55 protein-coding genes and 2 tRNA genes (1 of these 57 only partly in view) are annotated in these 55,993 nt (G+C 68.8%); 25 read left to right on the forward strand and 32 right to left on the reverse strand.

Annotated elements, in window-relative coordinates; translation table 11 throughout:
• The 9 genes from EK403_RS03985 to EK403_RS04025 all read right to left on the reverse strand — a co-directional run.
• On the reverse strand, nt 1-1,456 hold a 1,456-nt coding region (locus EK403_RS03985; protein ID WP_164919490.1), incomplete at its 3' end, for a PQQ-dependent sugar dehydrogenase.
• Nucleotides 1,457-1,541: 85 nt separating this feature from the next.
• Nucleotides 1,542-2,339, reverse strand: a complete 798-nt coding sequence (locus EK403_RS03990) for a tetratricopeptide repeat protein (protein WP_128776219.1) — start codon at nt 2,337-2,339, stop codon at nt 1,542-1,544.
• Nucleotides 2,326-4,050, reverse strand: a complete 1,725-nt coding sequence (ilvD, locus tag EK403_RS03995) for a dihydroxy-acid dehydratase (RefSeq protein WP_128776220.1) — start codon at nt 4,048-4,050, stop codon at nt 2,326-2,328. Before ilvD ends, EK403_RS03990 begins: the two co-directional genes overlap by 14 nt.
• Before the next feature lie 499 nt (nt 4,051-4,549).
• A complete protein-coding gene (locus EK403_RS04000; RefSeq protein ID WP_128776221.1) occupies nt 4,550-5,809 on the reverse strand; it encodes a glycosyltransferase in 1,260 nt (419 codons plus the stop codon).
• Nucleotides 5,810-5,882: 73 nt separating this feature from the next.
• Nucleotides 5,883-7,484, reverse strand: a complete 1,602-nt coding sequence (locus EK403_RS04005; protein ID WP_128776222.1) for an OpgD/OpgG family glucan biosynthesis protein — start codon at nt 7,482-7,484, stop codon at nt 5,883-5,885.
• Between the two features lie 97 nt (nt 7,485-7,581).
• Nucleotides 7,582-10,284 (reverse strand): valine--tRNA ligase, encoded by a 2,703-nt coding sequence (locus EK403_RS04010; protein ID WP_128776223.1) that lies wholly within the window; start codon nt 10,282-10,284, stop codon nt 7,582-7,584.
• Between the two features lie 218 nt (nt 10,285-10,502).
• Complete coding sequence (locus EK403_RS04015; protein WP_128776224.1) at nt 10,503-11,114, reverse strand: PopZ family protein; 612 nt, start codon at nt 11,112-11,114, stop codon at nt 10,503-10,505.
• A 167-nt stretch (nt 11,115-11,281) separates the two neighbouring features.
• Complete coding sequence (locus EK403_RS04020; protein ID WP_128776225.1) at nt 11,282-12,766, reverse strand: TolC family outer membrane protein; 1,485 nt, start codon at nt 12,764-12,766, stop codon at nt 11,282-11,284.
• A 179-nt stretch (nt 12,767-12,945) separates the two neighbouring features.
• On the reverse strand, nt 12,946-13,596 hold the full coding sequence (locus EK403_RS04025; RefSeq protein ID WP_128776226.1) for a protein-L-isoaspartate O-methyltransferase family protein: 651 nt from the start codon (nt 13,594-13,596) through the stop codon (nt 12,946-12,948).
• Nucleotides 13,597-13,783: 187 nt separating this feature from the next.
• Here EK403_RS04025 and EK403_RS04030 point away from each other — a divergent pair.
• Nucleotides 13,784-13,857: transfer RNA gene (locus tag EK403_RS04030), tRNA-Cys, on the forward strand.
• 205 nt (nt 13,858-14,062) lie between these two features.
• Nucleotides 14,063-14,383, forward strand: coding sequence for a DUF167 domain-containing protein (locus tag EK403_RS04035; RefSeq protein ID WP_128776227.1), 321 nt, complete (start codon nt 14,063-14,065; stop codon nt 14,381-14,383).
• A 47-nt stretch (nt 14,384-14,430) separates the two neighbouring features.
• Here the strand turns inward: EK403_RS04035 and EK403_RS04040 are convergent, their stop codons facing one another.
• Nucleotides 14,431-15,618 carry an MFS transporter gene (locus EK403_RS04040; protein ID WP_128776228.1) on the reverse strand — a complete coding sequence of 396 codons (1,188 nt, stop codon included), beginning with the start codon at nt 15,616-15,618 and terminating at the stop codon, nt 14,431-14,433.
• A gap of 155 nt (nt 15,619-15,773) precedes the next feature.
• Between EK403_RS04040 and EK403_RS04045 the strand changes: the two genes are divergently transcribed.
• The 6 genes from EK403_RS04045 (at nt 15,774) to EK403_RS04070 (ending at nt 21,855) form a co-directional block, all read left to right on the forward strand.
• Nucleotides 15,774-15,848 (forward strand) — tRNA-Asn (locus EK403_RS04045).
• A 170-nt stretch (nt 15,849-16,018) separates the two neighbouring features.
• A complete protein-coding gene (locus tag EK403_RS04050; protein WP_128776229.1) occupies nt 16,019-17,488 on the forward strand; it encodes a cryptochrome/photolyase family protein in 1,470 nt (489 codons plus the stop codon).
• A gap of 116 nt (nt 17,489-17,604) precedes the next feature.
• Complete coding sequence (locus tag EK403_RS04055; RefSeq protein WP_128776230.1) at nt 17,605-18,852, forward strand: SAM-dependent methyltransferase; 1,248 nt, start codon at nt 17,605-17,607, stop codon at nt 18,850-18,852.
• 180 nt (nt 18,853-19,032) lie between these two features.
• Nucleotides 19,033-20,070 carry a cysteine synthase A gene (locus tag EK403_RS04060; RefSeq protein WP_128776231.1) on the forward strand — a complete coding sequence of 346 codons (1,038 nt, stop codon included), beginning with the start codon at nt 19,033-19,035 and terminating at the stop codon, nt 20,068-20,070.
• A complete protein-coding gene (gene sseA, locus EK403_RS04065; protein WP_128776232.1) occupies nt 20,067-20,921 on the forward strand; it encodes a 3-mercaptopyruvate sulfurtransferase in 855 nt (284 codons plus the stop codon). The genes EK403_RS04060 and sseA overlap by 4 nt, the downstream gene beginning before the upstream one ends.
• 166 nt (nt 20,922-21,087) lie before the next feature.
• Nucleotides 21,088-21,855, forward strand: coding sequence for an aspartyl/asparaginyl beta-hydroxylase domain-containing protein (locus EK403_RS04070; protein ID WP_128776233.1), 768 nt, complete (start codon nt 21,088-21,090; stop codon nt 21,853-21,855).
• Between the two features lie 21 nt (nt 21,856-21,876).
• Here EK403_RS04070 and EK403_RS04075 read toward each other — a convergent pair whose 3' ends face one another.
• Complete coding sequence (locus tag EK403_RS04075; protein WP_128776234.1) at nt 21,877-22,263, reverse strand: thioredoxin family protein; 387 nt, start codon at nt 22,261-22,263, stop codon at nt 21,877-21,879.
• Nucleotides 22,264-22,452: 189 nt separating this feature from the next.
• Between EK403_RS04075 and EK403_RS04080 the strand changes: the two genes are divergently transcribed.
• Nucleotides 22,453-23,970 (forward strand): malonate--CoA ligase, encoded by a 1,518-nt coding sequence (locus EK403_RS04080; RefSeq protein ID WP_128776235.1) that lies wholly within the window; start codon nt 22,453-22,455, stop codon nt 23,968-23,970.
• A gap of 93 nt (nt 23,971-24,063) precedes the next feature.
• Here EK403_RS04080 and EK403_RS04085 read toward each other — a convergent pair whose 3' ends face one another.
• The 3 genes from EK403_RS04085 to EK403_RS04095 all read right to left on the reverse strand — a co-directional run bounded on the left by EK403_RS04085 (nt 24,064) and on the right by EK403_RS04095 (nt 26,105).
• The gene (locus EK403_RS04085; RefSeq protein ID WP_128776236.1) at nt 24,064-24,714 is read right to left on the reverse strand and encodes a DUF6064 family protein; all 651 of its coding nucleotides are present in this window, start codon (nt 24,712-24,714) and stop codon (nt 24,064-24,066) included.
• Between the two features lie 38 nt (nt 24,715-24,752).
• Complete coding sequence (locus tag EK403_RS04090; RefSeq protein WP_128776237.1) at nt 24,753-25,667, reverse strand: aldo/keto reductase; 915 nt, start codon at nt 25,665-25,667, stop codon at nt 24,753-24,755.
• Nucleotides 25,668-25,799: 132 nt separating this feature from the next.
• Nucleotides 25,800-26,105, reverse strand: a complete 306-nt coding sequence (locus EK403_RS04095) for a hypothetical protein (RefSeq protein WP_128776238.1) — start codon at nt 26,103-26,105, stop codon at nt 25,800-25,802.
• Nucleotides 26,106-26,518: 413 nt separating this feature from the next.
• Between EK403_RS04095 and otnI the strand changes: the two genes are divergently transcribed.
• The 3 genes from otnI to EK403_RS04110 all read left to right on the forward strand — a co-directional run bounded on the left by otnI (nt 26,519) and on the right by EK403_RS04110 (nt 29,424).
• On the forward strand, nt 26,519-27,313 hold the full coding sequence (gene otnI, locus EK403_RS04100) for a 2-oxo-tetronate isomerase (RefSeq protein ID WP_128776239.1): 795 nt from the start codon (nt 26,519-26,521) through the stop codon (nt 27,311-27,313).
• Nucleotides 27,314-27,349: 36 nt separating this feature from the next.
• Nucleotides 27,350-28,441 carry an ATP-dependent DNA helicase gene (locus EK403_RS04105; RefSeq protein ID WP_128776240.1) on the forward strand — a complete coding sequence of 364 codons (1,092 nt, stop codon included), beginning with the start codon at nt 27,350-27,352 and terminating at the stop codon, nt 28,439-28,441.
• A 113-nt stretch (nt 28,442-28,554) separates the two neighbouring features.
• Nucleotides 28,555-29,424 (forward strand): quinoprotein dehydrogenase-associated SoxYZ-like carrier, encoded by an 870-nt coding sequence (locus tag EK403_RS04110; RefSeq protein WP_128776241.1) that lies wholly within the window; start codon nt 28,555-28,557, stop codon nt 29,422-29,424.
• Nucleotides 29,425-29,521: 97 nt separating this feature from the next.
• Here the strand turns inward: EK403_RS04110 and EK403_RS04115 are convergent, their stop codons facing one another.
• The 7 genes from EK403_RS04115 to EK403_RS04145 all read right to left on the reverse strand — a co-directional run bounded on the left by EK403_RS04115 (nt 29,522) and on the right by EK403_RS04145 (nt 34,287).
• A complete protein-coding gene (locus tag EK403_RS04115; protein ID WP_128776242.1) occupies nt 29,522-29,866 on the reverse strand; it encodes a hypothetical protein in 345 nt (114 codons plus the stop codon).
• Nucleotides 29,863-30,573 (reverse strand): hypothetical protein, encoded by a 711-nt coding sequence (locus EK403_RS04120; RefSeq protein ID WP_128776243.1) that lies wholly within the window; start codon nt 30,571-30,573, stop codon nt 29,863-29,865. Before EK403_RS04120 ends, EK403_RS04115 begins: the two co-directional genes overlap by 4 nt.
• A gap of 144 nt (nt 30,574-30,717) precedes the next feature.
• Nucleotides 30,718-31,401 carry a response regulator transcription factor gene (locus tag EK403_RS04125; RefSeq protein ID WP_128776244.1) on the reverse strand — a complete coding sequence of 228 codons (684 nt, stop codon included), beginning with the start codon at nt 31,399-31,401 and terminating at the stop codon, nt 30,718-30,720.
• Complete coding sequence (locus EK403_RS04130; protein ID WP_128776462.1) at nt 31,398-33,020, reverse strand: sensor histidine kinase; 1,623 nt, start codon at nt 33,018-33,020, stop codon at nt 31,398-31,400. Before EK403_RS04130 ends, EK403_RS04125 begins: the two co-directional genes overlap by 4 nt.
• A 106-nt stretch (nt 33,021-33,126) precedes the next feature.
• On the reverse strand, nt 33,127-33,354 hold the full coding sequence (locus EK403_RS04135; protein WP_245479493.1) for a histidine kinase: 228 nt from the start codon (nt 33,352-33,354) through the stop codon (nt 33,127-33,129).
• A 56-nt stretch (nt 33,355-33,410) separates the two neighbouring features.
• The gene (locus EK403_RS04140) at nt 33,411-33,854 is read right to left on the reverse strand and encodes a cupredoxin domain-containing protein (protein ID WP_206659481.1); all 444 of its coding nucleotides are present in this window, start codon (nt 33,852-33,854) and stop codon (nt 33,411-33,413) included.
• Nucleotides 33,855-34,071: 217 nt separating this feature from the next.
• A complete protein-coding gene (locus EK403_RS04145; protein ID WP_128776246.1) occupies nt 34,072-34,287 on the reverse strand; it encodes a hypothetical protein in 216 nt (71 codons plus the stop codon).
• Nucleotides 34,288-34,664: 377 nt separating this feature from the next.
• On the opposite strand from EK403_RS04145, the gene fae reads away from it, so the two are divergent.
• Nucleotides 34,665-35,177: a formaldehyde-activating enzyme gene (fae, locus tag EK403_RS04150; RefSeq protein ID WP_128776247.1), complete on the forward strand. Its 513-nt coding sequence runs from the start codon at nt 34,665-34,667 to the stop codon at nt 35,175-35,177.
• 140 nt (nt 35,178-35,317) lie between these two features.
• Here the strand turns inward: fae and EK403_RS04155 are convergent, their stop codons facing one another.
• Genes EK403_RS04155 through EK403_RS04170 form a run of 4 tightly spaced genes read right to left on the reverse strand, consistent with a single transcriptional unit; the run spans nt 35,318 to nt 38,325 of the window.
• Entirely contained in the window at nt 35,318-36,037 is a 720-nt protein-coding gene (locus EK403_RS04155) for an ABC transporter ATP-binding protein (RefSeq protein WP_342633768.1), read from the reverse strand.
• The gene (locus EK403_RS04160; RefSeq protein WP_128776249.1) at nt 36,034-36,786 is read right to left on the reverse strand and encodes an ABC transporter permease; all 753 of its coding nucleotides are present in this window, start codon (nt 36,784-36,786) and stop codon (nt 36,034-36,036) included. The genes EK403_RS04155 and EK403_RS04160 overlap by 4 nt, the downstream gene beginning before the upstream one ends.
• Nucleotides 36,787-36,796: 10 nt before the next feature.
• Nucleotides 36,797-37,798 (reverse strand): ABC transporter substrate-binding protein, encoded by a 1,002-nt coding sequence (locus EK403_RS04165; RefSeq protein WP_128776250.1) that lies wholly within the window; start codon nt 37,796-37,798, stop codon nt 36,797-36,799.
• On the reverse strand, nt 37,798-38,325 hold the full coding sequence (locus EK403_RS04170) for a DUF3280 domain-containing protein (protein WP_128776251.1): 528 nt from the start codon (nt 38,323-38,325) through the stop codon (nt 37,798-37,800). The genes EK403_RS04165 and EK403_RS04170 overlap by 1 nt, the downstream gene beginning before the upstream one ends.
• Before the next feature lie 337 nt (nt 38,326-38,662).
• On the opposite strand from EK403_RS04170, the gene EK403_RS04175 reads away from it, so the two are divergent.
• The 6 genes from EK403_RS04175 to EK403_RS04200 all read left to right on the forward strand — a co-directional run bounded on the left by EK403_RS04175 (nt 38,663) and on the right by EK403_RS04200 (nt 44,684).
• Nucleotides 38,663-39,922, forward strand: a complete 1,260-nt coding sequence (locus EK403_RS04175; protein ID WP_245479494.1) for an ABC transporter substrate-binding protein — start codon at nt 38,663-38,665, stop codon at nt 39,920-39,922.
• 71 nt (nt 39,923-39,993) lie between these two features.
• Nucleotides 39,994-40,992 carry a PQQ-dependent catabolism-associated beta-propeller protein gene (locus EK403_RS04180; protein WP_128776252.1) on the forward strand — a complete coding sequence of 333 codons (999 nt, stop codon included), beginning with the start codon at nt 39,994-39,996 and terminating at the stop codon, nt 40,990-40,992.
• 96 nt (nt 40,993-41,088) lie between these two features.
• Nucleotides 41,089-41,877: an ABC transporter ATP-binding protein gene (locus EK403_RS04185; RefSeq protein ID WP_128776253.1), complete on the forward strand. Its 789-nt coding sequence runs from the start codon at nt 41,089-41,091 to the stop codon at nt 41,875-41,877.
• Nucleotides 41,874-42,734, forward strand: coding sequence for an ABC transporter permease (locus EK403_RS04190; protein ID WP_128776254.1), 861 nt, complete (start codon nt 41,874-41,876; stop codon nt 42,732-42,734). Before EK403_RS04185 ends, EK403_RS04190 begins: the two co-directional genes overlap by 4 nt.
• A 76-nt stretch (nt 42,735-42,810) precedes the next feature.
• Nucleotides 42,811-43,731, forward strand: a complete 921-nt coding sequence (locus EK403_RS22185) for a hypothetical protein (protein ID WP_164919492.1) — start codon at nt 42,811-42,813, stop codon at nt 43,729-43,731.
• Nucleotides 43,728-44,684, forward strand: a complete 957-nt coding sequence (locus EK403_RS04200; protein WP_128776255.1) for a tripartite tricarboxylate transporter substrate-binding protein — start codon at nt 43,728-43,730, stop codon at nt 44,682-44,684. The genes EK403_RS22185 and EK403_RS04200 overlap by 4 nt, the downstream gene beginning before the upstream one ends.
• A gap of 10 nt (nt 44,685-44,694) precedes the next feature.
• On the opposite strand, the gene EK403_RS04205 is transcribed toward EK403_RS04200, so the two are convergent.
• The 4 genes from EK403_RS04205 to EK403_RS04220 all read right to left on the reverse strand — a co-directional run bounded on the left by EK403_RS04205 (nt 44,695) and on the right by EK403_RS04220 (nt 49,591).
• Nucleotides 44,695-45,249, reverse strand: coding sequence for a PQQ-dependent catabolism-associated CXXCW motif protein (locus EK403_RS04205; protein WP_128776256.1), 555 nt, complete (start codon nt 45,247-45,249; stop codon nt 44,695-44,697).
• A gap of 32 nt (nt 45,250-45,281) precedes the next feature.
• Nucleotides 45,282-46,142, reverse strand: a complete 861-nt coding sequence (locus EK403_RS04210; RefSeq protein ID WP_128776257.1) for a substrate-binding domain-containing protein — start codon at nt 46,140-46,142, stop codon at nt 45,282-45,284.
• 346 nt (nt 46,143-46,488) lie between these two features.
• Nucleotides 46,489-48,297: a lanthanide-dependent methanol dehydrogenase XoxF5 gene (xoxF5, locus tag EK403_RS04215; RefSeq protein ID WP_128776258.1), complete on the reverse strand. Its 1,809-nt coding sequence runs from the start codon at nt 48,295-48,297 to the stop codon at nt 46,489-46,491.
• Between the two features lie 313 nt (nt 48,298-48,610).
• Nucleotides 48,611-49,591, reverse strand: a complete 981-nt coding sequence (locus EK403_RS04220) for a quinoprotein relay system zinc metallohydrolase 2 (protein ID WP_245479496.1) — start codon at nt 49,589-49,591, stop codon at nt 48,611-48,613.
• 234 nt (nt 49,592-49,825) lie between these two features.
• Between EK403_RS04220 and EK403_RS04225 the strand changes: the two genes are divergently transcribed.
• The 6 genes from EK403_RS04225 (at nt 49,826) to EK403_RS04245 (ending at nt 53,805) form a co-directional block, all read left to right on the forward strand.
• Nucleotides 49,826-50,422, forward strand: coding sequence for an amino acid kinase family protein (locus EK403_RS04225; protein WP_128776259.1), 597 nt, complete (start codon nt 49,826-49,828; stop codon nt 50,420-50,422).
• Nucleotides 50,419-51,852: a DUF6513 domain-containing protein gene (locus tag EK403_RS04230; RefSeq protein ID WP_128776260.1), complete on the forward strand. Its 1,434-nt coding sequence runs from the start codon at nt 50,419-50,421 to the stop codon at nt 51,850-51,852. The genes EK403_RS04225 and EK403_RS04230 overlap by 4 nt, the downstream gene beginning before the upstream one ends.
• A complete protein-coding gene (locus EK403_RS04235; RefSeq protein ID WP_128776261.1) occupies nt 51,849-52,415 on the forward strand; it encodes a DUF447 domain-containing protein in 567 nt (188 codons plus the stop codon). The genes EK403_RS04230 and EK403_RS04235 overlap by 4 nt, the downstream gene beginning before the upstream one ends.
• On the forward strand, nt 52,412-53,110 hold the full coding sequence (locus EK403_RS04240; protein ID WP_128776262.1) for a (5-formylfuran-3-yl)methyl phosphate synthase: 699 nt from the start codon (nt 52,412-52,414) through the stop codon (nt 53,108-53,110). Before EK403_RS04235 ends, EK403_RS04240 begins: the two co-directional genes overlap by 4 nt.
• Nucleotides 53,111-53,179: 69 nt before the next feature.
• Entirely contained in the window at nt 53,180-53,524 is a 345-nt protein-coding gene (locus EK403_RS22920; protein WP_245479527.1) for a hypothetical protein, read from the forward strand.
• A complete protein-coding gene (locus tag EK403_RS04245; protein WP_245479497.1) occupies nt 53,419-53,805 on the forward strand; it encodes a Uma2 family endonuclease in 387 nt (128 codons plus the stop codon). The genes EK403_RS22920 and EK403_RS04245 overlap by 106 nt, the downstream gene beginning before the upstream one ends.
• On the opposite strand, the gene EK403_RS04250 is transcribed toward EK403_RS04245, so the two are convergent.
• The 3 genes in view from EK403_RS04250 to EK403_RS04260 are tightly spaced (each overlapping or abutting the next) and all read right to left on the reverse strand, a layout consistent with a single transcriptional unit that may run on beyond the window.
• Entirely contained in the window at nt 53,795-54,583 is a 789-nt protein-coding gene (locus tag EK403_RS04250; protein WP_128776264.1) for a formylmethanofuran dehydrogenase subunit C, read from the reverse strand. The genes EK403_RS04245 and EK403_RS04250 overlap by 11 nt on opposite strands.
• The gene (gene fhcD, locus EK403_RS04255; RefSeq protein WP_128776265.1) at nt 54,580-55,476 is read right to left on the reverse strand and encodes a formylmethanofuran--tetrahydromethanopterin N-formyltransferase; all 897 of its coding nucleotides are present in this window, start codon (nt 55,474-55,476) and stop codon (nt 54,580-54,582) included. Before fhcD ends, EK403_RS04250 begins: the two co-directional genes overlap by 4 nt.
• Nucleotides 55,473-55,993 carry the final stretch of a formylmethanofuran dehydrogenase subunit A gene (locus tag EK403_RS04260; RefSeq protein WP_128776266.1) on the reverse strand. It continues 1,138 nt past the right edge of the window, so only the last 521 of its 1,659 coding nucleotides appear in the window; its start codon lies off the right edge, out of view — the gene reads right to left on this strand; it ends in the stop codon at nt 55,473-55,475. Before EK403_RS04260 ends, fhcD begins: the two co-directional genes overlap by 4 nt.

The following is a 55,993-nucleotide window of genomic DNA, read 5'->3' on the forward strand; positions in this document are numbered from 1 at the left end:
CGATCGTGAAGGGCGGCTCGTTCGCGACCCGGTCCTCCTTACCGTCGATCTCGAACCTGACGCTCCCGACCGGGCCGTCGGGAGACGCGACGACGTCGAGGCGCGACGTCCTGAGCTTCGCCGGATCGAGCGTCGCGCCGTCGACCAGCGGATAGATCGGCCGGTCGCGCTCCGCATCGACCAGCATGAGCCCGCCGAGAGACGGCCGCCCGTCGTCCCTGCCCTTCTGCCGCACCCGCCAGACGCGGTCGCCGACGTCATCCGAGACCAGCAGCGAACCCTCCCGCGCCATGATCACGCAGACCGGGCGGCCGTTCGCGGTCAGGTCGTTGCGGTCGGAGAGGAAGCCCGTGAGGAAGGGCTGCGCAGGACCGGCGACGTTGCCGTTCGGGTCGAAAGGCACGAAGGCGACCCGGTAGCCCGCGGCCCTGGAGCGGTTCCACGAGCCGTGCTGGGCGATGAACAGCCCGTTGCGGTAGCGCTCGGGAAAGGCGCTCCCCGTATAGAAGGCGAGGCCGAGCGTCGCCGTGTGGGCGCCGACCGCCAGGTCCGGAACGAGCGACTTTTTTGCGAGGTCCGGCCGCTCGCCGGCCTTCCGTGGGTCCGGATAGTCGCCGAAATAATAATAGGGCCAGCCGTAGAACCCGCCCCGCTTCAGGCTCGTGACGAAGTCCGGCACGAGGTCGTCGCCCAGCCTGTCGCGCTCATTGACCGCGGCCCAGAGCTTACCCGTGACCGGGTTCCAGTCGAGCCCGTTCGGGTTGCGGAGGCCGCTCGCGAAGACGCGGCTCTTACGCGTCGCAATATCGAATTCGAGGACGGCGGCGCGGCGCGGGTCCTTCTCGTCCAGCCGCTCCTCGTCGACATTGGTCGACGAGCCGACCGTCACGTAGAGCCGGCGCCTGTCCCGGCTCGGGAAGACGTTGCGGGTGTAGTGATTGTTGTAGCCGTCGGCCGGCAGGTCGAGGACCTTTTCGCCGCTGCGCGGGTCGACCGAGGTCGCGCCCCGGCGATAGGGATAGCGCCACACGCCGTCGGTCGCGGCCACGTAGAGATCGCGCCCGAGAAGCGCCATGCCGAAGGGCTGGTTCAGCGTGCCCGCCTCGTTGGTGAGGAAGACCTCCTTCGTCTCCGCCAGGCCGTCGCCGTCCTGGTCGCGCAGCAGCATGACCCGGCCCACGCCCGGCTCGTTGCTGCGGGCCTCGCTCGCCAGCACGTCGCCGTTCGGCAGCTCGAGCAGCCAGCGGGGATGGTCGAGCCCATCGGCGAACAGCGTCACCTCGAACGGCCCGTCGGCCTTCGGCGTCCGGCCGTCCGGCCAGGGGACCTTCTCGGAGAAATTGCTGACCGAACGGGTCGCGAAGGGCGCGGGAAGGGGCGGCTGGGGCGGATCGGCGCGCGCGGGCGCTGCGGCGGCGGACGCCAAGAGCAGGGCGGAGGCGAGGAACCGTCTCATGGAGCGTCCGTCTCGGCGCGGTCAGGCGCCTTCCCGGAGGAGTATATGGGAGGCCCCGGCGGCTTCCACCGCCGGGCCGTCATACTCAGTCCCGGTCCTTGTTCCAGGCCGAGACGTAGTCGTCGGCCTTGGCCTGCACCTCTGCGGAAGCGTTTGCCCTCGCCTCGTCGTAGAGGTCGCGGATCCATTTGTCGCCGGAGCCCGCCGCCGCGTTGGCGAGGGTCAGCCACATCAGCCCGCGGGCCGACTGTTTCGGCACCTCGATGCCGTTGAACAGCATGTGGCCGAGCACGGCCTGGGCCTCGCGCTGGCCCTTATTGGCCGCGAGCCCGAGCCAGCGGGCGGCCTGTCGGGCGTCCTTGTTGCTCGGTCCGTCCAGATACATGCGGGCGAGATTGTATTGGGCGTCCGGGTCGCCGAAATAGGAGGCGGCGTAGGAGAACATCTCCCTGGCGCGCGCCTGGTCGGCCCGGATCGGGCTGCCCGCGATCCCGTCGAGATAGTAGTTGCCGAGCGCCACGAAGGCGTTGGCGACGAAACGCGACTGCACCGTGTCGGGCGAGTCGTCGGCATGGGCGTTCGCGACTTGGCTGAAGTAGTCGAACGCCTTGACGTCGTCCTTCTCGACGCCGTCGCCTTCGGCGTACATCCGGCCGAGCTTCCACTGCGCCATGGCGTGGCCGCGCTTGGCGGCGTCGAGCAGCGAGGTGACGGCCGTCGCCTTGTCGCCCGCCATATAGGCGCGGGCGCCGGTCTGGAACGCCTGGAACGGCGAGGGCTGCTCCTTCTTGGTCGAGCCCTCGAAGGCGCAGGCGGCGGTCGCGGCCGCGAAGGCCGCGAAGCCCGCCAGCGCGAACGCCGCTATGGGGTTACACATCCGCATAGGCGCGCCGTTCGGACTTCGCCCCGGGATGGGTGACGGCGCCCTGACGGGCCGGTCCCACCCCTTGCGCATATTTCCAGAGAGCCCCCGAGCCGAAGCCATGGTCGCGGGGCGTCCAGGCCTGGCGGCGGGCGTCGAGCTCCTCGTCCGAGAGCTCGACCTCGATGGTCCCGGCGACCGCGTCGATCGCGATGACGTCGCCGTCCTTGAGCAGGCCGATCGGACCGCCGACCGCGGCCTCCGGCCCGACATGGCCGATGCAGAAGCCGCGCGTCGCGCCCGAGAACCGGCCGTCGGTGATGAGCGCGACCTTGTCGCCCATCCCCTGGCCGTAGAGCGCCGCGGTGGTCGCCAGCATCTCGCGCATGCCGGGGCCGCCTCGCGGCCCCTCATAGCGGATGACCAGGACCTCGCCTTCCTTGTAGTCGCGCCTGGAGACCGCCTCGAAGCACGCCTCCTCATTGTCGAAGCAGCGGGCCGGGCCACGGAACTGCTGATTCTTCAGCCCCGCGACCTTCACGATCGCGCCGTCCGGCGCGAGATTGCCCTTGAGCCCGACGACGCCGCCGGTCAACGTCAGCGGCTTGTCCGCAGGCAGCACGACGTCCTGATGCGGGTTCCAGCGCACCGACTGGAGGTTCTCGGCGATCGTGCGGCCCGTGACGGTGACGCAGTCGCCATGCAGATAGCCGTGGTCGAGCAGCGTCTTCATGAGCAGCGGCACGCCGCCGACCTCGAACAGGTCCTTGGCGACGTAGCGGCCGCCGGGCTTCAGGTCCGCGACATAGGGCGTGCGCCGGAAGATCTCGGCGACGTCGAACAGGTCGAACTCGATGCCGGCCTCGTGGGCCATGGCGGGCAGATGGAGCGCAGCGTTGGTCGAGCCGCCCGAGGCCGCCACCACAGTCGCGGCGTTCTCAAGCGCTTTGCGGGTGACGATGTCGCGTGGCCGGAGGTTCCGGGCGATGAGCTCCATCACCTTCTCGCCCGCCGTCATGCAGAACCTGTCGCGGATCTCGTAGGGCGCGGGCGCGCCGGCCGAATAGGGCAGCGCGAGGCCGATCGCCTCGGACACCGTCGCCATGGTGTTGGCGGTGAACTGCGCGCCACAGGCCCCGGCCGAGGGGCACGCGACCTGCTCGATCTCGTCGAGGTCCTCGTCGGACATCTGGCCGACCGAGTGCTTCCCGACCGCCTCGAACATGTCCTGCACGGTGACCTGCTGACCGCGGAACGTGCCGGGCAGGATCGAGCCGCCATAGATGAAGATCGACGGCACGTTGAGGCGGATCATCGCCATCATCATGCCGGGCAGCGACTTGTCGCAGCCCGCGAGGCCGACCAGCGCGTCGTAGCAATGGCCGCGCATGGTCAGCTCGACGCTGTCGGCGATCACCTCGCGGGAGGCGAGCGAGGACTTCATGCCCTCGTGGCCCATCGCGATGCCGTCCGTCACCGTGATGGTGCAGAACTCGCGCGGCGTGCCGTTGGCCGCCGCGACGCCCTTCTTCACCGCCTGCGCCTGGCGCATCAGCGAGATGTTGCAGGGAGCGGCCTCGTTCCAGCAGGACGCGACGCCGACCAGCGGCTGGTGGATCTGGGACTTGGTCAGCCCCATCGCGTAGAGATAGGAGCGGTGCGGCGCGCGGGCCGGCCCCTCCGTGACGTGCCGGCTCGGCAATTTCGACTTATCGATCGATCTGGCGTCCATTTCCGATACGCACCCCTCGGAGGCGAACAGCCTCCTGCGACGCTCCCAACGGGGCGCTCCGGAAGCTGCGGCTGCGACCTCCCCCGAGGCCGCCGCGGCGACGCCTGAACGCACTCGTTCCTGCTGATTTAGGAACGCCCCGGCCCCCCGACCGGCATTAACTAAGATCGCGTAGTCTTTCAGCAGGTTACAGACGTTCTAGCCTCTCCTTTGTGGCGCAATGGCGGCGAATTGACCCGTTTGGGTGAGGAGCCCCGTGACCGTCACGCGCTGTTGCGCCGGCGCCACTGGTCTGGACCGACCAAGCGCGTCGAGAGGGACTGCAGGGATGTGCTGCGTGCTTCGAGACACGTCCCTTCGGGCCGCTCCTCAGCATGAGGAATATATGTGCTTTGGCATCCTCCCCCGCTCCTCATGCTGAGGAGCCCGCCGTCGGCGGGCGTCTCGAAGCACGCAGAGCCGTCGGCCCTCAAGCGCCGTTTTGATGCGGCCGGCCGGATCAGGCCGGCTGGGGCGCGGGCCTGGCGCGGGCGGCGCCGAGCAGGCCGTCGAAGATCGCCATCTGGCGCGGCAGGCAGACCCGGCCGAGGTCGTAATTGGCCACCGCAAATTCGCGGGCGGCGCGGCGGATTGCGCCGAGGCTCTCCCGTTCGGCGAGGGTCTGGACGACAAGCTCCGAAAGACCGTCGACGTCGAAGAAGTCGAACAGCCGGCCCGTCACCCCGTCCTCGATAACCTCGCGCACCGGCGGCGTGCCCGACGCGACGATCAGGCATTCGGCCGCCATCGCCTCGAGCAGCGACCAGGACAGCACGAAGGGATAGGTCAGGTAGACGTGGGCCGACGAGACCTGCAGCATCGAGATGAAGTCGGATTTCGGGATCTGGCCGAGGAAATGCACGCGGCTCATGTCGAGCCGGTCCTTCACCTCGTTGAGATAGATCTCCTTCCAGCTCTGGCCGTCCGGCGCCTTCCGGCCGTACGACACCCCGTCGCCGCCGACGATCAGCACATGCGCTTCGGGCCGCCGCTTCAGGATCTCGGGCAGCGCCCGCATGAAGACGTGGTAGCCGCGATAGGGCTCGAGCTGGCGGTTGACGAAGGTGATGACCTCGTCGCGCGGCCGCAGGACGAGCTTGGTCCCCGGCACCTCGAAGCGGGCGTTCGGCTTGGGCGCGGCCGCGACGGTGTCGATCCCGTCATGCACCACCTTGATGCGATCCCACAGGAATTCGGGGTGCTGGCGCTTCTGCCATTCGGTCGGCGACAGGCCGAGGTCTGAGGCTGCGAGCGCGGTCAGCATCCCGGCGTTCTTGGCGCGGACGCGAAGCGCCGTCCGCAGTCCGGCTTCGGGAAACTCCGGGTCGAAGCCGACGTCGGAGCCCTTCGCGTTGTAGAAGAACTCGCAGAAGGTCACGTGCTTGGCGTTGGGAAACAGGTCGCGCGCGAACAGCGTCTCGCCCCAGCCCGAATGGCCGACCACGAGCGCCGGGTCGCAGCCCGTCTCCTTCTTCAGCCGCTGCATCGCGCCGGCCGCGAGTTCGCCGCGGATGACGTCGCTGTTGAAGCGCTCGGTGAGCGGATGGCCGGCCTTCGGCAGGTTCTCGGGGATGCGGTAGGCCGCGAGCGCGACCTTGGGCCGGACCTTGGCCGTCGGACCTCCGACCGCGAGGACCCGCACGCCCGGGCGGCGCGCGAAGGCCTGGCTCACATGGACGAACTGGCCGGGGAAGTTGTTGTGAATGAAGAGAACGTCCAACGCGGCCCTCGCCCGGCTTCTCACTCAGCGGCGGGCCAAGATCGATGGACGCCGGGCGGTTGTCAAAGCGCCCTCACCCCTCGCGCTTCCACGGAAACACCCAGGTCTCGGTCAGCGTCCTGCCGCCGGCCTTCAGCACCGCGCGAAGCTGGGCCTCGGCGCCGGGCTGGTCGAGCGCGTGGTCGACGAACAGGCGGAAGCCGCCGATCTCGGGATTGGGCACCACATAGGCCGCGTCGATCCGGCCGGCGGTGGCGCCGGTCTCGGTGACGACGCGCTTCGGCTCGCCGAGCCAGTAGTCGAGCTCGCCGCCCGCGAAATCGACGATGAAGCGCCGGACATGGGCGGGTCCGGGATTGGGGTCGCCCGAGGCGCGGGCCTCGGTCACGAAAGTGTGGATCGCCCTCGCCTTCGGGGTCAGCCGCTCGGCGAGCTTCAGCGAGCGGATGAGATAGGAGTAGCGCAGCGTTTCGCCGGCCTTCGGCGCGGCGTCGGGACGCCAGAAGGCCACGACGTTGTCGAAGGTCTCGTTGTCGGTCGGGATCTCCACGAGCTGGACGCCGCCGGCGCCCCAATCGCCCTGCCGCTCGATCCAGTAGCTCGGCCTGAGGTCATAGCGGACCTCGAGGTCCTGATAGTGCTCGAACAGCCGGTCGCGCTGCAGCAGGCCGAAGGCCTGGACGGCGGGCTCCGGAAAGGCGCTGCGCTTCAGCGCCGGCGGGTTGACGAGCGGCCGCCAGGTCCATTCGCCCGAACTGGTCTTGATCAGCAGGCCGTCGGAATCGTGCACCTCGGGGCGGAAGCCGCGGTAATTTGCGCGGTCGTTCTCGCCGTAGAAGAACATCGAGGTGAGCGGCGCGACGCCGAGCGCGGGGATGTCGACGCGCGGGAACAGCGTCGAGCCGACCGCGACACTGGTCTCGTCGCCCGGCGTGATCACCATCCGGTAGGCGCCGGTGAGCGACGGCCCGTCGAGCAGGGCGTGGACGACGATCTCGGCGGCGTCCGCCGCCGGCTCCTCGATCCAGAGCTCGCGGAAGTCCGGGAACTCCTCCGGCTGGTCGCCGCCGGTGCCGACCGAGATCCCGCGCGCCGAGATGCCGTAATGCTGGCCCTGGCTGAGAAAGCGAAAATAGCTCGCGCCGAGATAGACCGCGAGCTCGTCCATCACGGTCGGCTTGTTGAGCGGATAGAGCAGCCGGATGCCCGCGAAGCCGAAATCGACCGGCAGCCGGCCCTCGAGCTTGGTCTCACCGAAGTCGAACAGCGAGGCGTCATAGGGGATCGGCGCCGGCACGCCCTCGCGCACAAGATTCACGACGACCGGCGTCTTGTAGAGGAAGCCGCGGTGGAACAGCTCCATCCGGAAGCCGCTCTTCGAACCGCCGAAGAACGCCTTGTCGCGCTTGAAGCGAATCGCGCGGAAGGCGTCGAAGGAGAGCTGGTCGAGGGCGGGCGGCAGCGGCTGCCGGGCGGCGTCGTGGGGCTGCAGCGACAGCTGGCGGGCGCGCTCGATCACCACGCCGTGGTCGAACACCTTGCGGCCTTCGCGGGCAGGGTCGGCGGCCGGCGGCGCATCGGGCTTCGGCCCGTCCTGCGCCTGGACAAGCGACGGCGCCAGCGCGCCTCCGGCGCCGGTCCCGATCAGCGCCACGGCGTCTCGGCGAGTAAGCATCTTTACGGTGAAACTCCGACTGGCCCTCTGCGACGAAGGTAGCGCGCCGGGCGGCGGATGCGATGGGACACGTGGTCCGGCGCGCCGACGCCCGGTCTCAGCCGAGCTGCCTTAGCGCCGCGTCGACCTTCGCGAGCCGCGACTCATAGGCCGCGCGCTTCTCCCGCTCGCCCTCGACGACCTCCTCGGGCGCGCGCGCCACGAAGCTCTCGTTCGACAGCTTACCGTCGATGCGGCGGATCTCGCCCACAGTCTTGTCGCGCTCGCGCGACAGCCGCTCCCTCTCGGCCGCGATGTCGACCACGCCTTCGAGCGGCACGGCGACAACCTGGCCGCGCACGATAAGCTGGATCGCGCCCCTGGGCGGATGGTCGGCGAAGGAGACGTCCGGCACGCGGGCGATGCGGGCGAGCGTCGGGGCGGCGCGCGCGGCGCGTGCGCGCAGCGCAGCGTCCTCGGTCACGACCACGAGCGGCAGGCTGGCCGCGACCGGCACGCCCATCTCGGCGCGCGCCGAGCGCAGCTCGGTGACGAGGTCGACCAGCCAGCCGATCTCGCTCTCGGCGTCGGGGTCGCCGAGACCTTCGAGGGCCGGCCAGGACGACAGGATGAGAAGCTCGTCGCGCCCCCCCTCGCCCGCCCGCGCGGCCCACAGCTCCTCGGTGACGAAGGGCATGAACGGGTGCAGCAGCTTGGCCGAGACGTCGAGGACGAAAGCGAGCGTCGCGCGGGTCTCCTCGGCCTCGGCGGGATCGCCCTCCCCCTGAAGCACGGGTTTCGCCAGCTCGACATACCAGTCGCAGACGACGTTCCAGACGAAGCGGTAGACGGCGGCGGCGGCGTCGTTGAAGCGGTACGCTTCGAGCGCCGTCGTGGTCTCGGCCGCGGCCTTGGCGGCCTCGCCCAGGATCCAGCGGTTGAGCGTCGCCTTGGCGGACTTCGGATCGAATCCGGCGACCGGCGTCGCGCCGTTCATTTCGGCGAAGCGCGAGGCGTTCCAAAGCTTGGTCGCGAAGTTGCGGTAGCCCTCGACGCGCGCGGTCGCGAGCTTGATGTCGCGGCCCTGCGCGGCCATCGCCGCGAGCGTGAAGCGCAACGCGTCGGCGCCGTACTGGTCGACGAGGTCGATCGGGTCGATGACGTTGCCCTTCGACTTCGACATCTTGGCGCCCTTCTCGTCGCGGACGAGGGCGTGGATGTAGACGTCGGCGAAGGGAACCTCCTTCGTCACATAAAGACCCATCATCATCATCCTGGCGACCCAGAAGAAAATGATGTCGAAGCCGGTGATCAGCACGGAGGTCGGATAATATCTGGCGAGCTCGGGCGTCTCGTCCGGCCAGCCCATGGTCGAGAACGGCCAGAGCGCGGACGAGAACCAGGTGTCAAGCACGTCCTCGTCGCGGGTCAGCGCCGTCGGCGCGCCGTAATGACGCTCGGCGGCGGCGCGTGCTTCCGCCTCGCTCTCCTCGACGAAGATCTCGCCGTCCGGCCCGAACCATGCCGGGATCTGGTGGCCCCACCAGAGCTGGCGCGACACGCACCAGGGCTGGATGTTCTCCATCCAGTCGAAGTAGGTCTTGGACCAGTTCTGCGGCGTGAACTTGGTGCGGCCGTCGCGCACCGCGGCCATCGCCTCGACCGCGAGCGTCTTGGCGTCGACATACCACTGGTCGGTCAGGAACGGCTCGATCACGACGCCCGAGCGGTCGCCATGCGGCACCTGGTGGAGATGCGGCTCGGCCTCCAGCATCAGGCCGCGCTCCTCGAGCAGCGCCAGCACCTGCTTGCGGGCCTCCGCGCGGTCGATCCCGTCCATCTCAAGAACGAGGTCGAGATCGGACGACGCCGGCACGCCGTCGAGGAAGGCCTCGTTGCCGACGACGGCAAGCGTCCCTTCAGGGCTCAGCACGTTGATCAGCGGCAGGCCGTGCCGCTTGCCAACCTCGAAATCGTTGAAGTCGTGGGCCGGCGTGATCTTGACCGCGCCCGTGCCCTTCTCGGGATCGGAATATTCGTCAGCGACGATCGGGATGCGCCGACCGACCAGCGGCAGGATGACGTGCCTGCCGACGAGATGGCGATAGCGCTCGTCTTCCGGATGAACCGCCACGCCCGCGTCGCCGAGCATCGTCTCGGGCCGCGTGGTGGCGACCACGATCGACTCGTCGGAGCCCTCGATCGGGTAGCGAAGATGCCAGAGATGTCCCTTGGTCTCGACCGACTGCACCTCGATGTCCGAGATCGCGGTCTGCAGCTTCGGGTCCCAGTTCACCAGCCGCTTGTCGCGGTAGATCAGCCCGTCGCGATGCAGCCGGACGAACAGCTTCACCACGGCGCGCGACAGCCCCTCGTCCATGGTGAAGCGCTCGCGCGACCAGTCGGCGGAGGCGCCGAGACGCTTGAGCTGCGAGAAGATGCGGCCGCCCGACTCGGCCTTCCACTCCCAGACGCGTTCGACGAATTTCTCGCGGCCCATGTCGCGGCGGCCAGGCTCCTGGCGCTCCATCAGCTGGCGCTCGACGACCATCTGCGTCGCGATGCCGGCATGGTCCATGCCGGGCTGCCACAGCACGTCGCGGCCGCGCATGCGCTCGAAGCGCGCGAGCACGTCCTGCAGCGTGTTGTTGAGCGCGTGCCCCATATGGAGCGAGCCGGTGACGTTCGGCGGCGGGATGACGATCGAGAACGGCTTCGCGCCGGGCTTTGCGCCCGCGCCCGCGCGAAACGCTCCCGCCTCGTCCCAGCGGGCCGCGATCCGGGCCTCGATGTCGGCCGGCGAATAGGTCTTGTCGAGCATGGGCGTTCAGGCTGTCCGGGCGGCGAGACGCCAGCCTCTCAGGCGTCAGGGCCGCCCATCAAGCGAAGCGCGCCGCGGGCGTCAAGGGCGGGACATAAGCGTCATCCCGGCCGAGCGTAAGCGAGAGCCGGGATCGTCCGCAGATTCTAGCGCTGGTTCGGCGGCGATCCCGGCTCGGCGGCCGCCGCCCCATCAGAGATGACGGTTCTATGAAGGCTTCAGCGGCCGCCGCGCGCGACCCGCTCAATCTCCTGACGCACCAGCCGCTCGACCAGCGGCGGCAGGTTGTCGTCGAGCCAGGCGCGCAGCATCGGGCGCAGCATCTCGCGCACGATGTCGTCGAGCGTGCGGGCGTTGCCGGCGAGAATCGTGTGCGCGAGGTTCCCGAAGGCGTTCTGCACCGCCTCGTCGGCGTTGGGCGAGAGCAGCCGGTCCGCCGCGACCGGCAGTGAGGAGGCGAAGGACGGCGCGGCCTGCTGCGGCGGCGGAGGGGGCGGCGGCGGCGCGGCCCTGAGAGGCTCGGGCTGAGGCGCCGGGGCCTCGACCACCTCGTCGGTCAGTTCGAGCACGTCGAGGTCGTCCTCGATGCCTACGGCCTCTTTCGGCTCGGGAGCCGGCTGCGGGGCGGCGTCCATCGCCGCGAACATCGCGTCGATGTCGTCCTGACCGAGGTCCTGGGCGGGCTCCGGCGCCGGTTCCGGCGCAGGCTTCGCGGCGGCGCCTTTGGCGCTCCCCTTGGCTGCGGCTGGATCGTCGTCGGAGATGATTCGGCGGATCGACGCCAAGATCTCCTCCATGGTGGGTTCTTGAGCCTTGGCCGTGGCGCTCATCCGCTCCCCGCGCTTTTTCCGAGGACCGCCGCAAGCGCGAACCCGTCGGTCGGGCTCACGAATCGCTCGAGGACGCCGGCCCCTCGTGGCGGGGAGTATTGCACCGGAACGCCATGGGACAAGCGCGGCGCCGCGATCTCCCACAGACGCTTGAGGTCAGAAACCGCTCAGCGGCCGTCCGGCGTGCGCAGGCCGATCCATTTGTCGCGGACCTGCTCGTAATGCACGTTGGCGTCGTAGCGCGCGACGCCGAGGCCGAGCTTCTCGGCCGTGAGCCAGCCGACGGCGGAGAGCAGCGCGAAGGACGCCACCACCCGGTCGCGCTGAGCAACGATCAGCGTCTGGCGCGAATCGAGCACCGCCTGCTGGGCGTTCAGCACGTCGAGCGTGGTGCGCTGGCCAACCTTGGCCTCTTCGCGAACGCCGTTGAGCGCCACCTGGTTGGCCTCGATCTGGGCCTGAGCGGAGGCGATCTGCGCCGTCGCCGCCTGCACGTTGCCCCAGGCCGAAACGACCGCCTGACGCACCTGGTCGCGCGAGATGTCGGCCTCGAGCCTGCGCTGGCCCGCGGTCTCCTTGGCCTGCCGGACGCGCGAATATTCCGAGCCGCCCTGATAGATCGGGATCGTGAGCCGGCCGACGATCGAGCTGGAGGTGGTGCGCCCTTCCTGCTGGACGCTGTCGTCCCAGCGCCGCTGGAACGCCGCTTCGAGCCCGACCTGCGGATAGAGATCCGCCTCGAACACGCGGATCTGCAGGGTCGCTGCGTCGACGCCGTGGAACGCCGCGAGGATCGCCGGGTGCTGGGCCTGGCTGAGATTGATGGCGGCGCCGAGATTCTTCGGCAGCAGCCGGTCGATCGAGCGGGCGGCGCGCGGCCGGCCGATGTCCATGCCCACCACCTGGCGATAGGTGGCGCGGCTGGTGTTGAGCGTCGCTTCCGCCTCGCTGACCTCGGTGTTCGCGCCTTCGACCGCGGCCTCGGCCTGGGCGGTGTCGGTGCGCGTCACCTCGCCGACCTGGAAGCGCTCGCGCGCGGCGCGGAGCTCCTCCTTCAGCACCTCGACGTTGTTCTTGCGCACGTCGAGGATCGCGTAGTCGCGCAGCACGTCCATATAGGCCTGGGCGGCGTCGAACAGCACGTTCTGCTCGGTGTTGCGGAGCTGCTCGCGGGCGCCGAGGATGTTGGACTCCGCCGAGCGGACCGAGTTGTAGGTGCGAAACCCGTCGAACAGGGTCTGCTGCGCGCTGACGCCGACGCCGCGGGGGTGGACCGTGCCCGAGCCCGTGCTGCCGCCGACGCCCTGGAGGAGCTGGGCGATCTGCCCCTGCTGGACGGGATTGAATCCGCTGAGGTCGGCTTGGGCCCCTCCGCTCTGCTTCAACTTGGTCGACTGCTTCAGCGCTCCGATGTCGGCAGTCGCCGAGATGACCGGCCGGTAGCCCGACAGCGCCTGCGGAACCTGTTCGTCGATCGCCCTGACGGAGGCGCGCTGGGAGTTCAGCGTAGGGTTGGCCGAATATGCCCGCGCAAGCGACTGTTCGAGCGACTGGGCGCGTGCGGACGCCAGCGGCGTCAAGGCCGACGTGAACCCTATCGCAGCGGCGACAAGCGCCCGTCCCCCGCGACGAAAATATACGCTCGTCGGCATGAAATCTTCACCGGATTCCCGTCGCCGCTCGGGAGACCCCGGTACGGCGCGGCGTGACGCGACCCCGCGACACGCTAGCCCCGCCGGCGTTCCGGGGGAACGGGCCGAGGCCCCGTTCGTCAAAAGTCATAGCCAGTGGGGCAAAGCGGCCACAGGCGCGAAAACGTGATCCGCGCCGATCAGAACGCGAAGGCCTCGGCGCGCTCGAAGCCCGGAAGCGCCGGGCCGTAGGCGTCGAAATAGCTCGCGGCGGAGAGGCCTGCCCCGGCCTTGCGGAACACCGTCGCCTTGGTGGCGCGCCCGACGCCCGCCGGCGCGACGATGCGGCCTTCTGGGGCGAGCTGGCCTGCGAGCTTGCCGAGCCCGTCCGCCACGGCGCCGTCGCAGAAGATCAGGTCGAAGGGCGCCTGCGCCGGCGCTCCCTCGGCGAGCGGCCCCTCGACGATCTCGATCCCCGGCCGGCCGGCGAGGCGCTCCCGCGCCGCCGCTGCGAGGCCGGAATCCTGCTCGAGCCCGACCACATGGCCGGCGAGCTCGCGGAACAGCGCGACCACGTAGCCATAGCCGCAGCCGACCACGAGGACGCGCTCATGCTCGCGCGCGCCGGCGAGCTGGACGAGCCGCGCGAGCGTCATCGGCTCGAGCGTCGCGCGCCCGGCCGGCCCGAGCGGCACGCGCGCGTCGAGATAGGCGAGGCCGCGGCGCGCCTCCGGCACGAACTCCTCGCGCGGCACGGCGAGGAAGGCCGACAGCACGCGATGGTCGGTCACGTCGGCGGTGCGGATCTGGCCGTCCACCATGCCGAGCCTCAGCCGCGCGAAATCCGTCATCTCGTCCACCCTGGCGCAGGCGGAAAGCCGCCCTCGGGGCGAGTTGTGCGCGACGGGCGGCGCGCTGGCAAGCCGGCCGCGGCGTCGTCATCGGGATGTTGCGGGCCGTCGGAGCGCGGGCTATGGAGAGCCGCCAATTCCGCATCTTCGACAACGTGACGGCTTCGGCCTGAAGCGCGTCGCACGGGGCCACGTGGCGGAGTGGTTACGCAGAGGACTGCAAATCCTTGTATCCCGGTTCGATTCCGGGCGTGGCCTCCAGCTTTTCTTCTCAGCTGCTTAGCGCCAGTTCTTCCAACGAAAATTGCGCTGATAGAAGCTCACAGAGCCCGCTCTAGATGCCTTGCTGAGAGAATGAATAAGTGAAGCCGGGAAAATCGCCGCGGACCCGTCGCGCCTCGCGAAAGCGCCGGCTTGTGCGCCTGCATCGTGGATAGCGGCCAAGGGCAAGGCCGAGGAAAATGGTTTGAGCGCGGGCCGTCCATACTGCCTTGTTCCGGATGGCGTCCGCCTGGCGGTGAAACTCACCCCTCGCTCAAGCAGGACCGTCCGCGGCGGCATTGCGAACCTCGCCGAGGGACGGGCTGCGCTGCAGATCAAGGTGACCGCCCCTCCGGTGGACGGCGAGGCCAACAAGGCGGTGATAGCGTTTCTGGCGCGAGAACTGCGGCTTCGGCCGTCAGACATCTCGATTGAGTCCGGACAGTCGGCCCGCTGGAAGATGATCCATCTAAGCGGAGATGGACCGGAGCTGATCGCTCGCGTGGAGGCGTGGATAGCGGATTAGGCCGCGCCTTGGGCGCCCACGGCGGCGGCCACGACCAGCGAACCCCCTCACTCGGCCGGCGCCGTCCGCACGCGGCCGAGGCTCCAGACGACGAGCGCCGCGCCGAAGATCGCCGCCCCGAATGCGCTTGCGGCCGCGAAGACCGTCGCGAATCCGCCGATGCCATGCAGCGCCGCGATGAGCGGCGCGGCGAAGCCGGCGGCCGTGAAGCCGAGGAAATATCGGACCCCGAACACCTTGGCCTGCAGATGCGGCGGGGCGTAGCGCGCGACCATGGCGTCGTTCACCACGACCTGGCCGTAGATCGCCGCCATGGCGAGCGCGAGGCCGAGCAGCATCGGCGCGCCGGTCGCGGCCGCCGCGAGGCCGAGGCCCAGCGGCTGCAGGACCGACAGGCCCACGAAGATCTGCGGCAGGCTGAAGCGGTCGACCAGTCGTCCGACGAGAAGCTGGGTCAGCGCGCCGAACACGAAGATCGCGGTGGCGAGCGAGCCCACCAGCGCGAGCGGGACGGCGAGCCCGAGCCGCTCGTCGATCGCCTTGGGCGCGCCGATCGTCGTGATGTTGAAGGTGAGGCCGCCGGCCGCGATCGCGACCGCGAACACCGCGAGCATGACCCCCGGCCGCGCCAGCGTCGCGGCGGCCGCCGACGCCTTCTTGGCCGAAGCCGTGGCGTCGCGCTCCGACGGCACGAGCAGCAGGAACGCGACGCCGACGGCGAGGCAGACGAGGCCCGGCGCGACGAAGGCGACGCGCCAGCCGGCCTGGGCCGCGATCAGCGCCGTGACGCCCGAGGCCGCAGCCGCGCCCATGTTGCCCCACACGCCGTTCCAGCCGAGCGCGCGGCCGAGACGCGTGGCGTTCGCGACCAGCATCGCCGAGCCGATCGGATGGTAGATCGCGGAGAACACGCCAAGCACGAGCAGCCACAGCGCGAAGGCGAGCGGCGTCGCGGCGGTCGAGACGCCGAGGCAGGCCGCGCCGCAGCCGAGAAAGAAGATTGCGAGCAGATTGCGCCGTCCGACCCGGTCGGCGATCCAGCCGAAAGGCAGCGAGAACAGCCCGAAAGCGACGAACGCGCTGGTCGAGAGCCCGATCAGCGCGCCATAGTCCAGCGCCTGCTCGCGCGCGATGGCGATCACCGCCGTCGGATAGATCAGCAGCACGAAATGGTCGAGCGCGTGGGCGGCGTTGACGAACAGGATCGCGCGTCGTGAGGCGGGTTGGTCGGTCATGGCGCTTCCGGGACAACGGCGCAGGAAGCGTTAGCGCATCGCGGCGCTGTTGTCCGCGGGAACGCGCAGATACCCCGCGACGCGGCTTGGCATGCGGAAGCGGCATCTGCTATACGCCCGCGGATCGGGCGTCGCGCGCCGTCGCGCCTCCCCGTTCCTCGGTAGCTCAGCGGTAGAGCCCTCGACTGTTAATCGAGTTGTCGCAGGTTCGAATCCTGCCCGAGGAGCCAGTTTCGAAGGGCCGGTCCGGCGACGGACCGGCCCTTTTCGCGCGCGCCTCTAATGGTCGCTGAAACCGTCCGCGCGTCGCGCCCGTTCTTGCGGGTGAGCCCCCAATTCTCCGGGCGGCCCATCCACCCGCGTCGCGGCGCCTGTCTCGAAGTTCGCATCCCGAAGCCCGATGACATCCAGCACCGCACGCCCCTCCGGCGTCCTTCTCTGGTTCCGCGAAGACCTCCGGCTGGCCGACAATCCGGCGCTGAACGCCGCCGTCTCGTCCGGCGAGCCCGTCACGGCGCTTTACGTGCTCGACGAGGAGACCCGCGGCCCGCGCCGGCTGGGCGGCGCGTCGCGCTGGTGGCTCGCGCAATCGCTCAGGAGCCTGAAGGCGGACTGCGACCGGGTCGGGCTGCAGCTCGCGATTCGGGTCGGAAAGTCGCGGGACGTCGTGACGAAGGCCGTCGAGGAAGCGGGCGTCGGCCGCGTGGCGTGGAACCGGCGCTACGCCGAGGCCGAGACGAAGATCGACGCGGAGCTGAAGGACAGGCTGCGCAAGGACGGGCTGGAGGTCGAGAGCTTCAACGGCCGCCTGCTGCACGAGCCATGGGAGGTCAGGTCGAAATCCGGCGGCGCGCTGAAGGTCTTTTCACCGTTCTGGCGCGCCGCGACGGCGCGTGGCGAGCCGCGCGCGCCCTTGCCGAAGCCAACGAAGGCCAAACTCAAGGCCGGGAAGGCGCTGAATGGAAACAGCATCGACGAGCTTGGCCTCGAACCGACGAAGCCTGACTGGGCGGACGGGCTCCGCGAAACCTGGGAGCCCGGCGAGGCCGGCGCGCGCAAGGCGCTCACGACTTTCATCGACGAGGGGCTCAAGGGCTACGCCGAAAACCGCGACCGCCCGGACCTTCCCGCGACCTCGCGCATGTCGCCGCATTTGCGATTCGGGGAGGTCAGCCCGCACCAGCTCTGGCACGCGGTCGAGCAGGCCCGGAGCGAAGGCTCGGCGAGCGCGAGGGACGTCGAAAAGTTCCGCGCGGAGCTCGGCTGGCGGGAGTTCTCCTACCACCTGCTGCACCACTTCCCCGAGCTCGCGACGAAGAACTTGCAGGAGCGGTTCGACGATTTCCCGTGGCCGACGCCCGACCCTGCCCACCGGCGGGCCTGGCGGAAGGGCCTCACCGGCTATCCCATCGTCGACGCCGGCATGCGCCAGCTCTGGACCACCGGCTGGATCCACAACCGGGTCCGCATGATCGTCGCCTCCTTCCTGATCAAGGACCTGCTGATCGACTGGCGGGACGGCGAGGACTGGTTCTGGGACACGCTGGTCGACGCCGATCCCGCCAACAACGCCGCGAGCTGGCAGTGGATCGCGGGATCCGGCGCGGACGCCGCGCCTTACTTCCGCGTCTTCAATCCCTCGCTGCAGGGCGCGAAGTTCGATCCGGACGGGACTTACGTCCGCGCCTTCGTGCCGGAGCTCGAAAAGCTCTCCGCGCGCTGGATTCACGCGCCCTGGGAGGCGTCGAGAGAGGCGCTGGAGGAGGCCGGAATCGAGCTCGGGAAGGACTACCCGAAGCCGATCGTCGACCACCGCGCGGCGCGCGACCGGGCGCTCGCGGCGTTCGAGACGTTGAAGGCGAAGGGCTGACTGACGGGACGTGAGGCGGCCGGGCGGCGTCGAAGAACGCCGCTCGGCGCTCGCTATCAGGCCTGGCGCCCACCGCAGACCTCGACATCGGCCCGTGTCGACGCAAAAATGTCGACATGAGCGCGATCGACCTGCCTCATGCCGCGCAGCCCGTAACGACCGACACCGTGGCGGCCGTCACGAGCGGTTTGCCGCTGGAAGTCCGGATCGCTCTCCAGATCGCCTCCCGCCTCGCCGCCGGCCAGCTCATCGTCATTCTCCCGGACGACCGCAGGCTGCTGTTCCGCGGCTCCGAGCCCGGACCCGAGGCGACGTTCATCGTGAACGATCACCGGTTCGCCCGCCGCATCCTGACTGACGGCGACATCGGGGTCGCCGAAGGCTATCTGCGCGGCGAGTGGACGACCCCCGACCTGCCCGGCTTTCTCGAGCTGTTCTGCGCCAACGCCGACCACGTCAACGCCTACCTGATGGGCAAGCCGCTGTTCCGGGCCTGGCAGAACGCCCGGCACTGGCTGCGCCGCAACACCAGGTCGGGCGCCAAGCGCAACATCGAGGCCCATTACGACCTCGGCAACGCCTTCTACGAGCAGTGGCTCGACCCTTCGATGACCTATTCGGCCGCGCTGTTCGAGGGCGACGCCGCGCGGAGCCTCGAGGCCGCACAGGCCAGAAAGTACGAGGCCCTCGCCCAGGCGACGGGCATGCGCGAGGGCGAGCACGTGCTCGAAATCGGCAGCGGCTGGGGCGGCTTCGCGGCCTTCGCGGCGAGCCGGATCGGCTGCCGCGTCACCGGCCTGACGATCAGCCCGGCCCAGCTCGACTTCGCGCGCCGGCGGATCTTCGAACAGGGCCTCGCGGACAGGGTCTCGTTCAAGCTGCAGGACTATCGCGACGAGCGCGGCGCCTATGACCGGATCGTCTCGATCGAGATGTTCGAGGCGGTGGGCGAGACATGGTGGCCGGCCTATTTCGGCCAGCTGCGCGACCGCCTGAAGCCAGCCGGGAGCGCGGGCGTGCAGGTCATCACCATCCAGGACCGCTTCTTCGAGGCCTATCGGCGCGATATCGACTTTATCCAGAGCTACATCTTCCCGGGCGGCATGCTGCCCTCGCCCGGCGCGCTGAGGCGGCTCGCCGACGCATCGGGCCTGATCACCGCGGCCGAACGGATCTTCGGGCTCGATTACGCCGCCACGCTTTCGGAATGGCGCAGGCGCTTCCTCGGCGCATGGCCGTCCATCCAGCCACTCGGCTTCGACGAGCGCTTCCGAAGGCTCTGGGAATACTACCTCGCCTATTGCGAGGCGGGGTTCCGGTCCGGCAACATCGACGTCCGCCAGATCGTGTATGCGCGCGAATGACCACGGCGCAGAAAGGCGGCCACGGATTTCTTGCGCGCAGATCATGCGTCGCCCGCGTGTTCATCCCGGAAATTCCGTCTGCCGGACGGGATTTCGTCAGGCCCCCGCTTCCCACGGCGCAGGCGTGTTCCTAAGTTGCCGGCCCATCGCCTCGCGGCCCTCCAGACCGGGACCTTCTCCATGCGCATCCGCAGCGGCCTCGTCGACGCCATCGGCCGCACGCCGCTCATCCGCCTGGTCCGCGCGTCGGAGGCGACCGGCTGCGAGATCCTCGGCAAGGCCGAGTTCATGAATCCCGGCCAGTCCGTGAAGGACCGCGCGGCGCTCTTCATCATCGAGGACGCGGTGCGGCGCGGCGCGCTGAAGCCCGGCGGCGTGATCGTCGAGGGCACGGCGGGCAACACCGGCATCGGGCTCGCGCTGGTCGCGAACGCGCTCGGCTATCGCACCGTGATCGTGATCCCCGACACCCAGTCGGACGAGAAGAAGACGATGCTGCGGCTCGCCGGCGCGGAGCTCGTCGAGGTGCCGGCCGTGCCTTACAAGGACCCGAACAACTATGTGAAGGTCTCGGGCCGGATCGCCGAGGAGCTGGCGAAGACTGAAGCCGCCGGCGCGGTCTGGGCCAACCAGTTCGACAATGTCGCGAACCGCCAGGCCCATGTGGAGACCACCGGCCCCGAGATCTGGAACGACCTCGACGGCAAGGTCGACGGCTTCGTGTCCGCCGTCGGCACCGGCGGCACGCTCGCGGGCGTTGCGATGGCGCTGAAGGAGCGCTCCGCCGACGTCAAGATCGCGCTCGCCGATCCGCCCGGCGCCGCGCTCTACAGCTATTACACGACCGGCGAGCTGAAGTCGGAAGGCTCCTCGATCACCGAGGGCATCGGACAGGGCCGGATCACCGCCAATCTCGAAGGGCTCGAGGTCGACCACGCCTACCAGATCCCGGACGCCGTGGCCGTGCAGGTCGTGTTCGACCTGCTGGAGCATGAAGGTCTGTGCCTCGGCGGATCGTCGGGCGTGAACGTCGCCGGCGCGATCCGCCTCGCGCGCGACCTCGGGCCCGGCAAGACCATCGTGACGATCCTGTGCGACTACGGCACGCGCTACCAGTCCAAGCTGTTCGACCCCGCCTTCCTGCGCTCCAAGAACCTGCCCGTCCCGGCCTGGCTCGAGCGCAAGGGCGCGGTCGACCTCGCGAGGGTGATGCAGTGACCAACCCCTCTCTCGTCTCGACCGACTGGCTCGCCGACCGGCTCGGCGACGAGACCGTCGTGCCGGTCGACGGCTCCTGGCACCTGCCCGACGCGAAGCGCGACGGCGAGGCCGAATATCTCGAGCGCCACATCCCGGGCGCCGTGTTCTTCGACATCAACGCGGTCGCCGACACGTCCTCCGGCCTGCCCCACATGCTGCCCTCCCCCGAGCTGTTCTCCGACGCCGTGGGCAAGCTCGGAATCGGCGACGGCATGACGGTCGTGGCCTATGACGGCGCCGGCCTGTTCTCCGCGGCGCGGGTGTGGTGGACGTTCCGGGCGATGGGCGTCGGACAGGTCTTCGTCCTCGACGGCGGCTTCCCCAGATGGCTCGCCGAAGGCCGGCCGACCGAGAGCGGCCCGTCGGCGCGCCCGCGAAAGAGCTTTACGGCCCGCGTCGACGTCGGCGCCGCCAAGTCCGCGGACGACGTCGCGGCGACGCTCGCGAACGGCTCGGCGCAGGTGCTCGACGCCCGCCCGGCCGCCCGCTTCCGCGGAGAGGCGCCGGAGCCGCGGCCGGGCCTCGCCTCCGGGCACATTCCCGGTTCGCTCAACCTGCCTTCCGGCGCGATCGTCGGTCCGGACGGGCGGCTGGCCGAGGAGGAGGAGTTGCGGCGCGCCTTTGAGGCCGCCGGCGTCGACCTCTCGAAACCGGTCGTCACGACCTGCGGCTCGGGCGTCACGGCCTCGATCCTGGCGCTCGCGCTCGAAAGCGTGGGCGGCAAGCTGGACGGCGTCTATGACGGATCCTGGGCCGAATGGGGCGCGGGCGGCCGCCCCGTCGCGACGGGACCGGCGACGAAGTCCTGAGGGCCGGGCGACGTCCGAGCCCATCGCCCGCGACTTGCGGACGCGCCGTTAAGCGTCTGCATGGAAACACGTATGTGCCCACGCGTGCGTTGATATAATTTTGTGTGGAAGTTCCATACGCGCCGCCATGATTCGGTCATGCGGCGCATGTGCGGGGCAGGCGCACATGGCCGGGATCGCGACCACAAACCTCAAGCCCGCGAAGCCGAAGCGCGGCTTCGTCTACCGGACGGGCAAGAAGCTCCGTCCCTGGTTCGACGGCGTCCTGGCGCGCTCGTCGGCGGTCGGGAACCCGCCGATCTTCGACGCCGCGACGTTTCTCTGGACGGCCGATCTCGAAGCCAATTGGGAGGCGATCCGCGCGGAAGCCTTCAAGGTGCTCGAGAGCGAGGAGATACCGATCCTCCCCGACATCTCGCCGGACCATGGTCGTCTCGGCGCCGACCGCAAGTGGAAGTCGTTCTTCCTGTTCGGCTACGGCTACAAGGTCGAGGCCAATTGCGAGAAATGCCCGGTGACGGCGGCGCTGGTCTCGAAAACGCCGGGGCTCAACAGCGCGTTCTTCTCGATCCTCGCGCCGGGCGCGCGCATCCCGCGGCACCGCGGCGTGACCAAGAGCCTGATCACCTGCCATCTGGGCATCGCGGTGCCAAAGGACTGGAAGAGCGTGCGCATGGCCGTGCACGACCAGACGGCGCATTGGCGCGAAGGCAAATGCCTCGTCTTCGACGACACCTATTTCCACGAGGTCTGGAACGAGACGGACGAGACCCGCGTGGTGCTGCTTGTCCAGTTCGAGCGCCCGATGCGCCAGCCCGGCCGTGCGATCGGCCGCGCCTTCATGCGCGCGGTGCGCAGCAGCCCGTTCGTGCAGGAGGCGCGCAGGAATTTCCTGGCCTGGCAAGGCGCGCAGAACGAGATCGACCGGCACTGAGGGGCCGGCCGCCCCAGTCGCTCACAGCGCCGATCTGATCAGCGCCTCGATCCGCTCCTCGGCGGTGTCGCCGGTGGAGCGCGCCGCCTCCCCGCCGTTCCTGAACATGATGATGGTCGAGCGGTCCGGCGCGCTGATCTCGCGCATGAAGGCCTTCTCCGTGTCGTAGTCGACCGCGAACGCCCTGACGCCCGCGAAGTCCCTTTGCGAGAGCAGCTTCGCCAGGATCGGCTTCTGGGCCCGGCAGGTCGGGCACCAGCTTGCGTCGATGTGGACGAGAACCGGCCCGCCGGCCTCGAGCGCGGCGCGGAAGTTCGCCGTGCCGAAGGGCGAATAGCCTGCCGATGCTGGCGCGGAGAGCGAGGCGATCCCCGCGGCGAGCAGCAGCGTCATGCGGCGTGAGATCATCGGAGTCCCTCCTTCCGGCCTGTCGTGACAGATACGCCTTGGAACGTGGATCGGCTCTACGGCTCAAACGACCAACTCCGCGGATCGCCGCCGCTCCCTATGCGCTGGATGCGGCGCTCGTTATCTTCCTGCCCCATAACAACGTCGGCGTCGCCTTGGGGCGGCGGAGCCGAATATGGGAGCGCCCGCTTGAGCAACTGGCTGATCGCCGCGATCCGGAGCGGAGCGACCGACGCAGCGCCGTTCCTCGAAACCTCCGACGGCCGGCGCTGGACCTATGGCGAATTCTTCAGCCGCGCCGGCGGACTCGCGCGGGCCCTGGTCGGGCTCGGCCTGACGCCCGGCGACCGCGTCGCCGCTCAGGTCGACAAAAGTCCCGAGGCGCTCCTGCTCTACATCGCGACCGTGCAGGCCGGCGGTGTGTTCCTGCCGCTGAATGTCGGCTACACGCCGGCCGAGATCGACTATTTCGTCGGCGACGCGGAGCCCGCGCTGCTGGTGGTCTCGCTGGCGGCCGAGGCCGCGCTCCGCCCCGTCGTCGAGCGCCACGGCGCGCGGATCGAGACGCTCGACGACAAGGGCGGCGGCTCGCTGATGTCGCTCGCCGCGGACGCCGGCGAAGCGCCCTTCGACGACGTCGCGCGCGGCGCCGACGATCTCGCGGCCATCCTCTACACCTCCGGCACCACGGGGCGCTCCAAGGGCGCCATGCTCACCCACGACAACCTGTTGTCGAATGCGCGCGCATTGAAGGAGTGCTGGCGCTATTCGAGCGCCGACCGGCTGATCCACGCGCTGCCGATCTTCCACACCCATGGCCTGTTCGTCGCGACCAATGTGACGCTGGTCTCCGGCGCCTCGATGATCTTCCAGCCGCGCTTCGACCCGGCCGAAGTGATGCGCGCGATGCCGTCGGCCACCGTGCTGATGGGCGTGCCGACCTTCTATGTCCGGCTCGTCCAGCACGACGGCCTCACCCGCGAGGCGACCGCGCATATGCGGCTCTTCGTGTCGGGCTCCGCGCCGCTGCTGGCCGAGACCCATCGCGCCTTTTCGGAGAAGACCGGCCACGCGATCCTCGAGCGCTACGGCATGACCGAGACCAACATGATCACCTCGAACCCCTACGAGGGCGACCGCATTCCGGGCGCGGTCGGCTTTCCGCTGCCGGGCGTCGAGCTTCGGATCGCCGACGCCGAGACCGGCGCCGCGCTGGCTCAAGGCGAAGTCGGCATGATCGAGGTGCGGGGGCCGAACGTCTTCAAGGGCTATTGGCGGATGCCGGAGAAGACCAAGGCCGAATTCCGCGCCGACGGGTTCTTCGTCACTGGCGACCTCGGCCGGATCGACGAGCGCGGCTATGTCTGGATCGTCGGCCGCGGCAAGGACCTCGTGATCTCTGGCGGCTACAACGTCTATCCGAAGGAGGTCGAGGAAGAGATCGACCTGCTTCCGGGCGTCGCGGAGAGCGCGGTGATCGGCGTGCCGCATCCGGATTTCGGCGAGGGCGTCACGGCCGTGGTCGTGCCCGACGGCTCAGCCAGGATCGACGAGGCGGCGGTGCTCGCGGCGCTCAAGGACAGGCTCGCCCGCTTCAAGCAGCCGAAGCGCGTGATCCTGGTCGACGAGCTGCCGCGCAACGCCATGGGCAAGGTCCAGAAGGCGGCGCTGCGCGAAACCTATTCGGACCTTTACGCGGAGCGGTGAGGCCAGAGCGTCATTGCCGGGCTTGACCCGGCAATCCATCCCCTTGGCGAAGAGATGGGCGCCTGGATCAAGTCCCAGCATGACGGACGTCTCTCAGTGCCCGAATGTTCGGCGTTTCCCGAGCATCCGCGCCGCGGCAGCGGCGAGGAACAGCGCGATCCCGCCCGCCATCGGCCAGGCTTCGGCCGCGCCGAGCGTCCGGAGCGTCATGGCCGCATAGAGCGACCACAGCAGGGGAACCGGCGTCAGGGCGAGCACGGCGGCGCGGCTCCGGACGAGCGCAACAAGCCCGAGCGTCGCGAGCGCCGAGGGGTCCGGCATCACGCCCGCGACCTCGGAGGCGCGCCAGGGCTGGCCGGTCAGCGGCGCGGCCAGCGGATAGGCGAAGGCGGCGAACAGGACGAGCACGGCTGCAAGAATGGACGCCGGCTCCCTGCGGAGCGGCAGCAGCGGCTCCTTCGACAAAACTGCAAGCGCGACGAGCCCCAGCCCCTCGATCAGGAAGGCCGGGGCGGCGTAGGCCGCGACCCAGTTGATCCCGGCGTAGCGGCCCCAGAGGAACGACCAAGCGACCCAGACGAGGCCGAGGCCGAAGCCCGCCAGCGCATAGCGGCCGTCCGCCGGCCGCTTCGCCCAGGCGAGCCCGAGCGCGGCCAGCACGACGCCCAGCGCGACGAGCTGCCAAGGCCAGAGCGCCATGTTGTGGGTCTCGATCAGCCGCTCATAGACGCGCGGCGAGAACATCAGAAAGTCCGAGGGGCGATAAGTCCACCACTCCGACATCAGGCGTCGGCGAGCCGCTCTGCGATCTTTTCCCGCATCGCCTCGTCCGGCATCGCCCCGGAGACGGCGGCGAGGTTCTCGCGGACATGGTCGACGCTCGTCGTCGCCGGGATCGCGCAGGTGACGGCCGGGTGCGAGACGATGAATTTCAGAATGAGCTGCGCCCAGCTCTTCGCCCCGATCTCGGCCGCAAAACCCGGCAAATCTTCCCCTTCGAGCGCCTGCGTGAGGTCGCCCTGGCGGAACGGCCGGTTCACGATCACCGCGACGCCGCGCTCCTTCGCGAGCGGCAGCAGGCGCTGTTCGGCTTCGCGGTCGACCGGATTGTAGGTGAGTTGCAGGAAGTCGAGCGGCCGCTCGACGACGATCTTCTCGATGTCGCGGTGACGCCGCCCCTCCGAAGTGGTGATCCCGATATAGCGCGCCCTGCCCGACTGCTTCATGGCCTGAAGCGTCTCGAGATGCTTCTCCCAGCTCAGGAGATTGTGGACCTGCAGCAGGTCGAAACGCCGGACGCCCCAGCGGCGGCGGGTCTCCTCGATCTGAGCCGGCCCGTCGGACGAGGTCCAGACCTTTTCGGCGGAGAACACAGGCGCGCCCGGGCCCAGCGCCTTCAGGCCGTGGCCGACCACCGCCTGGGCCGAGCCGTACATCGGCGACGAATCGATCATCCGGCCGCCGGCCTCAAAAAAGGCCCGCATCACGCCGACGCAGTCCTCGCGCAGGCCTGCGTCCTCGCCGACATTGAAGGTGATCCATGTGCCGAGCCCGACGGCGGGGATCTTCTCGCCGGACGACGGGATCGTCTTCGCCATCGGGTCCGGCCCCTGGGCCAATCCGCGGGGCGACGCGACGAGGGCGGCGCTCGCTGCGGCTCCCCCGAGGACCATGCGTCGGTCGGGTCGGAGCGACATGCGCGGCCTCCTTTCGGCGAAACCGACCGGCCGCGCGCTCCGAGAAAAGCCTCCGGCGCGCGGCGCCGGAGGCTGGAGACTAGGGCGCGCGCGTCGTCGCAGACACCGCGCTCACGCAGGGATGAACGCCCCTTACTTGGACGCCTTGGCCGCGTCGGCGTGCTTCAACATGCCGTCCTTGATCACGAGCTTCGCGCCGGTCTTCGCCGCGACGCCGTAGCTGTTGAGCGCCTCGACCCGGATCTCGCAGCCTTCGGGGCAGTCGAGCTTCGCAGACTTGCCCGGCTCGATCTTGGTCTTCGGCTCCTGCGCGCCGAGATCGGCGGTGACCTCGAGCGCCTTGTCGGTCTCGTTAGCGACCGTGACGGCGAGGGCGGGACCCGCGGCCAGCAGCGTGGCGCCCACCGCCAGGGCGACCGTCGCTCCGTATCTCTTCATGTCTTTCTCCCTTTTCTCCGGCCTATTCTTTCAGGAAGGCGCACGGATCCGATCGCCGGACCGTTCGCCCTTGCGCCTGACGTCTTGCTGATGACGTGAGAGAGATTTTACGATAGAGGAAGAGCAATCCAATAAGGCAACGACAATGTTATTATTACTGACGTACGGCTGACGAGCGCGTGATTATTGCTCTGTGAGAAACTCGCAAAGATGTGAGCGGATACGTCACCAGCGTACGGAATAACGAACGTAGCCAGGAATGGCTGATTTGACTCCTATTCTAGGCTAACGATCCCATCACGGTCTAGGATTTTGCGCCTACCGCTTCACCGAGTCGGCTCCTTCTCCAGAAATCGTGGCCGCTCCCGGCCCCTTCCAGCTAGGATGCCCGACTTTCCCCGCCTGAGTCCGCCGTGCCCCGCTTCGCCGCGAACCTCTCCTTCCTGTTCACCGAACGGCCGTTTCGGGAGCGTTTCGCCGCCGCCTCCGCGGCAGGTTTTCGCGCGGTCGAGATCCTGTTTCCCTACGACCACGCCGCCGAGACCGTCGCCGGGCAGCTGGCCGCGTCGAAGCTGGAACTCGCGCTGTTCAACCTTCCCCCGGGCGACTGGGCGGCGGGCGAGCGAGGCCTCGCCGCCCTGCCCTCTCGCGCCGCGGAGTTCCGCGCCTCCGTGGATCGCGCGCTCGGCTACGCACAAGCGACGCGGACCACCCGGCTCCACGCGCTCGCCGGGCTCGCAGCTCCCGGCGACAAGGCGGCCGTCAGCGCCTATCGCGACGCCCTCGCCTATGCTTGCGAGCGCGCGGGGCCGCTCGGGGTCGACGTCCTGATCGAGCCGATCAACGGCCGCGACATGCCGGGCTATTTCCTCGACAGCTTCGAGCGCGCCGCCGAGCTGATCGAGGCCATGAGGCTGCCGAACCTCCGGCTGCAGTTCGACATCTACCATCGGCAAATTCTCAGAGGCGACGTGATCCGCGGCCTAGAGGCCCTCATGCCGCTGATCGGCCACGTCCAGGTCGCGAGCGTCCCCGACCGCCGCGAACCAGGCTCCGGCGAACTCGACGACGCAGCGGCGTTCGCGGCGCTGGACAGGCTCGGCTATCAGGGGTTTGTCGGCTGCGAGTATCACCCCTCCGGCCGCAGCGAGGACGGGCTCGGCTGGTTCGCGCCCTACCGGGCTGAGCAAATCGCGGATTCGCGCTAGAAGCCCCTCCCCTCCGACTGAAGGATCTCCGCCCCGATGCGCTGGTCGCCCCAGCAGGACGACGCACTGAAGGCCGTGGCCGACTGGCTCGCGCGGCCGCGCGCGCAGGTCTTCCGCCTGTTCGGCTACGCCGGCACGGGCAAGACCACCCTCGCCCGGCACCTCGCCGAGGACATCGACGGCGACGTCGCCTTCGGGGCCTATACGGGCAAGGCCGCGCTCGTCATGCGCTCCAAGGGCTGCGCCGGCGCGACCACGATCCACGCGATGATCTACCGTCCGCGCGGCGGCGACGAAGAAGGCCCCTCCTTCGCCATCAACCGCCAGGGCGCGGCCGCCGAGGCCGACCTCATCGTCATCGACGAATGCTCGATGGTCGACGAGGAGCTCGGCCGCGACCTGCTGTCCTTCGGCAAGAAGGTGCTGGTGCTGGGCGACCCCGCCCAGCTGCCGCCGGTCAAGGGCGGCGGGTTCTTCACCGACGCGGAGCCCGACGCGATGCTCACGGAAGTCCACCGCCAGGCCGCCGACGACCCGATCATCCGGATGTCGCTCGCGGTGCGCGAGGGCCGCGAGCTCGAGCGGGGAGACTATGGCGAGAGCCGCGTCGTCTCGCGGCGAGAGATCGCGACCGAGGACGTCACCTCGGCCGATCAGGTGCTGGTCGGCACCAACCGCACCCGCCGGCTCTACAATGGGCGGCTGCGTGAGCTGAAGGGGCTGATCGACCCCACCCCCGCCGTCGGCGACAAGCTGGTTTGCCTCCGCAACGACAAGAGCAAGGGCCTGTTCAACGGCGGCGTCTGGATCGTGCAGCGCCTGAAAAGCGCCGACGGGCCGAAGATCCGCATGGACCTGCTGGCCGACGAAGAGGGCGCCAAACGCTCCGTCCCGGTGTCGGTGCTGCGCGCCTTCTTCGAGGGCGAGGCGGAGGCCATTCCCTTCGCCCAGCGCAGGCGCTCCGACGAGTTCGACTATGGCTACGCGCTGACCGTCCACAAGGCGCAAGGCTCGCAATGGGACGACGTCGTGCTGTTCGACGAGAGCTTCGCGTTCCGCGAGCACCGCGACAGATGGCTCTACACAGGCCTGACCCGGGCCGCCAAGCGCATCATCGTCGTCCGCTGAGGGATCGCCCGCATTGCGCGGGGTCGGTTGCGCGCCATATACTGAAGACACAAGGCCGCCTCCGGCGGCCGCTTGCACGCGCCGGTAAGAGCGCGGCTTCGGGAGACATCCTCATGACCCAACGGCAGTCCAAGCTCTTGGCGCTGCGATCGACGGCGCTTGCCGCGCTCGTCGGCTGCGCCTTCGCGGCCGCGCCGGCCTTCGCGCAGCAGCCCCAGCAGCTCAACACCGACAAGACCTTCGCGACCTTCAAGGAAGAGGCGTTCGGCGCGAAGCCGATCAAGGCCGAGGCGCCGTTCATCAGGATGAGCGCTCCGATCCGCGCGGAGGACGCCGCAGTCGTGCCCATCGACGTCGACGTCGTCCTGCCGCCGGGCGACGAGCGCACCATCTCCAAGGTCACGCTGGTGGTCGACGAGAATCCCTCGCCGGTCGCCGCCGCCTTCACGCTCGGACAGAAGCGCAAAGAGTTCGCGATCTCGACGCGGCTGCGCGTCAACGCCTATTCGACGGTGCGCGCGGTGGTCGAGACCAGCGACGGCGAGCTCGCGATGAACGGCCGCTTCGTGAAGGCGAGCGGGGGCTGCTCGGCGCCTGCGCTCAAGGACCAGGACGAGGCGATGGCGCGCATCGGCCAGACGCGGTTCCGAAACCTCGCCGCCAAGGACGGCGCCCCTGCGGAAGCGACCCCCTTCGACCGCGCGCAGCTGATGATCCGGCACCCGAACTATTCGGGCCTGCAGATGAATGTGGTCGACCGTACCTACATCCCGGCGTGGTTCGTCAACCACATCGAGGTCCAGCAGGGCGACGAGACGGTGTTCGCGATGGACGGCGGGATCTCGCTCTCCGAGGACCCGATGATCCAGTTCAGCTACCACAAGAAGCCCGGCGCCAAGCTCGCCATGACGGGCACCGACACGCAGGGCAAGGCGTTTTCGGCCGACCTGCAGCAGGACGCGGCCCAAGCCGAGACGAAGTAGGTCCGGTTTCGTCCCGAAACGAAGAAAGGCCGCCCCCGCGGGGCGGCCTTTCTGTTTCCTGAGCCGGAACCAAGCCCGGGAGTTCAGCCACCACCTCTCAGAAGCACTTGACCTCGGCTTCGGCCTGCGCGCGGCGCATGTTCGCGACCTTGTCCTTCAGATCGGCGCTGGTGCGGAACAGCTCCGAGGCCTGGCCGGCGACCCTGTCCATGCGCAGCACGGTCTCGGCTTCCTCGTACTCCGTGTAGGGCAGAATCGTCGCGATCGTGTCGATCGAGCAGGAGCAGCGCTCGAGCGATTCGCGCGTCTGTCCGTTCGCGGCCATGCAGGCGAAGATGTAGTCGGCCTTCTCGGCGGTCGGATAGTCGTCGTCGACGCCTGCGCTCGCCGCGCCGGCGGAAGCCGCCAGCAGGGCGGCCGCGATCAGCGCGCGGACGATCATTTCGGCGCCTCCCCCGAAGCGGCCGCGACCGGTTGCGCCTTCACGGTCAGCTCCTCGACGAGGATCGCGCCCGCGCCGCCGGCCTTCGGCGTCACGGTCTTCAGCGTATAGAGGCCGCCCGGCACCGCCTCGGAGAAGGTGAGCTCGTAGGTCCGCTCGGCGAACTCCCCGAGCTTGCCGCGGTTCTTCAGGTCGTCGCCGAACGGCTTCAGCGTGACCTTCCAGCCGTCGACGATCTTGCCGTCATATTCGAGCTTGATCGGCTCCGCCGGCGTCTCCCCGGACATCGCCTGCCGCATGCGGTTGCGGAAGTAGAACGGGCTGCCGCCCAGCAGCTTGTGCATCTCGGTGACGTCCTGCTCCATCAGGGCGACGATCACGGGATTGCCGGTCTTCGACATGTTCGGCATCGAGAGCGCCCGGGCGCCCGTAAAGGCGTTGATGATCACGGAGTTCTCGGCGCCCTCCGGGCCGACCTTCACCTTGACCTCGTCCTCGAAGGACGGCTCGAGCTTGGGATCCTCGGCGCGCCGCACGAAGTGGTAGGTGATGGTGCTGCCGTTCTCGACCTTGGCGAAATGCGGCGCGTAGAAAACGAGGTCGACGATGGCCGGCGCCGCGGCCGCGGCGCCCGTTCCGGACAAGGCGAGCGCCACGAGAGACGCCGCGACGGGCGCCGCCCGCAGACGGCTGAAGCTGAGAGACATGAAAGACGCCTTCCTCGATGACACGGGGCGCTTGCGCTCGCGCCTGACGCGTCTCGCGCCGGCGGGCCGCAGCCCTTTTTCTATCGCCCCATTATGCACCTTCGAGGATGGCCGCGCCAAGGCCGCGACCAAAGTCACATCCGCTCAGCCCGGCTGGAACATGAAGCCGCGCCCCCGGACCGTGACGATCAGCCGGCCGCCGTCCGGGGCGGCTTCTCCGAGCTTGTGGCGCAGATAGCCGATATAGACGTCGACGACGTTGAGCGACGCGCCGCCATGCCCCGCCCAGAGGGCGGAGAAGATGTCCGCCCGGCTCAAGGGTTCGCCGGCGTGGCGCATGAGGAGGGCGAGCAGGTCGACCTCGCGCTCGGTGAGCCGCGTCGAGCCGTTGTCGGTGGTGACGACCCGCGTCTCGAGGTCGAGGCTGAGCGGCGCGACGACGAGATGCCGCTGGCTCTCGCCGCTGTTCTCGCGCCGCATCTCCTGCACCTTGACGCGCGCCAGCAGCTCCTCGAAGTCGAACGGCTTGACGAGATAGTCGTCGGCGCCGGCCAGCAGGCCCTCGGTGCGCTCCGACACCGAGGACTTCGCCGACAGCATAATGATCGGCGCGGTCTGGCCGGCGGCGCGGAGCGCCCGGCACACCTCGATCCCGGAGCGGCCCGGCAGCATCACGTCGAGGATGATGGCGCAGAGCGGCTTGCCGGTCGCCACCACCAGCGCCTGCTCGCCGTCGCCCACCAGTTCGACATCGTAGGATTCCGCCGAAAAGCCGCGCCTCAGCACAGAGCCGATGTCGGCGTCGTCTTCGACGATCAGGATGGTCATGAGCCGGCTCCGATGGCGACGCGCGGGGTCAGCGAAGGAAGAATGATGGAGACGGTGGTGCCGGAGCGTCGCCCAGGCGCGGCGGTGCGGCTGTCGATCGCGATGCGTCCGCCGTGCCGCTCGACGATCCAGCGCGCGAGCGCGAGGCCGATGCCGAAGCCCGATCCTTCCTTCTCGCCGCCGCCGCGGTAGAAGCGCTCGAACACATGAGGCAGGTCGGCGGCCGGGATGCCTTCGCCGTCGTCATCGACCGAGAGCGTCGCGCCTTGGGGCCCGGAGGCGACCGACAGCCTGATCTCGCTTCCGGGAGACGAATGCCGCACTGCGTTCGAAATCAGTCCTTCCACCACCTGTCTCATCCATTCGGCGTCCGCCTCGACCATCTCGTCGGCGAGAGCGTCGGCCACGATCTCGATCTGCCGCGCCTTGGCCGCGGGGGCGACGCCCTCCCGCGCCTGGGAGGCGATCTCGGCCAGAGACATGGGCTCGAACTCGAGATCAAGTTGGCCGTTCTCGGAGCGCGCGACCCGCAGCAGGTCCTCGACGCGCCGGTGCAGCCTGCGCGCACGGACCCGGATCGTCGCTAGCGCTGCGGCGAGATCCTCGCGGTCCGGCTTGCCCCGCAGCGTCACGTCCGCCTCGCCGAGAATGACGGTGAGCGGCGTCCTCAATTCGTGGCTCACATCCGTGAAGAAGCGTCGCCGCGCGCGATCGGTGTCGGACAGCCGCTCATTGGCCCGGCGAAGCTCGGCGGTGCGGGCGTCGACGATCTCCTGCAGCCGCGACTGGGCGGACAGCAGGCGCGCCTCGCGCCGCGACAGATGAAGCGCCATGCGGTTGAAGCGGGTCGTCAGCAGGCTGAGTTCGTCATGGCCGCGTACGGCGAGGCGGATGTCTGTGCGGCCGCGGGCGATGTCGGCGGCCGCGGCCGCGACCTCCGACAGACGCAGCAGAAGGGGGCTGGCGACCGCGCGGTAGAGCAGGAAGGCGAGCAGCGCCGCGGCGACGACCGCGAGAGTCGCGATCGGGGCGAGCCGCGCCCTCAGCTGCGCCATCGCGGCCTCGGCGTCGCGCGCCGCCACCCGCTCGCCTTCGATCGCCTGGCTGAGCGACGGGCCGAAGCTTCCCGCGAACATGTCGAGCGCGATCCGGACCGAATCGGCCGCCTGCGGCTGGCCTTCCCGCGCGTCGCGGATAAGCTGCATCACCTGACGGTCGAGCACGTCGAAGCTCGCCTTCATGTGGGCGAGCATCCGCCCGCGCGAGGCGGCGATGATCGCGCCGTCGCGCTCCCCGCGACGGCTCACTTCGCCCGCCACGTTCTGGCTGAAGCGCGCCATCGTTTCCTGCACGCGCTTGCGCGGCAGCGACAGGCGATCGGTCTGGAGTTCGCGCGACTGCGTCGTCTGGAGCGCCGCGAGCGCGTAGTCGCCGACCCGGCTCGAGATCGCCGACAGATCCTCGAGCCGGCGCTGGGCGGAGGACAGCTCGCTCACATGGTCGTCGGCGAGCGCGAGCGTCCAGACCAGCGCGGCGGCCGCGGCGCCGGTCGTCAGCACGACGGCCGCCACCAGCACGGCGAGCCGGAACCGCAAAGATCTGAGCGAGTGGCGCCACATCACGTGTGCCTTCGGCAAGCGAGGTCGAATCTGCGGCGCGTTCGGTTCGCAATCATCGGGGCCGTCTCGTACGGCGCGCCGCCGCGTGGACGCGACCCGCGCGCCGTCACTTTTTCTTCAGAGCCTTCCGTGCGTCTTCGACCGCGTCGAGGCACTCGTCATATTCCTGCTCTCCCTTCTCGCGTTTGGCGACCCGGAGCGCGGTCTTGAGGGCGTCGGCCACCGGCCCGGGCTGCTCCTTGGCCGATTCCGCCGTGATCATCGCGATGCCCGAGTCGCAATCGGCGGCGGCGTCCGCGCGCGCCTCAGGGCACGCCAGGGCGGCGGCCGCCACGAGACCGAGCGCGAGCAGGCGTCCGGCCGGGCCTTTCAAGTTGCTGCGCGGATGCGTCATTTCGCGACGATCGCTCCCGTCATGCCCTTCGACTCGAGGCCGTCGATCCACCATTTGAACGAGCCCGGACGGATCACCACGAACTCCAGGCGGATTGCGCCCTCGTCGTCCCATTCGAGATGGTGGGGCGCGCCGGGTCCGTGGATCTCCAGATGATTGATCACGATCTGGTTGATCCAGATATTGCGGAAGAACTCGGGCGCGAAGAACTTGTATTCTTTGCCGCCCTTGGAGATGATGTCGAGCTGATAGGCCTTGCCGGATTCAAGCTCGAAGTCCTTCTGGCTCACGGCGTAGTCGTCACCGTTGTCGCCGCCGAGCACGAGGTCCGGCAGCGTCTGCCGACCTTTGGCGAGATCGACCGCAGCAGCCGGGGCGCTTGCCATGAGAGCGGCCGCGACCGGGACTGCGAGCGCCGCCATCCGGACAAATCCTGACATCATTCCCTGGGAACTCCCTCACCGAGGCCCTGTCCGGACCTTCTGTTATTTGTCGAGCGCAAGACTGGCGCGTGGGCCCTCGGCGCCCGGCATGCGTCTCCCGCAGCGCGCTGCGCGCCGCGACGCCGAAGATTAATTCGCGGAAAGTTTCCCGTCTATATTCGAGGAAATTATTCTTTCCTTATAATTGCGCTCTTAGTTTGCGGGCCTTCCTCGACTAGCCAAAGTTTCGGGTCAGACGAGATCCGAGCGGAGCGCCGCATTTCCAGCGCGACACCTGCCATTCGGGATGGCCTTCCGTCCATTCCGCGATGGTCGGCACGGCCCCAGCCATGCACATGCGCGGATCGGTCTGTTCGTAGCTGACGAGAAGGCGTTCCTCGCGGCAGGTTTGCGGCGAGGAGACGAGACACACAAGCAGGACAAGGTCCATTGAAGGCTCCTGAGCGAACGGCGGCGCGGACGGCGTCGCGTGTGCGACCCCCGCGCCTCGGGCTCGGAGGCGAATCTTAGGTTACGCTCAAGATTGTGCATCGCAACATGATTATGCCGCGCCGCACGAGTTGCACGCGGAGCGTTGCCGGCAGGCCACGCAGCCCCTCGCCGCAGGCACGTCCTCGCCCTAAGAACCGCTTGCGATGCGAAGCGGGTCGCGACTAGTGTGCGCCCGCATGTCCTTGCAAGGCGCTATCCGGCCAACCGGTTCGGCCCCCAACCGAACGCAGACGCAAAGATAGAGTTGGGCATCGGTCGAGCGGCGCGTCCGCGTTCTCGGCGACACCATGGAACAACCTGGGAGGATGCTTCTTTATGGCGAAGATCACCAAGACCCTCATCGGCGAATCGCTTGTCGGCGACGGCAACGAAGTCGCCCACATCGACCTGATCATCGGTCCGCGCGGCTCGACGGCTGAGTCTGCGTTCGTCAACGCGCTGACCAACAACAAGGACGGCTTCACCTCGCTGCTCGCGGTGGTGAGCCCGAACCTGCTCGCCAAGCCGAACACGATCCTGTTCAACAAGGTCACCATCAAGGACGCCCGCCAGGCCGTCCAGATGTTCGGCCCGGCGCAGTACGGCGTCGCCAAGGCGGTCGTCGACTGCGTGGCGGACGGCACCATTCCCGAGGACGAGGCCGACGACCTGTTCATCTGCGTCGGCGTGTTCATCCACTGGGAAGCGGCCGACGACGCCAAGATCCAGCAGTACAACTACGAGGCGACCAAGGAATCCATCAAGCGCGCCATCGCCGGCGAGCCGAAGGCTCGGGACGTCGTGACGCAGTCGGCGACCGCGAAGCACCCCTTCGCCGCCAACGCCTAGAGCGGAAACCACCCTGGACAGACCCCGCCTGCAGCGAAGCCTCCAGGCCTGCTCCAGCGGTTGGCCGCCATAATTTTCGGGAAGTGAGACTGCCGGCGACGGCCCGAAGCGAAAGCTTCGGGCCGTATCCATTTCAGAGCCTAGCCAGCGACCCTGACGACGTGGTCGCGCACGCGCTCGACATCGCCGGCCTCGCGACGTTTCTCGGGCGTGAGTTCGACGCGCACGTCGCGCTCGATCCGCACCGGCGGCCCCGCCAGCACCACGACACGGTCGGCGAGCCGGACCGCCTCGCGGCTGTCATGGGTCACGAACAGCACCGTGGTCGGACGGCGCTGGATGAGGTCCGCCAGCAGGTCGCGCAGCTTCTCCGCGGTCTGTTCGTCGAGCGACACGAAGGGCTCGTCCATCAGCAGCAGGTCGGGCTCCAGCGCGAAGGCGCGCGCGAGCGCGACGCGGCGCTGCATGCCAAGCGACAGGCGCTCGGGAAAGACCCTCTCGGCGTCGCCGAGGCCCATTTCGCCAAGCACAGCCCTGGCGCGCTCGACATGCTCCCGGCCCTTGGGCAGCGCGAGCAGGACATTGTCCAGCACCGTACGCCAGGGCAGCAGCCGCGGGCTCTGGAACGCGTAGCCGATGCGCGGCTTCTCGGACGTGAATGCGACCTTGCCGCGGAAGTCCTTGTCGACGCCCGCCACGATGTTCAGCAGCGTGGTCTTGCCGAGGCCCGATGGCCCGAGCAGCGCGACGAAGCTGCGGTCCGCGACCTCGAGGCGGAAGTCGCGATAGAGCGCGCGCTCCGGCGCTCCGTCGGAGGCCGGAAAGGTCTTGTCGGCGATCTCGACGGTGAGCCCGCTCATCGCCGCCACCTGTTGACCGCCTGTTCCCAGGGTTGGATCACGCCGAGTTCGATCGCCTGCACGATGAGGCCGAAGGCGAGCGCGTAAGCGAGAATCGTGGCGACGTCCCAAAGCTGGAACGCCGTCTGGAGCTCGAAGCCCACCCCGTTGGGACGGCCGAGCAGTTCGACCACCAGCACGATCTTCCAGACCAGCGCGAGCCCGGAACGCGCGGCCGCGGCGAAATAGGGCGCGAGCTGCGGCAGAATGACATGGCGCAGCGTCTTCCATCGGCTGAAGCGATAGATCGCGGCCATTTCGGCAAGGTCGCGGCTGAGCGCCGCAGCGCCCTCGCGCAGCGTCACGGCGACGTTCGGGATCTTGTTGATCGCGACCGCCGCGACCGCCGCCGCCTCGATCAGGCCGAACCAGACGTAGCACAGCATGATGATAACGAGCGCCGGCAGGTTCAGGAACAGCACGACCCACGGGCCGAGCAGCCGGTCGGCGGTCATCGACATGCCCATCAGGATGCCGAGCGCCGAGCCGATCGACATGGCGAGCAGGAAAGCGGCCGCGACCCGCGCCAGCGTGATGGCGAGATTGGAGAACAGCGCGCCGCTCTTGGCGAGCACGAGCAGCGCGTCGAGCACGTGCGGCGGCGTCGGGAGCAGCTTGGGCTCGGCGTAGATCAGCGCCGCCAGCCACCACACGGCGACGAACGCGCCGAGCGAAATCGCCCACCAGCCAAGCCGCGACGCCGCTCCCACGAAGAACGCCTCAGACTTTCGGTGACCAGAAGAGACCGGGGTCGAAGCGCGGGTTCGGGCCGACGAACTCTGCCCCGCCGAGTTCGGACAGCAGCCCATAGAGCTTCTGGGACGAGGCGAGCTCCGCCTGTCCCCAAGGTCCCGGCACGCCTGCCCGGAAGTAGTCCCGCAGACGCGTGAACTCGGCGTCGGACTGCACATGCATGCTGGGCTTCAGCCTCGACCAGGCCTCGTCGGACGTCCTGAGGGTCTCGTTGGCGGCCTTGACCCCCTGGAAAAAGGCTTCGAGCTCGCCGCCCGCGGTCTCGAACAGGGTTTCACGCCAGACAAAGCCGACCATCGGCGGCTGAGGCTTCAGGCCAAGGTCCGCCATCACGTCCGCGACGTCGATCATCCGTCTGAAGCCCTCGGCGTCGAGCCGGGCGGCGAAATTCCAAAAAGTCAGGACCGCGTCGATGCGCCCGAGCCGAAGCTGCTCGTTGAGCAGCGGCGGGGCGCCGAACACCGGCTCCACCATGGCGGCGATGTCGCCCTCGACTTCCTTGTGGGCCCAGGCGCGGAACAGCAGCCAGCTCTTGTCGATCGGACCGCCCGCGACGCCGACCTTCTTGCCCTTGAGGTCCTTGACGCTCGCGATCTTCGAATCTTTGCCCAGCATCACCGCGCCGAGCGCGGACGAATAGGGCGCGAAGCGGAAAGGCTCGCCTTCGATGCGCCGGCGCATCGCCCAGGGCCAGTCGCTGACGGTGAGGTCGCACTGGCCGGCCTGGAGCGCGACGGTGAGAGCCTGCGTCGACGCGAGTTCGAGCCGCTCGAAGGGCGCGGGCTTTCCGGCCTTCTCGCTTTCGGCCTTCATGGTGTCGAGCAGCCAGTTGACCGTGCCGAATTTCAGCGTGGCGATCTTCAGGGGCCTGGCCGCGCGCGCCGGCCACGCCGGCAGGGCTGCGGCGAGGGCCGCCGCCGAACCCGCGACGACGACCTGGCGTCTGGTCAGGCGCGTCAGATCCGCCATCACTGCGCTCCGCTCTCCGGAAGCGGGTCCTTCAGGATGTTCCGCGTCATCAGATATTTCGCGCCATGGGCCCAGGTCTCGTCGGTGTTGCCGCGGATGTCGGCGCTGCCGCCACGCACCAGCCTGCCGGTCTTCACGTCGACGATCTGGACGTTGATGTTGAGGATGAGGTTCGAGACCTTCTGGATATGGCCCACCACCGCGAGATCGGCGCCGACCTTGCCGGCCGCGTCCCGCGCGCAGGGCAGGCATTCGCGCAGCGATTTCACGTCCTTGACCTCGTCCCGAGCCGGAGCGACGTCGACGAGCTCTACATGCGCGCCCTTCAGGAAGTCCTTCACCTGTTCTTCCGTGCGCACGACCCGCTTGGTCTGGTCATCCCGCACGCCGTTGATATCGCCTTCCGCGCTTGAATCGATGAACTCGAAATCGAACACCGCCGCCTTCAACGGCGCCGCGTGGGCGGGATGGATGATGAACGGCGTCGCCAGCACGGCGGCGAGCGCCCAGGCGGCAGTGGCGCGCATGTATTCTCCCTTAGCCGCATTGTTGTCGTTGAGGACGTGCGCGAGCCATGCGACTTTCGCTCACCACGCATATCCAGGAACATTTTGCAATCAAGTTGGGATCAATCAAGCAAACGTCACGACTTATTATTTTCTTATGCATTGCTTTCAACGTAGAGGCGCTATGAATTCGGACTGCCTTGGAAGGTTCGCTGCCCGTGCCACTGATTGGTCCCGTTCTGATCCTCCACGGACTCGCTTTCAGAGGGCTGCCCTATAAAACCCGCGCAGCGACGTCGCGGCCATGGAAGGAACGCGTGATGGCGAAATCGTCCGGCGAAACGCAGGGCGCTGACTGGTGAAGACCGTCTCCATAGGCCTCACCCTCATGGCGGCGGTGCTGGCCACAGCCGTTTGTCCTGCGGCGGCTCAGGTGCCGGTAGATTCGGCCGCCGGGGCGCCGAAGGTTCCCGGCCCGCCTCCGAAGAACGCCCCAGCGCCGGTCGAGTTCACGTTCGGCGTGCTTCGCCAGTTTCCGGCGAACCCGCCTTGGTGGAACAACGTCGTCACGATCCCGCCCAAGGACGACGGCGTCGCGGGAGCCGAACTCGGCATCGCGGACAACAACACGACCGGCCAGTTCCTGCGCCAGTCCTACAAGCTCGTCGCCTCCGAGCAGGTCGCCTTCGAGGACGACCCGATGCCGGCCTTCAACCGCATCCTGGAGAGCGGCGCGAAGTTCATCGTCCTGATGGTGCCCGCCGACGCGCTGCTCAAGATGGCGGACGCGGCGAAGGACAAGGACGTCATCCTGTTCAACGCGGCGGCGACGGACGACCGGCTGCGCCAGAAGGACTGCCGCTACAACGTGCTCCACGTCGCCCCGAACCGCGCGATGCTGACGGACTCGCTCGCCCAGTATCTGGTGTCGAAGCGCTGGTCGAACTGGTTCATGATCGTCGGCCGCCAGCCGGAGGACAGGCTCTACGCCGACGCGGTCCGGCGCTCGGCGAAGAAGTTCGGCGCCAAGATCATCGAGGAGAAGACCTGGAACTTCGGCCCCGACGTGCGCGAGACCGGCAACGACGTCATCCCGGTGTTCACGCAAGGCGCCGACGAGGCCGACATCATCATGGTCGCGGATGAACTCGACGAGTTCGGCGACCTGATCGGCTGGCGCTCCTGGGACCCCCGGCTCACCGCCGGCACCGCCGGCCTGTCGCCCGCGACCTGGCACGTCACCGTCGACAGCTGGGGCGCGGCCCAGCTGCAGAACCGCTTCTTCAGGCACGCCAAGCGCGGCATGCGGCCGCTCGACTTCCAGGCCTGGCTCGCAATGCGCACGATCGGCGAGACTGCGGCGCGGGTGAGGTCGAACGACACGAGGCAGCTGCGCGACTACATCTTCGGCCCGCGCTTCGAACTCGCGGGCTTCAAGGGCCAATCCTTCTCCTACCGGCCGTGGGACCACCAGCTGCGGCAGCCGATCGTGCTGGCGCAGGCCGCAGCCCTCGTCGCGACCGCCCCGCAGGAGGGCTTCCTGCACCAGACCAATCCGCTCGACTCGATCGGCTTCGACAAGCCGGAGAGCCAATGCCGCTTCCCTGCGACGCAGTGATCCATCGCCGCGCCGCGGCCCTAGACGCAAGACGCGGCGTTGAAGCCGCGCGCCTTCCGGGAGACCGTTCAATGACCGTTCGCAATCGCCTCCGCGCGCCGTTCGCGGCGCTCGCCGTCGGCGCCGCCCTGTCGGTTCTGACCGGCGCCGCGACGCCGGCCGCGGCGGGTAAGATCTTCGTCACCAACGAGCGCGACCACACCATGACGGTGCTCGACAGCGAGAGCCTCAAGGTGACGGACACAATCAAGACCGGCCGCCGCCCGCGCGGCGTCATCGCGAGCCCGGACAACAAGCTGATCTATGTCTGCGCGAGCGACGACAACCGCGTCGAGGTCTACGACGCGCAGACCGGCAAGATGATCAAGACCCTGCCCTCGGGGCCCGATCCCGAGCTGTTCATCCTGCATCCCTCAGGCAATCCGCTTTACATCGCCAACGAGGACGACGCGCTGGTCACGATCGTCGACACCGCAAAAGGCAGCGTCGTCGCCGAGATTCCGGTCGGCGTGGAGCCCGAAGGCATGGGCGTGAGCCCGGACGGCAAGACGCTGGTCACGACCTCCGAGACCACCAACATGGCGCATTTCATCGACACCGACACGAAGCAGATCGTGGAGAACGTGCTGGTCGACAGCCGCCCGCGCTTCGCCGAGTTCACGCCGGACGGCAAGTTCGTGTGGGTGTCGGCCGAGGTCGGCGGGACCGTCTCGGTGATCGAGAACGGCACCCATGAGGTCGTGAAGCGGATCGAGTTCAAGATCCCGGGCGTCACCGCCGAGGCCATCCAGCCGGTCGGCGTGCGCATCACCAAGGACGGCGCGCGCGCCTTCATCGCGCTCGGACCCTCGAACCGCGTCGCCATCGTCGACACCAAGACCTACGAGGTGAAGAGCTACCTGCTGGTGGGCCAGCGCGTCTGGCAGCTCGGCTTCTCGCCGGACGAGAAGAAGCTCTACTCGACGAACGGCAACTCGAACGACATCTCGGTGATCGACGTCGAGAGCGGAAAGGTGACGAAGTCCGTCACCGTCGGCCGCTCGCCCTGGGGCGTCGTGGCGATCCCGTAGGAACGTCGCGCTCGACGCGCGCGCGAAAAGGCTTAAGTCAACGGTCGACGGCCGCGCCCTCGCCGGAACGGCCGCTCATCGCGTCGGACAAGCAATGTGACTGTCACCAGCCAAATTCCTCCCCCTGCTTCCGCGGCGCTCAAGGTGAGCGGCGTGACGCATTCCTTTGGCTCCAAGACGGCGCTGGACGACGTCTCGCTCGAGGCGCCGGCCGGCGCCTTCACGGCGCTGGTCGGCCAGAACGGCGCCGGCAAGACCACGCTGTTCTCGCTGATCACCCGGCTCTACAACAACACCAGCGGCTCGATCGAGGTGCTGGGCGAGGATGTGCGGCGTTCGCCCGCGCGGGCGCTGGCGCGGCTCGGCGTCGTGTTTCAGGCGCGCACGCTCGACCTCGAACTGACCGTCATGCAGAACCTGCTCTATCACGCGGCGCTGCACGGCATCGGCCGCCGCGAGGCCAAGCGCCTCGCCGCCGCGGCGCTTGGCCGCGTCAGCCTCGAATCGCGCGCCTCCGACAAGGTGAGGGCGCTCTCCGGCGGCCAGATGCGGCGCGTCGAGATCGCCCGCGCGCTGCTGCACGGCCCGGCCTTCCTGCTGCTCGACGAGCCGACCGTCGGCCTCGACATCGGCTCGCGCCGCACGCTGATCGACGAGGTGCGCCGGCTCATCACGGAAGACGGCATCGGCGTGTTGTGGGCGACGCATCTAACCGATGAGATTGCCGCGGCCGACCGCGTCGTCGTGCTGCACCAGGGCAAGGTGATGGCCAAGGGAACGCCGCGGGAGCTCTGCGCGCGCGCCAAGACGGACGACGTCGGAGCGGCCTTCATGACGATCGTCGGCGAGGGCGAGCGCCCCGCCCCTCAGAAGGCCTCGGCATGAGCGCGATCGCCGACGTCACGGCCCGCCCGCAGCGCGAGGTCACGGCAAAAGGCTATCTGGTCTGCCTCACGGGCATCGTTTGGCGTGAGGGGCTGCGCTTCCTGCACCAGCGCGGACGCTTCCTGTCGGCGCTGGTGCGGCCGCTGGTCTGGCTCTTCATCTTCGCGGCGGGCTTCCGGGCGACGCTAGGCGTCTCCATCATCCCGCCTTACGAGACCTACATCCTCTACGAGGTCTACATCGCGCCCGGCCTGATGGCGATGATCCAGCTGTTCAACGGGCTGCAGTCCTCGCTGTCGATGGTCTATGACCGCGAGGTCGGAGCGATGCGCATCCTGCTCGTCAGCCCGTATCCGCGCTGGTTCCTGCTGGTGTCGAAGCTCACCGCCGGCATCGCGGTCTCGCTGCTGCAGGTCTACGCCTTCCTGTTCGTCGCCTATTTCTGGGACGTCGCGCCCGACAGCCACTGGGGCTACGTCACCGTGCTGCCGGCGCTCCTGCTGACCGGCTTCATGCTGGGCGCGATGGGCCTCGCCATGTCCTCTGTGTTCAAGCAGCTCGAGAACTTCGCGAGCGTGATGAACTTCGTGATCTTCCCGATGTTCTTCGCCTCCTCGGCGCTCTACCCGCTGTGGCGGGTCCAGCAGTCGAGCGAGCTGCTGTTCGCGATCTGCCGGTGGAACCCCTTCACCCATGCGGTCGAGCTGATCCGCTTCGCGCTCTACGGCCAGATCGAGTGGACGGCGCTCGCCGTGGTGTCGGGCTGCTCGATCGTGTTCCTGCTTGCGGCCGTCTTCGCCTACGACCCCTCGACCGGCCTCACGGCCCGCCGCGGCGGTCCGGACGCGGCGAAGTGAGACGCGGCCGCGCGACAGACAAAGACGGCTCCCGCGCCGAACGGCCGGGCAAGGCCGCGACGCTTCGGGAGACGACATGATGACGACGTCCCTTCGCAGGACTGACAGGGCCCTTTGGGCGCGCCTCGCGCCGGCCGTGAGCCTCGCCGTGTTGGTCACGGTCTCGCACGCCACGGCGCAGGGCGGCGCCGGCGGGCCAGGCGGCGGCGGCCAGGGTGGCCTGAGCCCAGACACGCCTGTGCTCGCGCCGACGCAGCCCGGGGTGAACGGCCCGCAGGGGCCGGCCGCCGACGCGCCGAAGCCCAAGACCCCCCTGCCCCCGCGCGACACGCCCCGCGCCCAGCAACCCGGACAGGAGGCCGGAGGCGCCGGCCCGAAGACCCCCCTGCCCTCGCGCGATACGCCGCGCGCGCCGCAGCCGGGCCAGAACAGCTACGCGGCCCAGAACCCCGACTGGCCTTGCGTGCAGGTCAAGGTCGCGTCGCTGAGCTACGGCCAGATGTGGGGCGGCCCGCCGCTGGAGGACGCGCTGAAGACGTGGCGGGACGACAAGGAGGTCGCCGACCTCGTCTCGACGCTCGCCGCGCGCCGGACCTCGATGGAGGACGCCAAGGCCGCGATCGACAAATTCGCGAAGCGCGCCGGCGATGACGCCGACGCCGAGCTTTCCAAGCTGTTCGCCGGCGTGTTCGACGAGATCAACCAGCACCGCTCCCAGATCGTCGCCGGCATCGAACGCTACGCCCGCAAACAGCGCGACCTTTCGGAGCGGATCAAGCAGCGCAGTCTCAAGATGGCCGAGACCCAGAAGGACATGGCCGCGCAGATGAGCCCCGAGGGTCAAAAGGAGCAGGAGGCGCTCAACTGGGACACCCGCATCTATGAGGAGCGCTCGCAGGCGCTGACCTATGTCTGCGAGAGCCCCGTGCTGCTCGAGCAGCGCGCCTTCGACATCGGGCGGGAGATCCAGTCCCGCCTGTCCCAGAAATCGCAGTGACGGGCGCCGATCGGCGCTCCGTCAGTTCCGGCCTTGCGGCCGCGCTCGTCGCGGCCTCCGCTCCCGCCGCCGCGCAGACGGCGGCCGTCGAGGTGCTCGCGGCCGGCTCGGCCGGCGAAGGCGACGACCAACTCGCCCGAGCGGTCGCGGAAGGATTGAACGCCACGCGGCTCGTGCCGCGCGCGACGGCCGTGAACGTGCCCCGCGAGACCATGGCGATCTCGGATTTCATCGACGGCAGGCGGCCGCGCGCGAGCCTGATGGTGATCAGCCTGTCGACGGTCGGCGCGCTCGCGATCTCCGGCCACGACAAATATCTCAACAGCGTGCGCCCGATCGCGCGGCTCGTCGGCGAGCATCAGCCGATCGTCGTTCCCGCGGCGTCGCCGTTCGGCACTCTCGCGGATCTCATGGCCGCGCTGCGGCGGGACCCCTCCTCCGTCGGATGGACGGGGCGGCCATATGGCAGCGCCGATCACCAGCTCGCGCTGCTGCTGACGAGCGCGGCCGGGGCCGATCCGCGCGGCCTCGCCTACCGCCCTGTCGACACCTCGGCGCGCGCCGCCCTCGACGCCCTGACGGGCGCCGCGACGGTCGCGAGCGGCGCGCTCGGCGAGTTCCGCCACCAGATGCGGGGCGGAACGCTGAGGGCGCTCGCGCTCGCCTCGCCTGCGCGGGCGCCGGGCGTCGACGCGCCGACGCTGCGCGAGCAGGGCGTCGACATCACGATGATGAACTGGCGCGGGGTGGTCTCGCGCGGCGCGGTCGGACCAACGCTGCTCGGCCGCTTCGACGAGGCGATCGACAGGCTCGTTCAGGTCTCGGGCTGGCGCCAGCTCCTCGCGCAGCGCAGCTGGGAGGATCTCTACGAGCCGGCGGAACCGTTCAGGCGCTTCATCCAGGATGAGCGCGCGCGGGTCGGCGCGCTCATGGCGCGGCGGGGCCCGAGCTGACGGCTCGGCCTCATTGAGACGCCGGACGGGCAGGTAGCTTGTAGGGCTCAGCCTTCTCAAGCGGCAGCCCGGCCTTCTCCCAGCCGTCGGTCCCCTCCGGGTACCAGAGGACGTCGCGGTAGCCCCATTCCATGGCGCGCTTGCCGGCGTTCCACGACATCCAACAGTCGGCGCGGCAATAGAACAGCAGCGGGCGCGTCATGTCGCCGCCCGACAACGTCGCGAGGCTGTCGCGGAAATAGGCCGTCATCTCAGCGCTGATGCCGCCATAGCCGACATTGGCGAGCCAGGAGCTGCCCGGCACATGCTCGCGCGGCTTATCGCGCCAGACGGTGCCGGGCGGAAGGTCCTTCGGCCGCTGGTCGCGCGGCATGGTGTCGACGAACACCGCGCCCTTGTCGCGCCATAGCCGCTCCGCCTCCTCGGTCGGGACCACCCGCGCGCCGGCGAGCGTCGCCGGCGTCGGCGAGCGGTAATCGTCCATCTTGTAGCCGGAGGGCTCCGGCGGCGGCGCGGCTCCCGCCGAGCCGACCGACAGCGCGACGACCGCGACCGCGGCGCCCATCAGGCCCGCCGTCCGCCGCGCCGCGCCCGCGATCACTGGGTGACCACGATCGGCTTGTCCTGCTCGTCGACCAGCGGAACGTGGAACGACGCCAGGATCTTGTTGATCTCTGCCTGGTTCTTCGAGATGAACTCGTTCAGCCGATGCTTCCAGTTCTCCTCGCCGGGCCGCACGCCGAAGGTCAGGCGGTAGGACATCGGCGGTCCGCCCTGTTCCTTGACCAGCGAAGTCATCGACAGGCCGCCGGCCTTGTCGGCGAAATAGCCGCCGATCGGTCCCCACAGCACGCCCGCGTCGATCTCGCCGGACTGCACGTCCTTGATCATGTCCTCGGCCGGCGAAAAATAGCGGCGGTCGATCGTCAGCGAATAAGGCTTCGCCTTGGCCATCAGGCCATATTTGTTGAGATGGCTCGCGGCCGGCGTGCCGGCGATGACGCCGACGCGCTTGTCCTTGAGCTTCTCGTCGGAGAGCCTGTCGACGCCATCCAGCGGTCCGCCCTCCTTGACGATCAGGATCGAGGTCGAGCGCATATAGGCGTTGGTGTTGAGATAAGGGTCCGCGCCCTGCGCGACGCCCAGCACCACGTCGCAGCGCTTGATGCCGAGCGTCATGCGGTAGAAGCCGGTCGCCTGCGGGAACCAGGTGTAGACCAGCGGGATTCCGAGATCCTTGGCGAGCAGCTCCGCGATCTTGTTCTCATAGCCCTCGCCCTTCTCGTTCGAGAGCGGCATGTCGGCCGGATCGGCGCACACCCGAAGCGTCGCACGGTTGACGAGGTCGGAAGTCTGGGCGGCCGCGGGGCCGGTCGCGAGGCCGAGCGCCGCGGCGAGCGCGCCGAGCGCGAGCCTCCTCCGCGGCGATGCATGGATGGCGATCTTCTGCTTGGTCATGTCCACCTTCCGCCGCCCGCCGAGCCGCGGGCCTTTTGTCGTTGACCCGACGCTTGGGCGCGTCGAGGTGATTCCGCCTGTCGCGTTCGGGATGGCCGGGGACCGGCCGGGCGATCTGGGCGACCCGCTTTAGATAGGGCGTCGCGCCCGGCTGGAAGGGCCGGAAGACCGTGCATTCCGCCGGCCGCCAACCAGCCTTCGACGTTTCGTCCGGGGGTGATCCTCGGCTCAGCGCCTGCTCTCGGCCTCAGATACGAAAAACCCGGCCTTCGGTTTGCGCCGAAGGCCGGGTGGAGGATGAAGCGGGCGTGGCCTTCTTTGGGCCACGCCCTTGGTCGTTTGACCGTCAGTTCGTCGGCAGCGTGAACACAGTCAGCTGGCCGCCGAGAGCGGTGTACTGCGACAGAGCCGCGTAGCCGCCGACCGCGCCGAGACCGTCGGTCGCGTTGGTCAGGCCGGCCGCAAGGCCGATGCCCGCCCAGCCGCCGACGCCCGAGAGCACCGCGACGTACTGCTTGCCCTTGTGCTCGTAGGTCATGACGTTGCCGATGATGCCCGACGGGGTCTTGAACTTGTAGAGTTCCTTGCCCGTCTTGGCGTCGACCGCCTTCAGGTAGCCTTCGAGCGTGCCGTAGAACACGATGCCGCCCGAGGTCGCCAGAGCGCCGGACCACACGGAGAACTGCTCCTTGTTGGACCAGACGATCTTACCCTTCTTGCCGTCCCAGGCGATGAAGTTGCCCATGCCGCCATGCGAGTTGGGGGCCGGGAACATCGAGAGGGTCGCGCCGACATAGGGCTGGCCGGCGGTGTACGAGACACGGAACGGCTCGTAGTCCATGCAGACGTGGTTGGTCGGGACGTAGAACAGCTCGGTCTCCGGCGAGTAGGCCGCAGGCTGCTGGTCCTTGGTGCCGAGCGCCGCCGGGCAGATGCCCTGCGAGTTCACGTCTTCGCCGTTCTGCTCGGTCGAATACTTGGAGACGACGAGCGGACGGCCGTAGGTCTTGGACGACTTGTCCATGTCGACCTTGGTCGCCCAGTTCACGACCGGGTCGTACTTCTCGGCGACGAGAAGCTCGCCGGTGTCACGATCGAGCGTGTAGCCGAAGCCGTTACGATCGAAGTGCGTGAGGAGGTTGCGCTCCTTGCCGTCGATCTTCTGCTCAGTGAGGATCATCTCGTTGATGCCGTCGAAGTCCCACTCGTCGTGGGGCGTCATCTGGTAGACCCACTTGGCCTTACCGGTGTCGACGTCACGCGCGAAGATGGTCATCGACCACTTGTTGTCGCCCGGGCGCTGCTTCGGGTTCCACGTGGACGGGTTGCCCGTGCCGTAGAACATCAGGTTCGTCTTGGGATCGTAGGAGTACCAGCCCCAGGTCGAGCCGCCGCCGATCTTCCACTGATCGCCCTGCCAGGTCTTCAGGGAGGAGTCCTTGCCGACGGGCTTGCCGTGCTCGGTGGTCTTCTCGGGGTCGATCAGCATCTCGTCGTCCGGGCCGGTCGAGTAACCGCGCCAGACCATCTTGCCGTCGGCGATGTTGTAGGCCGTGACATGGCTGCGGACGCCGAACTCGGCGCCGGAGATGCCGACGATGACCTTGTCCTTGACCGGCAGAACGGTCGCGGTGTTGGTCTCGCCCTTCTTCGGGTCGCCGTTCACGACCGACCACTTCTTCTGGCCGGTCTTGGCGTCGAGCGCAACGACGGTGGTGTCGGCCTGATGCAGGAAGATGATGCCGTCGGCGTAAGCGAGACCGCGGTTGACGGTATCGCAGCACATCACCGGGATCACGTTCGGATCCTGCTTCGGCTCGTACTTCCAAACGATCTTGCCGCCCTCGTCGAGGTTGAGAGCGAAGACGTTGTTCGGGAACGGCGTATGAAGGTACATCATGTTGCCGATCACGATCGGCGAACCTTCGTGGCCGCGCAGCACGCCGGTCGAGAACGTCCAGGCCACCTGAAGCTTCTTGACGTTGTCCTTGTTGATTTCGTCAAGCTTCGAGTAACGGTGGTTGGCGTAGTCGCCCGTCTGAATGCCCCACTGCTTGGGGTCCTTCGTAATCTGCATGACGCTGTCGTTCGCCAAGGACGGCAACGCCATGCAAGCGGCGCCCATCAGGCCCGCTGCGATTGCGACTTTGCGCATTCGTTCTTTCTCCCTCTTTCACGCAGTCCTTAGTCAGCCTCTCTTGAGCGTTGCCCCTGTCGAGAGACGGAATCGTTATTGTTGGACTTGCGCCTTCAGCCTCGTGTCACGATTTGCCGGCAACCGATCGCCCATGAGCGATCCCCCATTTCCGACAAGCCTACGAACCGCGCCGGCTCCAAAGAGCCGTTGCGTAGCAGCGGAAGACTGTCCGGACCGTAGCCCGCTTCGTATGGGGGTGCAACAGGACTTTAAGATATAAGAGCGTTATTATGATTTTGCTGCAGTTGCTAGCTTATTATGTTGCAGCGCACTAACGCCATTCGAGTTCTCTATAGACCGCGATGGCATTCCGCGCGTTGAACTCGTCGAACAGCGCCCAGGCCTCCCGCTCCGAAACGCCGGCCTTTTCGGACGCCTCCCGGAGCGACGCGCCGGCGTCGAGCAGCGTCTCGACGTCTTTCCGAAGCCGGTCGAAATAGCGCTGCTGGGGCGCGAGAGCGTCCGGCCATGACGCGGAGGCCGGGCCGTGGCCCGGAACGACCCGCGCCGCGGACTGTTCCCTGAGCCGCGCCATCAGCCGCACCCAGCCCTCGAAGGAGCCGTCGACGCTCGGCAGATGGCCCATGAACAGAAGGTCGCCAAGAAACCAGGTGCCGCTGGTCTGGTCGAACACTGTCAGGTCGTTGTCGGTGTGCGCCGTCGGCCAGGCTTCGAGCTCGAGGGACCTTCCGCCGAGGTCGAGCGTCAGCTTGTCCGTGACCTGGACGTCCGGCGTCACGATGTCACCGAGGTCTTCGTCGAAGCGTTCGCCGAGCGCGCGCTTGGCCCCGTCGACATAGGACTGCGCGCGGGCATCGAGCGCGCGCTTGAACTTGGCGTGCGCCACGAACTGCGCGCCCGTCCCGCGGAACGCGGCGTCGCCCAGCGCGTGGTCCGGGTGCATGTGGGTGTTGACGACATATCTGACCGGCAGGTCCGTGCGCGCCTTGACGCTCGCAAGCAGCCTCTCGCCAGCCTCCTTCGTGTTGCCCGTATCGATCACCGCGACGCCGTCGCGCCCGACCACGAAGCCGACATTGGCGATCGCGCCCATATTCGAGGGCGCGAGCAGCGCATAGGGCGCCTGATAGACGAAGACGCCGGGGGCCACTTCGGTCGTCGGCAGAGGCTCGGCCGCGCGGGCCTCCGTCGCGCAGAGGGCGGCCAGCGCCACGAGCCACGCCGCCGCGATCCGCGACGCCCGTCCGGTCATCTCGCCGGGCAGGCCGGCGGACGATGAAGCACGCCTCATGCGTCGTCTCCCTCAGCCGGCTCTTCGGGCCGGTCCGGAGACAGCCATAACGGCTTGCGCCTCCGCCGTCGAACCTCCGGGAAGACCGTCGCCGGGATTCCGTCGCCGCGCGAGGCTCGGATCCGGCGCGCGGGCGCGGTCCGGTTGCGGTCGAGGGCGAGTTGGAATGACGCCCCGGCGCTGGTAGCTTCCGCGCCCCGATGATCGAGACGACGGCGGTAGGACCCCGGCGACGTGACCAGACCCGTGGTGGTGAAATTCGGCGGCAGCCTGCTGGGCTCGCCCGAGCGGAACGGCCTGCTCGCCGTCGCGGCCCGTCGCGGCGCGGTGGTCGCGCCCGGCGGCGGGCCGGTCGCGGGCGCGGTGCGCGACGCCCAGGCGCGGCACGGCGCCAGCGACCGGGCGGCCCACGCGATGGCGATCCTCGCGATGGACCAGGTCGCCATGATGCTCGCCGATATCGCGCCCGGGCTCGCCTTGTGCGCGACGCCGGCGGACTTTTCGGTCGCCGCTGCGGCGAGACGGGGGGCGCTGTGGCGCCCCTCCCCCATGGCGCTTGGCACCGACGACCTTCCGGCGAGTTGGGACGTGACGTCCGACAGTCTCGCGCTGTGGCTCGCCGTCGCGCTCGGCGCCGGGCGCCTGATCCTCCTGAAGTCCGCGGCTGCTCCCGAGGCGGGCGGCCCCGATGCGTGGGCGGCCAGCGGCCTCGTGGACGCCCATCTGCCGCGCCTCGCGAAGCGGTTCGACGGGGAGATCGCGCTGCTCGGCCCCGCCTCCGCCGCGGCGCTCCACCGCGCGCTCGAGACGCCGCTGCGGCGCGCAGCGTGAGCGCCGAGAAGGTCGCCCTGATCACCGGCTCGCTCGCAGAACCGCGGCTCGCGCGGCTCGCCGAGGAGCTGCGCAGCGACGCGCTCGACCCGGTCGTGGTCAATGTCGGCGTCAAGGTCGCGGCTTTGATGACCACCGAGATCCTCGACCGCAGGCTGAAGCTGCCGGAGAGCGTCGGGCGCGCCATCCTGCCGGGCCGCTTCCGCGGCGACCTCGACCGGCTCGAGGGAAGATTCGGCGTGCCGTTCGAGCGCGGCCCGGAGGAGCTCGCGGACCTGCCGGCCTATTTTGGTCGCGGCGGACTGGAGCCCGACCTTTCGGCCCATGACTGCGCGATCTTCGCCGAGATCGTCGAGGCCACGACGCTCTCGGTCGACGAGATCGTGGCGCGCGCCCGGCATCTTTGCGGCGAAGGCGCCGACGTCATCGATCTCGGCTGCATGCCCGACACGCCCTTTCCTCATCTCGAGGACGCGATCGCGGCGCTGACGCGCGCGGGGATCAAGGTGAGCGTCGATTCGGCCGACGACGAGGAGCTCTCGCGGTCCAACCGCGCCGGCGCGAACTATCTGCTGTCCCTGAGCGAGCGCAACCTCGCCATCGCCGACGAGGGCGACGCCGTCCCGATCCTCGTGCCCGCGACCCAGGGCGACATGCCGTCGCTGTTCCGCGCCGTCGACGCCATGGAGGCGAAGGGCCGGGCCTATTTCGCCGATCCGATTCTCGACCCGATCCATTTCGGCTTCACCGACTCGATCGTGCGCTACGCCGAGTTCCGGCGCGCCCGGCCCGACGCGCCGATCTTGATGGGCATCGGCAACGTCACCGAGCTCACCGACGCCGACACCACGGGGATCAACGCGATCCTGATGGGGATCATCTCGGAGCTCGGGATCACCGCCGTGCTCGCGGTCGAGGTCAGCCCGCACTGCCGCACTGCGGTCCGGGAGTTCGACCGCGCCCGCAGGGAGTTCTTCGCCGCTCGGCGCGACGGCGCGCTTCCCAAAGGCTACGGCGCAGGCCTCATGGCGCTTCGCGACCGGCGACCGGTGACCTCGACAGCCGCCGACATCGAGGCGCTGGCGCGCGAGATCCGCGACCGGAACTTCCGGATCGAGGTGAGCGAGGTCGGCGTCCACATCTACAACCGGGACGGCCACCGGGTCGCGGTGGACCCGTTCAAGCACTATCCCCATCTGAAGGTCGAGGACGACGGCGCGCACGCCTTTTATCTCGGCGTAGAGACCGCGCGCGCCGAGATCGCGTTCCGCCTCGGCAAGCGTTATTCGCAGGACGAGGGCGTGCGGTTCGGCGTGCTGGGCGGCACCGCCGAGAGCCTCGAGGAAGCCCATCGGCTCGACTTCAAGGCGGCGGGCGCCACGCTCGCCAAGAAGGGCCGCGAACGGAACGGCGAGGACGGCGAATCGTGATCCGCGAGACCATCGTGACCACCGTGTCGCCCGACGGCGTGCCCCATGTCGCCCCGATGGGCGCGACGCCGATCGGGGGCGGCTGGCTGCTGCAGCCTTTCCGGCCCTCCGCCACGCTCGACAATTTCCTCGCCACGCGCTGCGGCTCGGTGAACTTCACCGACGACGCGCGGGTGTTCGCCGGCTGCGTGACGAAGCGCAAGACCGACTGGCCGACGGTGAGGGCGGACCTCGTCGATTCGGTCCGTCTCGCCAACACGCTCGCGCATCACGAGATCAGGGTCGAGCGCATCGACGACGATCCACAACGGCCGAAGCTCAGCTGCGCGATCGTCCATCGGGCGAACCACCGGCACTTCCCGGGCCTCAACAGAGCGATCGCCGCCGTGCTGGAGGGCGCGGTGCTGGTGAGCCGGCTCGGCATGCTCCCGGACGAAAAGATCGATGCGGAGTTCGGTTATCTTCAGATCGCGATCGACAAGACGGCCGGAGAGCACGAACTCGAGGCCTGGAGCTGGCTCACCGCCGCTGTCCGGGCGCATCGCGAGGGCGCAGGGTCATGACCGGCTTCCTGGCGAGCGTCGCCACTCTGAACGAGATGGAGGTCGCGCGCGCCGGCGGAGCCGATATCGTCGACCTCAAGGACCCGGCCCACGGAGCGCTCGGCGCTTGGGACGTCGCGGCGCTCCAGAAGGCGGTCCCGCTCTGGTGGTCGTGGCCCGATCCCAAGCCGCGCCTGAGCGCGACGGTAGGCGACCGTCCGATGGAGCCCGAGGCGCTTCTCGCGGCGGTCGAGCGCGTCGCCTCGAAGGGCGCTCCGATGGTCAAGCTCGGGATCTTCCCCGGCGGCGATCCGGTCGCGTGCTTCTCGGCGCTTCGCAGCGTCGCGGAGGAGACGGACCTCGTCGCCGTGTTCTTCGCCGACGCCGCGCCGGATTTCGACCTCCTGCCGGAGATTGCGGCGGCCGGGTTCGCCGGCGCCATGGTCGACACCGCCGACAAGTCGTCCGGCGGATTGCGCCGCCATCTCGGGGACGCCGAGCTCGGCGCATTCGTCCGCCGGGCGCGGGCGCTCGGCCTGATGACTGGGCTTGCGGGCTCGCTGAAGCTCGAGGACATCGCGCCGCTCACCGCCCTACGGCCGGACTATCTCGGCTTCCGCGGAGCCTTGTGCGCCGGCGCTCGGACCGGCCGGATGACCGAGGCCGCGGTCGCCCGCATCCGCAGCGCGGTCAACGCGCGCCGTCCGTCCGTCTGAGCCGGAAGCGCCTGCTCGCGGTCAAGGATTGCGTGCTATCATTGTAGAAATAACGCCCGGACCGTCGAGATGGTCGACCCCGCCCGCAAGCTCATGACGGTGGAAGAATTCTTCGCCTGGGAGGAGACCCAGGAGGAGAGCCACGAGCTGGTGGACGGCGTCCCGGTCCTACGCGGGGAGTGGATCCGCTACGGCGACCAGTGGACCCTGATGTCCGGCGCGAGCCAGCGCCATGACCAGATCGTCGTCAATATGCGGGGCTGCGGAATCGGCTTCGAGGACAGCGCTGCCGGGCGTTCTCGCCCGACATGTCGGTTCGCACCTCGCCCCGCGGCATCCGTCGGCCTGACTCTGGCGTCGATTGCGGTCCGCGCAGGGACCGTTCGACCGAAGCAAGCGAACCCAAGGTTGTGATCGAGGTGCTGTCGCCGTCGACCCGAGACTTCGACATGTTCGCGAAGCTCGACGAATGCCGCGCCGTTGACAGCATCGACCATGTCCTGCTGATCGATCCGAACGACCCCGCGGGACAGCTCTGGACCCGCGGGCCCGATGGCTGGACCGAGGAGGTCCTTCGTAGCCTTGAATCGACCGCGGAGCTGACCGCGGTCGGCCTGACTCTCCCGCTTTCGGAGATCTACGAGGACGTCGCCTTCCCGGCGTGGCCGGAGGACGCCGAGGCCGTCACCGGATGACTATCAGCGCCTCGCCCTTGCCGCCGATGTTGAGGTCGCCGGCGTAGCGGCGCGCCTTGCCCGCGTCCTCACCCAGAAAGGCCGCGAGTTCCTGCGAGCGGCGCACGAGGACCCGAAGCATGATGAGGTCGTGCTCGCCGGCGTCGCGGAAACCGGAGGCCAGTCCCTCCGCCGAGCGGAGGAACAGCGTGCCGCGCTTCATGCCGCGGCCCGCGTTTCTCCCGAGCTTGCCCGCGATTGCGAGCGTGCCGGCGATCAGGTCGCTGGCGGCGTTCTCGGCTGCGTCTCCGTCGATCAGGATCACGCCGCCGCGCATGCGCTCGCCCGCTCGCGCGCCGGCAGAACCGCCCACCACCACGACGCCGCCGCTCATGCCGCGCTTGGAGCCGTCGCCTGCCGCGCCGAGCCGCGCGCCAACGTCGCCCGCGATCGCAACCTTGCCGCCCGAAAGCTCGCTCGCGGCGAAGTCGCCCGCCGAGCCCTTCACCACGATGGTTCCGCCGCTCGCCCTGAGGCCGACCCCCACGCCGACGTCGCCCTTGACGACGATCTCGCCGGCCGAGAGCCCGGCGCCGACCCGGTCGAGCTCCGCGCCGCCGCCCTCGATGGTCAGGCGTCCGTCGACGGTTCCGGAGACCTCGAACAGTTCGCCGAGCTCGGCGCGCCGCCCGCCGTAGCCGATCTTGAGCTTCGCGAGCCCTTCGTCGCCCGGCAGCGCGCCCGTCAGATCGACGCGCGCCTCAAAGGTCCCGCGCGGGGCAAGCACCAGCCCGGTCACGACATGATCTCCCGGAGCTTGAAGTGGAACGGTCCGAGATTGCCGCCGTAATTGCCGGCGTCGATCGCCACCACGCCCTTGTCCCGGCCGAGCTTCACCACGGCCTCGATGCCGGCGCGGGTGCAGTCCGACACCGCCTTTTCCGAGACGCCGTCGATCACGATCTCCATCACCGAGGCGACCTCGGGCGGCAGCTGCGTCGGCCCCTGAGCGCGCAGCGTCGGGCAATAGGCGTTGTTGGAGGACGCGAACATGCCCTTGTATTTCGAGCCGACCTTCGAACCCGAGCGCACGATGCCGCCGGGGAACGGCAGAATGCAGCCCTCGACCTTGTCCATGGCATCGACGGCGGCCTCGGCCGCCGCCAGCGCCTCGCCGCGGGAGGTCCCGAGGATCAGGATGTTGCCGCCGCCGACGCCCGTCACCGAGCCGGTCTCGTGGTCGCAAACGAACTCGCCCTCCATCACCGGCACTCGCCAGATGCGCCGGTCGTCGACATTCTTGGAGATCTGCCAGCCGTCGCCGAAATAACGTAGCGCCTTGCCGATAGAGACGGCGTCGCCGCCCTCGATCCCGGCGAAACACGCCGAGGTGGGAGACGTCAGCACGCATTGGCCGATGCGGTTCGGCACGACCGACTTCAGTCCTTTGATGTCCATCGCGAAGATCAGCACCGCGACGCCCGGCCTTCCGTCCGGCGTTTCGGCGGCCGGCACCTCTCGCTCGACCCCCGCCTCGCAGCCGCAGCCGATCACCGAGGTCGCGAAGCCCGTCATGGTCTTGGCCGCGATCATCGCCCATTTCGCCGTGTCGGCCGTGATGATCAGGCGCGTGCCGACCATCGGGAAGGCCTCCGCGAACGAGTCGCGGATTTCGACGCCGTTGAGGATCATGACGACCGCACCGTCTCGTGCTTCACCGCGCCCTGCCCGCCCCGTATCTCGTCGTCGGAGAGCTTGAAGGTCCTGGCCTTGTAGCCGAGAGCCTCGTCGAACCAGCGGTCCATCCGGGCGTCCATCGAGCCGTCGTAGTCCGGCGCGACCTGGTGGGTGCGGCCGTAGACCAGGTCGACGATCTCGCCGTCCTTCACGATCACGGTCCCGTCCTTGAGCACGTAGGACGCGCGCGAGAACATCGCCTCGCGATCGGGATCGTCGCGATAGACCACGACGTCGCCGACCGCGCCCGCGCCGAGATGGCCGCGGTCGGTCAGGCCGAGGATCTTTGCCGGCGCCGCGCGGGTGACGATCGCGATCTCCTCGAGCGTGTATTCGCGCCTGATCTCGAGCAGGTTCGAGTGCTTGCGCGCCGATTTCGCGAGCTTGGAGAACTGCTCCTCGCGGAAGCTGCGGTCCATCAGCAGCTTGATGAGATGCGGATAGGTCGTGAACGGACCGCCGTTCGGGTGGT

The organism is Hansschlegelia zhihuaiae (assembly GCF_004103825.1).
GTDB classification, from domain to species: Bacteria; Pseudomonadota; Alphaproteobacteria; order Rhizobiales; family Methylopilaceae; genus Methylopila; species Methylopila zhihuaiae.

Coding starts and splice junctions, on each gene's coding strand:
- EK403_RS03990 (WP_128776219.1), bottom strand. CDS start 2,339: ATGCGGATGTGTAACCCCATAGCGGCGTTCGCGCTGGCGGGCTTCGCG.
- ilvD (WP_128776220.1), bottom strand. CDS start 4,050: ATGGACGCCAGATCGATCGATAAGTCGAAATTGCCGAGCCGGCACGTC.
- EK403_RS04005 (WP_128776222.1), bottom strand. CDS start 7,484: ATGCTTACTCGCCGAGACGCCGTGGCGCTGATCGGGACCGGCGCCGGA.
- EK403_RS04010 (WP_128776223.1), bottom strand. CDS start 10,284: ATGCTCGACAAGACCTATTCGCCGGCCGACATCGAGGCCCGGATCGCG.
- EK403_RS04015 (WP_128776224.1), bottom strand. CDS start 11,114: ATGAGCGCCACGGCCAAGGCTCAAGAACCCACCATGGAGGAGATCTTG.
- EK403_RS04020 (WP_128776225.1), bottom strand. CDS start 12,766: ATGCCGACGAGCGTATATTTTCGTCGCGGGGGACGGGCGCTTGTCGCC.
- EK403_RS04025 (WP_128776226.1), bottom strand. CDS start 13,596: ATGACGGATTTCGCGCGGCTGAGGCTCGGCATGGTGGACGGCCAGATC.
- EK403_RS04040 (WP_128776228.1), bottom strand. CDS start 15,618: ATGACCGACCAACCCGCCTCACGACGCGCGATCCTGTTCGTCAACGCC.
- EK403_RS04050 (WP_128776229.1), top strand. CDS start 16,019: ATGACATCCAGCACCGCACGCCCCTCCGGCGTCCTTCTCTGGTTCCGC.
- EK403_RS04055 (WP_128776230.1), top strand. CDS start 17,605: ATGAGCGCGATCGACCTGCCTCATGCCGCGCAGCCCGTAACGACCGAC.
- EK403_RS04060 (WP_128776231.1), top strand. CDS start 19,033: ATGCGCATCCGCAGCGGCCTCGTCGACGCCATCGGCCGCACGCCGCTC.
- EK403_RS04070 (WP_128776233.1), top strand. CDS start 21,088: ATGGCCGGGATCGCGACCACAAACCTCAAGCCCGCGAAGCCGAAGCGC.
- EK403_RS04075 (WP_128776234.1), bottom strand. CDS start 22,263: ATGATCTCACGCCGCATGACGCTGCTGCTCGCCGCGGGGATCGCCTCG.
- EK403_RS04085 (WP_128776236.1), bottom strand. CDS start 24,714: ATGTTCTCGCCGCGCGTCTATGAGCGGCTGATCGAGACCCACAACATG.
- EK403_RS04090 (WP_128776237.1), bottom strand. CDS start 25,667: ATGTCGCTCCGACCCGACCGACGCATGGTCCTCGGGGGAGCCGCAGCG.
- EK403_RS04095 (WP_128776238.1), bottom strand. CDS start 26,105: ATGAAGAGATACGGAGCGACGGTCGCCCTGGCGGTGGGCGCCACGCTG.
- EK403_RS04105 (WP_128776240.1), top strand. CDS start 27,350: ATGCGCTGGTCGCCCCAGCAGGACGACGCACTGAAGGCCGTGGCCGAC.
- EK403_RS04110 (WP_128776241.1), top strand. CDS start 28,555: ATGACCCAACGGCAGTCCAAGCTCTTGGCGCTGCGATCGACGGCGCTT.
- EK403_RS04115 (WP_128776242.1), bottom strand. CDS start 29,866: ATGATCGTCCGCGCGCTGATCGCGGCCGCCCTGCTGGCGGCTTCCGCC.
- EK403_RS04120 (WP_128776243.1), bottom strand. CDS start 30,573: ATGTCTCTCAGCTTCAGCCGTCTGCGGGCGGCGCCCGTCGCGGCGTCT.
- EK403_RS04125 (WP_128776244.1), bottom strand. CDS start 31,401: ATGACCATCCTGATCGTCGAAGACGACGCCGACATCGGCTCTGTGCTG.
- EK403_RS04130 (WP_128776462.1), bottom strand. CDS start 33,020: ATGTGGCGCCACTCGCTCAGATCTTTGCGGTTCCGGCTCGCCGTGCTG.
- EK403_RS04140 (WP_206659481.1), bottom strand. CDS start 33,854: ATGTCAGGATTTGTCCGGATGGCGGCGCTCGCAGTCCCGGTCGCGGCC.
- EK403_RS04145 (WP_128776246.1), bottom strand. CDS start 34,287: ATGGACCTTGTCCTGCTTGTGTGTCTCGTCTCCTCGCCGCAAACCTGC.
- fae (WP_128776247.1), top strand. CDS start 34,665: ATGGCGAAGATCACCAAGACCCTCATCGGCGAATCGCTTGTCGGCGAC.
- EK403_RS04155 (WP_342633768.1), bottom strand. CDS start 36,037: ATGAGCGGGCTCACCGTCGAGATCGCCGACAAGACCTTTCCGGCCTCC.
- EK403_RS04165 (WP_128776250.1), bottom strand. CDS start 37,798: ATGGCGGATCTGACGCGCCTGACCAGACGCCAGGTCGTCGTCGCGGGT.
- EK403_RS04170 (WP_128776251.1), bottom strand. CDS start 38,325: ATGCGCGCCACTGCCGCCTGGGCGCTCGCCGCCGTGCTGGCGACGCCG.
- EK403_RS04180 (WP_128776252.1), top strand. CDS start 39,994: ATGACCGTTCGCAATCGCCTCCGCGCGCCGTTCGCGGCGCTCGCCGTC.
- EK403_RS04190 (WP_128776254.1), top strand. CDS start 41,874: ATGAGCGCGATCGCCGACGTCACGGCCCGCCCGCAGCGCGAGGTCACG.
- EK403_RS22185 (WP_164919492.1), top strand. CDS start 42,811: ATGATGACGACGTCCCTTCGCAGGACTGACAGGGCCCTTTGGGCGCGC.
- EK403_RS04205 (WP_128776256.1), bottom strand. CDS start 45,249: ATGGGCGCCGCGGTCGCGGTCGTCGCGCTGTCGGTCGGCTCGGCGGGA.
- EK403_RS04210 (WP_128776257.1), bottom strand. CDS start 46,142: ATGACCAAGCAGAAGATCGCCATCCATGCATCGCCGCGGAGGAGGCTC.
- xoxF5 (WP_128776258.1), bottom strand. CDS start 48,297: ATGCGCAAAGTCGCAATCGCAGCGGGCCTGATGGGCGCCGCTTGCATG.
- EK403_RS04220 (WP_245479496.1), bottom strand. CDS start 49,591: ATGAGGCGTGCTTCATCGTCCGCCGGCCTGCCCGGCGAGATGACCGGA.
- EK403_RS04240 (WP_128776262.1), top strand. CDS start 52,412: ATGACCGGCTTCCTGGCGAGCGTCGCCACTCTGAACGAGATGGAGGTC.
- EK403_RS22920 (WP_245479527.1), top strand. CDS start 53,180: ATGGTCGACCCCGCCCGCAAGCTCATGACGGTGGAAGAATTCTTCGCC.
- EK403_RS04245 (WP_245479497.1), top strand. CDS start 53,419: ATGTCGGTTCGCACCTCGCCCCGCGGCATCCGTCGGCCTGACTCTGGC.
- fhcD (WP_128776265.1), bottom strand. CDS start 55,476: ATGATCCTCAACGGCGTCGAAATCCGCGACTCGTTCGCGGAGGCCTTC.